Source organism: Corynebacterium testudinoris (assembly GCF_001021045.1).
GTDB lineage: Bacteria > Actinomycetota > Actinomycetes > Mycobacteriales > Mycobacteriaceae > Corynebacterium > Corynebacterium testudinoris.
This window is the reverse complement of sequence record NZ_CP011545.1, coordinates 1,889,970-1,946,422: the sequence shown is the minus strand read 5'-3', so window position 1 is coordinate 1,946,422 and position 56,453 is coordinate 1,889,970. Positions and strand designations below refer to the sequence as shown.

Sequence of the window (56,453 nt, the reverse complement as noted above, 5' to 3'; positions counted from 1 at the left end):
GCGGAATCCGCAACCCAGTCGCAGCCAACCGCGCGGACAGGTCCCGCGGGGTGTGGATCGAGTTGTTGGTCAAGACCATGAACGGGATGTCATTGTCCATGAGCTCGCCGAGGAAGCGATCCGCCCCGGGGATCATCTCACCCTCGCGGATGAGGACACCGTCCATGTCGGTCAAATACGAAATACTCGCAGTCATGTCCGCCATTGTGCTCCTTTACTGAGGATCCTGTGTGCTGACCAGCTCCGCGAGATCACCGATTGTGCCCACGCTAAACACCGTCGCATCATCGAGCCGCACGTTGAAGGCATCCTCGATGCGCACGGCGATCTCAATCATCGCCAACGAAGTAATGCCCAGATCAGCAATTCGGGCATCGGGGGTGAGGGTGGCGGCGTCCACTCCGGAGGAATCCTCGATGATCTGCGTGAGCTCGGGGGACAATTCAACAGGGGGCGTCGGTGAAGTCATGGCTCTAAGCTTAAGCCACCTCGCCCGGCTAGGTACCCTCAAGATATGGCTCCCATGCTCCACGACATTCCCACGCTCTTGCGCAGCTGGGCGCTACGCCTGACACCTACCGGGCGCCGGCATCTCGCGCTGGAGCAGGGAGCGTTGCACTCGGGCCAGCGCGAACCGGGGCTCACCAACATTGACCGCACCGGCGCCGTGGACAACGACGGCATCTCCGTTCATTGGTACGAGTACGGCGAGGTTACCCCGGGTGACAGCGCGGTCACCGTGGTGTTTGTGCATGGCTTCACCCTCGCCGCGGAGTCCTATTATCGGCAGGTCAATCACCTGCGGCAGCGCTGGCCCGAGGCTCGCCTGCTGCTCATCGACCTCCGTGGGCATGGCCAGACCGGCACCGTCCGCCCCGAACAATGCACGGTAGATGGCGCCGCCGACGATGTCATGGCCGTCCTCCGCGCCCGCGATATCCACGGCCCCGTCATCCTCGTCGGCCACTCGCTCGGGGGACTCGTGGCGCTCAACCTCATCCGCCGCTGCCCACCGGAGCTCTACGCCCAGATCGCGGGGCTGGTCCTGGTTGCCACGTCCATCGAAGCCCTCTCCGCCCAAGGTGTCCCACAGCTCCTCGCCTCGCCGGTCGCCGACAAGATCTACCAAGCAGTCGAGGCCTCCCCAGAAGAAGCCAACAAGTTCCGGGAGGAGGCCACCCGCTTCCTCGCGCCGGGTCTTGCCGTCGCGGTATTCCATCGACCCACCGACTATGACGTCATCGAGTTCCATGCCGCGATGATTCATGAGACCCCGCTGGAGACCTTCGTCGGCTATTTCGATGACCTCCAATCCCATGACGAGCTCGCGGCCGGGGAGAAGCTGCACTCCATTCCGGGCTACGTCATCGCCGGTGAGAAAGACGATGTCACCCCCCTGAGTCAGGCGCAACGGCTCTGCGAGGTCTGGCCCGAGGCGTGGATGCAAATCTCGCGCGGCTCCGGCCACATGATCCCGCTGGAGTCCCCCGGAATCCTCAATGCCGCCATCGATCGCCTTGTCGGCATGGCTCTGGACTCGCACTAGACTCAGACGAATGAGCGCTCTGGAACTGCTGAAGGACTGGCCGGTGGACAATGTCGCGGCCGCCGTCATCGATGGCGACGACATTAATCGGGTGGGGGATCTGGGCAAAGTCTTTGAGCTGGCCAGCGTGACCAAGCCGCTGAGCGCCTACGGCTTCCTCATGGCCATCGAGGAGGGGATCTTCGAGCTGGACACCCCGCTGGGCCCCGAAGGGTCCACCGTGCGCCACTTGCTCTCGCACGCCTCCGGCGTGGGCTTCCGCGCCGAGGATCGCGTCCGCCCGGTGGGTCAGCGTCGGGTGTATTCCAACTACGGTTTCGAGCTGCTTGCCGACGCCGTCGCCTCCGCCGCCGGCATGTCCTTCGCCGACTACCTCCGCGAAGGCGTCATGGAACCACTGGGCATGCAGTGGACGAGGTTGCGCGGCTCCGCGGGCTGGCAGGCGGAGGGCACCGCCCACGACCTCATCACCTTCCTCCTGGAACTCATGCACCCGACGTTGTTGCACCCTTCCACGATGGCGGAGGCGACCTCGATCCAATTCCCGGAGCTCAACGGCATCATCCCTGGTTACGGGATGATGAAGCCGTGCCCCTTCGGTCTTGGCTTTGAAATCAAGGGTGACAAAGATCCGCACTGGACGGGTCCGTCGATGCCCGCTGACACCTTCGGTCACTTCGGCCAATCCGGCACCTACCTGTGGGTTGCCCCCGGGACCGGCCGCGCGATGGTCGCCCTCACCGACCGCCCCTTCGGCGAGTGGGCCAAGCCGCTGTGGTCAGAGACCAACGAGGCAATCTGGCAGGAGCTTGAGCGCTCGTAGAATGGGCGCATGGCCCTTTTACTCCTGTCCCGCGGTGTTGGTGCAGTGCCCGACTTCATCTCCTCCCACATCCCTAAGCCGACCGACGATATTCGCATCGGCTACCTCAACGACGCGGCCGCTCCCTATGCCGGCGCGGAGTTCGTCGCCGCTGAGCGCGAGCAAATCGCGGAATTGGGATATGCCCTCACCGACATCACCGTCGCCGACTTCGATGAGCCGGGCGGCTTCGCTGCGGCCCTCGACACCATCGACGCCCTCTACGTAGCTGGGGGAGAGACCTTCGCGCTCTTGGCAGCGCTGCGCCGTCACGGCGGGGACACGGTGGTGGCCGAAAAGGTGAGCAGAGGTTTGCCCTACATCGGCTCCAGCGCCGGGTCGATCGTGACCGGGCCGAGCGTGGAACCGGCCTCGCTGATGGATGACCCGTCCTTAGCCCCGGACCTCGACGATTGGGCGGGCCTCGGGCTCGTTGACCGGGTCATCATTCCCCACGCCGACGGGCAGCTACCGCCGTACCCTGCCTCCCTCATCGCCCAGATCAAGGACACGTACGGGGCGAGCTTTCCGCTCACCTTCCTCAACGACGACCAAGCCCTCCTCGTGGAAAACGGGCAGTCGCGGCTGATTGCGTCGCCCTGACTTAACCACCCATGATGCGTTGCCACAGGCCGGGGCCCGGGGGATTCATGGTCACCACCCTGACGCTGGAGCCCTTCACTCGGCCGGTGAGAATCACGCGCGGAGCACCCGGCACCGGAGCCGTCGTCTGCACCTCGACGGAGGACAGAAAATCACGCAGACGATTCTCCACGTGTACGCCGGGCGGAACAATGACCTCAATAGTTGATCCGGTCGCATTGATATCAAAGGTGCACACCGGGCTGCTCGCGGAAGCCTTGCGCAGGTCCAGGTACATCGAAGAACCGGTGAGTTTGAACACCGAATGAGCCGGAACGGTCCACTCTCCGGCGCGGCGAATGGTGCCCATCGTCGACGACACTGGCTGCGATTGAGACAGCGGAGGCTGGACTACCTGGCCCGGCTGCGACATGGGGACAGGCGGGCCCTGATACGTGAGGTAGCGAGCCCGGATCTGATCCAACACAGCCTTGTCATTGGTGGACCAGACGATGTCCATGATCTCATCGAACTCGGCGATGTTGAGGCGGCCGGCGCCCACCAAACGCGTGAGGTTGGCCTGGAGGTCTTCACGATCGGCGTCGCGGGGTGGGATCGGGCGGGTCATGGGATCATTCTAACGGGGACAAGGCGGGCGTCGATAAGCACAGGGCGGCAGCCCCCGGATGGGGACTGCCGCCCTGTCAGCGCTGAGGCCGCTGAGGACCGCTTAGGCCTTGGTCGGGTCATCCAAGTGATACTTGGCTGCCGCCTGGGCGGCGACCTCAATGTCGATCTTTTCCTCCTGCGCCAGGCCCAGGAGGACAGCGACGACCACGGACTCGGCGTCGGTGTTGAAGTAACGACGCGCCGCCGGGCGGGTATCGGAGAAACCGAAACCATCCGTGCCCAGGACGATGTACTCGCCGGGGACATACGCCCGGATTTGCTCCTGCAAGTCAGTGGCGAAGTCAGAGACCGCAACGTACGGGCCGGAGGACTGCTTGAGCTGCTTGGTAGCAAACGCCTCCTCGACCTCCTCGCCCGGGTGACGCAGCTTCTGCTTGTTCTTCGCCGCACCATCGCGGGCCAGCTCGACCCACGACGTGACGGAGTAAATGTTGGCCTGGACGTTGTAATCCGCGGCCAGAATCTCCTGCGCCTTGATGGCGGCCTGCATACCAATGCCGGAGGCGAGGATGGAGGCCTCGTGCCCATCAGCATCAACATCCGTGGCAGGGGAGTAGAGGTAAACACCCTTGTGCAGGCCCTCAACGTCGAGGTTTTCCGGCTCAGCCGGCTGCGGGGTCGGCTCGTTGTACACGGTGAGGTAGTAGATGACGTTCTCGCCGCGGCCCTCGCCGTACATCCGGTCAATGCCCTCGCGGAGGAGGTGCGCGACCTCGTAGCCGAAGGCCGGGTCATAAGACACGACTGCCGGGTTCGTGGAGGCCAGGATCTGCGAGTGGCCATCCATGTGCTGCAGGCCCTCGCCGGTGAGGGTGGTGCGACCAGCGGTAGCTCCGATGAGGAAACCACGCGCCATCTGGTCAGCGGCCGCCCAAATGCTGTCGCCGGTGCGCTGGAAACCAAACATCGAGTAGAAGATGTACAGCGGCACCATGGCCTCGCCGTGGGTGGCGTAGGAGGAACCGACGGCCATGAAGGACCCGACGGAACCGGCCTCGTTGATGCCCTCGTGGAGGATCTGGCCATCAGTGGCCTCACGGTAGGACAGCATGAGATCGTGGTCCACCGGCACGTAGTTCTGGCCGTGCGGATTGTAGATCTTCAACGTCGGGAACCAGGAGTCCATGCCGAAGGTACGGGCCTCATCCGGGATGATCGGCACAATGCGCTCACCCAAGGTCTTGTCCCGCATGAGCTCCTTGAAGGTACGCACGAGCGCCATGGTCGTGGCCACTTCCTGCTTGGAGCCCTTGCGCACCGAGCGCAGCTTATCCAGCTCCGGAACCGGCAGCGGCGTGTAGGACTGGCGGCGAGTGGGAACATACCCGCCCAGCTCCTTGCGCCGAGCCTGCATGTACTTGATCTCCTCGGAGTCCTCACCGGGGTGGTAGTACGGCGGCAGGTAAGGATCATTTTCCAGCTCCTCATCAGAGATCGGAATGCCCTGCTTATCGCGGAAGGCCTTGAGATCCTCCGCCGTGAGCTTCTTCATCTGGTGGGTAGCGTTGCGGCCCTCGAAATTATGGCCCAGGCCATAACCCTTGATGGTGAAGGCGAGGATCGCGGTCGGACGGTCCTTCGTCTCCATCGCGCGCTGGTACGCGGCGTAGACCTTGCGGTAATCGTGGCCACCGCGCGGCAGTGCCCAGATCTCCTCATCGGTCATGTCCTCGACGAGCTTGAGCGTGCGCTCATCGCGGCCGAAGAAGTGCTCACGCACGTACGCGCCATCGTTGGCCTTAAACGTCTGGTAATCGCCGTCCGGAGTGGTGTTCATGACGTTGACCAGCGCGCCACTTTCATCCTTCTCCAGCAGCTCATCCCATTCGCGGCCCCAAATGACCTTGATGACAGACCAGCCCGCACCGCGGAAGAAGGACTCCAACTCCTGGATGATCTGGGTATTACCGCGCACCGGGCCATCGAGGCGCTGCAGGTTGCAGTTGACCACGAACGTCAAGTTGTCGAGGTTATTCAGCGCCGCGTGCTGCAGCAGACCACGGGATTCCGGCTCATCCATCTCGCCGTCGCCGAGGAATGCCCACACGTGCTGATCAGAGGTGTCCTTGATCCCCCGGTTGTGAAGGTAACGGTTGAAACGTGCCTGGTAGATGGCATCCATCGGGCCCAGGCCCATGGACACGGTCGGGAACTCCCAGAAGTCAGGCATGCCGTGCGGGTGCGGGTACGAAGGAATACCGTTGCCCTCGCCGCGGGAGACTTCCTGGCGGAAGCCGTCCATGTCATGCTCGCTCAGACGACCCTCAAGGAAAGCGCGGGCGTAAATGCCGGGGGAGGCGTGACCCTGGAAGAAGACGTGGTCGCCGCCGCCCGGGTGGTCCTTACCGCGGAAGAAGTGGTTAAAACCGACCTCATACAGCGGGGCAGCACCGGCGTAGGTGGAGATATGCCCACCGACACCAATGCCCGGACGCTGCGCACGGTGGACCATGATCGCCGCATTCCAGCGCATCCACCGGCGGTAACGCTTCTCAATCTCCTCATCGCCTGGGAACTCCGGTTCCATGGTCGTGGGGATGGTATTGACGAAGTCAGTCGAGGTCAGGTTAGGCAGGGGAACGCGCTTCGCGGTGGCACGCTCCAGCATGCGCAGCATGAGGTAGCGAGCACGAGCGGGGGAGGACTCCGCCAGGAGCCCATCCAGGGAATCCATCCACTCGCGGGTCTCCTCCGGATCCGAATCGTTGAGGTAAGAAGCGACACCGTCGCGAAGCGCGGGGTAATTGGTGTCGTCCATCCGGCTGGGCGCGGTCCGGTCTTCTGCCATTACTAACCTCCTGGTTTGGTGTGGATGTAGGAAGAACTGGCCGCGCCCGGAATGTGCCCGATTGCGCCCAGATGTCTCCACCAAGGATACGTGTTTTCCTTCGCCAACGTTCCGGCGGGTAGGTGTGAAGGTTGCAAACCCCAGCTGGCACGGTGGGTCCTAGCATGAGCGCCTTTTTGCGGTGAATGCAAAGGAAAAAACAGCGTATCGACGCCCCGCCCACCCCACCATCACCCGTCAGCACTGCGCGCCACGGGAGGCAGAAACAGGAATTTCCTGGCCAATCCTTGTATATTGCCAGTTGGAACTTAATTCGATGGGCTGATGAACATGACGGAGGCCCAGAACGAGGAGGAATAAATCAGTGGTGGATGCTCCGGGCGTAGCTAGGCAGAGCGCCAAGGACTACGCACAAACTCTTGGCATCGAGCCAGGGATGACAGTCCTGGAGGTCGGTTGGGATGAAGACAGCGACAGCACCATCTCCGAGGCTATTGAGCAGGTCATCGGAGACGATCTCCTCGACGAGGAGACCGACGAACTGTGCGATGTCGTCCTCCTCTGGTGGCGTGAAGAAGACGGAGACCTCGTCGACGGCCTCGTCGACTCGCTGCGCCCTCTCTCCGATAGCGGAAGCATCTGGCTCCTGACCCCCGGCGCCGGCAAAGAGGGCACCATCGCTCCCGGTGAGATCTCCGAATCCGCCCAACTCGCCGGCCTCGTCCAGACCACGGCCACCCGCCTCGGCGAATGGCAAGGCAGCTGCCTCGTTGCCCGTGGCCACACGAAGAAGTAGCCCCACTTTTTTAAGCTTCCACCCTCGCGTGGTAAATTCGACGCTCGGTGCTCCCACTCATCGTGTCGAGCATCAAGCGGCCCTAGCTCAGCTGGAAGAGCAACTGGTTTACACCCAGTAGGTCGGCGGTTCGAACCCGTCGGGCCGCACCAGGTCACCGGCCCTTTCCGCGAAATGCGGGAAGGGCCTTCGCTTGTTCAAGCCCTCCGAGTCGGCGAAACCCGCACTTGCTAACAACTTGGGGGTTCTGGGTGGGGGATTGACCCGGGAGTTGTTAGGAAGTGCGGGTTTTGAGTGTCTCTTAACCTCGGAATGCTCCGGGAGCACCAGCTAACCGATGATGCTGAGCACCTTGTCCTTAGCGGCCTGTGCGCCCGCGGGAGTGGAGAGGTCGAAGGATAGGTCATGGACCTCATTGCTCATGGTCAGGCGCAGGCTGCCGCTGGTGGTGCTCCCAGGATCGAGCATGAAGCGGACGTTGCTGACATCGGCATCAGAGGCTCCGGCGGTGGAGGTGATGAAGCGCCGTAATTCCTCGGGGGTCGTGGGCACCGGCTCTTGGGTTTCTGTCGCCTCCGCGGCGGGCTCAGCCGGTGCTCGGTCCGGAGCGGCCTCGCCAAACAGTTTGTTCCAGATGCTCATTTACGTGCTGTCCAATCCGGGGTGAGTCTCGTGCGCCAGCCGGGTATCGGCGGCCGTATCTTCCTCGCTCAAGATACGCGCCACCTCTTCGGCATGGTTCTCGGGCACCCAGATGTGGAGGGTGAAATCATGGTTGCTCAGCCATTGGTGGCCTTCGGGGGTGGCGTGGATGAATAGCTGTCGGGCGACGTCAATGTCGACCCATTCGCCTTCGACGGCGACGTCGAGCTGCACGTCATTGTCGTGGTGGCGGTAGTGGAGTTCGCCGACGGGGTTGTCCTGGAAATCGGGGCCGAAGTGAAGATCACAGTGGACGTCGGAAAACGCGGCGTCGGTGGTGGCTGCTTGGGCGATGCTGCGCAGGAGGGTGGCGTAGCTATCGTTGGATTGAATGTATTCCGGGTCGAAGAGGAAGACGCGGGGGAACAACGGCGCGCCGTCTTCGTCGTCGAGGCTGAGCAGCGCGGTGAGGAACTCGGCTTGGAAACCTTGGGGGCCGCCGTAGTAGTCGAAGTCGATGTCGTCGATGGTGATGTCACGGATCGGGGTGAAGCCAAAGGCGGCGGCGCGGTCGAGCCCCATGTGGAGGACTTGGGCGGCGAGCCGCGGATCGCAGGATGACGTGTGCGCCGGGTGGTGCCTTCGCCGGTGACGGGGGAACAGGATGCCTCCAGCCGCGTTGTCGTTGTGCTCTGCGCCGGAAGTTCCAAGAAATCTATTCCAGAAGCCCATGATCAGTCCTACCGTTGGAGGGGACGGGATAGCTATGAGCACCAGACTATATGGTGCAGGCTGATCATGTATGGGGCTTAGAACCGTTCGCGGCTACGGCGGGAGTACTTGTCGTAGGGGTCGGGGTTGTCATCGCCGTAGCGGGCACGGCGCCTAGACGCTGGGGTGGGGGTGGCTGCGGTGTCGACCACCGGGGCGTCGATAAGCTCTTTGTTTTCGTCACGGACGCGGCGGCGTTCACGCAGTTCGGCCCAGATGAAGTAGCCCAGGCCGAGTGGTGCCATGATGCCGAAGGCGATCCACTGGAAGCCGTAGGACAGGTGCGACCCGCGATCGAGTTTGGGCACGGGAATGGCGTTGATCTCGCCGGGCTCGCCCTCGGAAAGCTGGACGTAGTCGCGATCGAGCGACAGGCCGGTCAAGTCCGCGATCTGTGCGGTGTTGATGCCGTAGACCTGCGGCTCACCCTGGTCCAGCAACGGTGGGGTGGGAGGCATGGCCTCGTTGGGGCGGGCGTGACCATGGATGGTGAGATGCTCAGTGGGGGCGGGCTCGAGATCGGGGATGGAGCCTTCCAGCGGGGCGGAAAAACCACGATTGACCAGGATCGTTTCGCCTGAGTCGAGCTGGAAGGGGGTGAGGGCGTGGAAGGCGGGCTGGCTATCCACGGGGCGCAGGCGCAGGACTACTTCGGATTCGGGGAGATAACGCCCGGTGAGGGTGACCCGCCGCCATTCATCGCCGGAGCTAATCGCACCTCCCGCGCCGAAGATCTCCTGCGCGGGAACAGGGTCGATGCGGAACGCGGCGTCAATCTGTTCGTTGCGCTCGACGATCTGGTCATCCTTGTTCAGCTGCCAGGGCGCGAGCACAGTGAAGGCGGCGTAGGAGAAACCAACGATAGCGAGGAGCGCGATGATCCAGCCCGGCTTGATGAAGGACTTCCAGCCCTTCTTTTGTCCCCGGGTTGAGTTGTATCGCTCCAGTGTGCTGCTCACAGACGCCCAGTCTACCTACCGGGTGGCGCTGACCTGAACCCGCTCCCGGGCCCAGGTGAGGATGCCTGCGACAGCTGCGTCGATCTGCTCACGCGTTTCCACGAATCCTTCCGGACCGCCGTAGTAGGGATCAGCCACGGAGGCTTCCGCCGGGGAGTCGGGGTCGAACCTGCGGAGCAGGCGAATGCGCTCTTCCGGAACACCTCGGGCGATGAGTTCGGAGCGGTGTCCGGTGTCGAGGGCGATGAGCAGGTCGGCGTCGGCATCGTCGGGTCCGAATTGGGAGGCAACATGCTCGGAGCCATCGTGGCCGGCGGAGCGGAGCTCGGCGACGGCGCGCTTGTCGGCGCCGAGTCCGACGTGCCAGCCGCCGATACCGCAGGAGCTGACGCGGACGAGGTCGCCGAGCCCGGCGGCGTCGATAGCGTCGTGGACAATGACCTCAGCCATGGGGGAGCGGCAGATGTTGCCGGTGCAGACGAAGTCGAGGTGAAGGCGGTTATCCTCGCGTACTGGACGTGTTGTGGAGCCAGTCATGGACGATCCCTTCCAATTCCTGTGGAGTGTGAGCGATGTAGCGGGCGTGTGCCCACTCGTCGGCGGTGCCGTAGCCCCAGGAGACTGCGACGGTGTCGAGGTGAAAATGCGCCGCGCCCTCGATGTCGTGGGAGCGGTCACCGACCATGAGGATATCGGATGTCTGACCTTTCCACCCATTGGAGCTTAAAACGTAGTCGATGACCGCAGTTTTAGAGCGCCGCTGGCCATCCTCTTCCGCCGCGCCAAGGAAGTCGAGGTAGGGCAAGAAACCCTCCCGGTCCAAGATTTTTCGGGCGAAGCCCTCGCCTTTCGACGTCGCCGTTGCCAGCGTCAGCCCCTGCTCCTTCCACGTGCGCACGAGGTCGAGCATGCCCGGAAAGGTGGTCGCGTCCGCCCACCCGCCTCCGGCGGTGTAATCCAAATAGATGCCCAAGCCCTCGCGGGCTTGCTCGGGCGTCATTCCCACCTTCTGCAGCGTGACCTCCATCGGTGGCCCGGCGATGAGGCGGGTGAATTCCTCGGAAGGGTGCTCCCAGCCCATCTGATCGAGGGTGTGAAGAAAGCCCGCTCGGATGCCGGGAAGGGAATCGATGAGGGTGCCGTCGACGTCAAGAAGAAGAATGCTCACGGCCCCTAATGTGCCACACCTCGTCGTGTCTATCAGCGCGTCTACACTAAGGTGCCATGACGACTGTCGCCGAGATTCGCCAGATCCTAGACTCCGCCTACCCGCCAAAACTCGCTGAGAGCTGGGACGCGGTGGGGCTCATCTGTGGCGATCCGGCCAGTGATGTGAAAAAGGTCGCTTTTGCGCTGGATTGCACGCAAGCCGTGGCGGAGGAAGCCGTGCGGCTGGGCGCAGACATGCTCGTGGTCCATCACCCGTTGCTCATGCGGGGGGTCACCTCCGTGGCGGCTGATACGCCGAAAGGGAAGGTCATCCACACGCTCATCACTGGCGGGGTGGCGCTGTTTGCCGCACACACGAACGCTGATTCAGCTCGCCCCGGCGTCAATGACGTGCTGGCGGAGCTCATCGGGATCACCCCCGGCCGGCCGATCCTGCCGCAGACTGGGAACAGCGTGGACAAGTGGGGGGTACACGTGCCCGCGGCTGCAGCAACGGCAGTGAAGGAGGCATTGTTTGACGCAGGCGCCGGCACCATCGGCGACTACGCCGAGTGCGCCTTCACCGTCGAAGGCATCGGCCAGTTCACGCCCCAACCGGGCGCGACACCGGCCGAAGGAGAGGTGGGGGTCGCCCATTCCGGCCCCGAACTGCGGGTGGAGTTCGTCGCCCCTGCGTCTCAGCGTCGCTGTCTTATCGACGCGCTCCGCGCCGCCCATCCCTACGAAGAGCCCGCCTTCGACATCGTGGACATGGCCGATACCGCCGACCTCGACGAGGCCTATGGGCTCGGCCGCATCGGTGAGCTGCCGGAACCGATGACCCTGAGAGAATTCACCCAACACGTAGCAAATGCCCTGCCCCCCACCGCTTGGGGCGTGCGCGCCGCGGGCGACCCGGAGGCAATCGTGAAAAAGGTCGCCGTCAGCTCCGGGTCGGGAGACAGCTTCCTCGACGCCGTGCGCGGGCTCGGGGTAGACGTGTACGTTACCTCTGACCTTCGCCACCACCCCGTCGACGAATACCTCAGGGCCGGCGGCCCACCCGTCATTGATACCGCTCACTGGTCCAGTGAATTACCGTGGACGTCGCAGGCGGCGGCCATCGTGGGGGAACAAGCGGGCGTCGATACGCATATTGTTGATATCCGCACTGACCCCTGGACCCTGTCCACCCACGCAAGCGAGTAAGAAAGACACCATGAAACTCGATCCCTCCCTCCAGGACCTCCTGCTGGAACTGTCCTCCATCGAACGATCCCTCGAGGTGGTCGGCGACGCAGCCTTCATCACCGAGGAACAAAAGGAATATGATCGGCTGACCAGCGAACTCGCGCGCATGCGCAACGCCGCCAGCTCCTCCCAGATGGCCGTCGATGACATGGAGGCCGAGATCCTGCGCATCCAGGAAGACGAGCGCAAACTGCGCCGCCGCGAGCGAGACGACAAAGCACAACTGACGGCGGAGACCGACCCCGAGCGCAGGAAAGATCTTGAACACGACCGCTACTCGGCAAAGTCACGCATCGCCGACCTCATGAGCGAGCTCGCCGAGACGCACAACCAGATCCACGCCCTGCGCAACAACCGCGACGTCCACGGCGCCCGGGTGGATGAACTCGTCCGCCAAGTCGACGCAGCAGCCCGCGCCGCCGACGCAGCCAACGCCGCGCACGACGTGCAACGCACCCCCCAAGAGCGAATCGCCGAACTACGCGCGCTCTTGCCCGAAGATGTTCTCGCCGAGTACGACCTGCAGAAGAAGGACTCCGGCGTCGGTGCCGCCGACTTCAACGGCCGCACCTGCGGAGGCTGCTTCATGGTGCTTGGCGCCGCCGACCAAAACCGGGTGCGCAATGCCCCCGCCGATGAGCTGCCGCAATGCCCGGAATGCGGCACCTACCTGATTAGGAAGACGGCCTAGCCTATGGCTCCAGTGACTGCCCCAGTGACAAAGGTCCTGATCTACACCGACGGAGGTTCGCGCGGCAATCCCGGCATCGCCGGGTCCGGGACCGTGGTCTACGCGGACGACGGGACATTGCTGCGCGAGATCATCTACGTCGTGGGGCAGAAGGCGTCGAACAACGTCGCGGAATATCACGGAATGCTCCGCGGGCTCGAGGCCGCCGTTGAGCTCGGAGCCCGTGAGGTAGAAGTCCGCATGGATTCCAAGCTCGTCGTGGAGCAAATGAGCGGTCGGTGGAAAATCAAGCACCCCGACATGCAGGCACTCGCCCTCGAAGCGCGCGACCTCATGAAAAACCTGGACACAGTCACGTTCACCTGGGTACCCAGGGCCAAGAACAAAGAAGCTGATCATCTGTCCAACCTCGCCATGGACGCCGCGGCGGACGGGCATCCGCCGGGAATCGTTGGTGGTGACACGGCCGAGGGAGTCGACACCGGTGATGCAGAGGTGGCCGACGGCGACTGCGACGTCAAAGTGGGCACGCCCTCCCACTGGACTGGAGCCTCGACCCCTCCGACCAAGCTCATCCTCCTGCGCCACGGCCAAACTGCCATGTCCGCCGCCAAGCAATACGCCGGGAGCACCGACGCCGAACTCACTGAGACCGGCATGGAGCAAGCACGAGCCGCCGCTACCTTCCTGGCCAGCGGAGACACCATCCACGCCATCGTTTCCTCACCCATGCGCCGATGCATCCAGACGGCCACGGCCGCCGCGGACGCCCTCGGCCTCACCGTCGACGTCATCGACGACCTCACCGAGCGCGATTTTGGCACCTGGGAAGGACTGACCTTCGACGAGGCTCACGCCAAAGACCCGAAACTCCACGCCGAATGGATCGCCGATCCCACCGTGTGCCCGCCCGGTGGCGAGGAACTCACGGATATGCACAAACGAGTCCGCGCGGTGCGACGTGAGCTAACCAAGAACTACCCCGGCAAAACCGTCCTCGTGGTCAGCCACGTCACCCCGATCAAATCCCTCGTCCGCCAAGCTCTAGACACCGGACCACAAGTAGTAAACCGGATGTTCCTTGATCTCGCCTCCATCAGCGTTGTCGAATTCTTCGACACCGACGCCCGAGTCGGATCCTGCCTCCGCGTCTTCAACGACACCTCCCACCTGCGCGCATGAGGTGATTCCTGCCAGGTCGGCTCCGCGAGGTAGACTCACTCCTTGCGAATGAGCCGGCCGGGTAATCGCGGCCCCCGAACCACCACCCCTCGCGGGTGCAGGCGGGTGTCGAGGAAAGTCCGGACTCCACAGAGCACGGTGATTGTTAACGGCAACCCGGGGCGACCCGCGGGCACGTGCAACAGAAAGTAAACCGCCACGATCCTCCGGGATCGAGGTAAGGGTGAAAGGGTGCGGTAAGAGCGCACCGGCAGGCCAGGTGACTGGTCTGGCCAGGTAAACCCCACCGGGAGCAAGGCATCAAGGTCTGCCACGTCGCAGGCCGGATCGGATGACTGAGGGTGACTCGCCCGAGTCCGAAGGTAGCTGCTTGAGGCGGCCAGCGATGGTCGACCCAGATGGATGATTACCGCCCCATAAAAGGGTACAGAATCCGGCTTATAGGCTGGCTCATTCGCCCTACGCCCTGTGAGGTGCGCGCTCGCCTCCTTCCCCTGCGTTCGTGGAACAATGGGGCCTCATGAAGCTCTACGCAGCGCAGCTTGACTTCCGCAGCATCGCGGAAGAGTTTTCCTTGCCTACGGAATTCCGGGCGGAGGTGCTCGCTGAGGCCGCCGCGGCGAGGGATCGCTACGCCGAGGACAGGCGCGATGCCCGCGATATTCCTTTGGTTACTATCGACCCGGTGGGCTCGATGGATTTGGATCAGGCCGTGTTTATTGAGGACACCGAGGGTGGATTTAGAGTTCTCTACGCGATCGCGGATGTTGCCGCCTTCGTGGAGTCAGGCTCTGCGCTGGAGGAGGAATCTCTTCGGCGTGGGCAGACAATTTACTTGCCGGATGAGCCCGTTCGACTTCATCCGCCGGTGTTGTCGGAAGGGGACGCCTCGCTGCTGCCTGACGTCGACCGTCCAGCTGTGCTGTGGAGCTTCGAGCTTGATGCGGCGGGGGAGGTCGTCTCGTTTCGCCTGGAGCGCGCCCTGGTGAGAAGCGTTGCCCGGTTGGACTACGACTCGGTCCACGCGGACTACCTTTCTGGACGCTTGCATCCGTCCATCGAGCTGCTGCCGGAGGTGGGTCGGTTGCGTGAGGCGTCTGCGTTAAGGCGCGATGCGATCAATCTGCGGCTGCCTGCCCAAAGCGTCGCCCGTCTCGACGATGGGACGTATGAGCTCGTCGTCGAGCCGCGTCACGAGGTGATGGATTGGAACTCGGAGATTTCTCTCCTCACGGGCATGTGCGCCGGGCAGTTGATGGTTTCCCATGGTTCGGGTCTGCTGCGGACGTTGAAGCCTGCCAACTCTGACTCGGTGGCTGTCTTTAGAGCAGAAGCTCGCGCGTTGGGCTATGAATGCCCAGATGATCAACCCATTGGCGAGTTTCTCCAATCCGTTGACGCGACTGATGCTCGCGGGATGGCGGTGATGCGTGAGGCTCAGAAGTTGCTGCGCGGTTCGGGCTACGCTCAGGTCGACAACGGCGATGCCGAGGTCCACGCTGGGATCGGGGGTTACTACTCCCACGTCACTGCGCCGCTGCGTCGACTCATCGATCGCTTTGCCACGGAGGTGTGCTTGGCCCTGTGCCAGGGGAAAGAGGTCCCTCAGTGGGTGAGTGAGCGTGCCACGGAGGTCATCGACACGATGAACCGCACGTCGACCTTGGCGAACAATGTTGATCGCGCTGCGCTCGATCTCACCGAGGCGACCGTTCTAAGCCCGTGGGTGGGGCACAACTTCGATGCCCTCGTCCTCACCTCCGACTCGGAACGTGAGCAAGCCCGCATTTTCGTCACCGATCCACCCGTGTTGGCGGATTGCCTCGGTGCCCCTTCCCAAAGCACCACCGCCACTGTGTCGCTGATCCGGGCAGATGTGATCAAGCGGGACGTTGCGTTCGCCTGGCCGGCTGACTAGTCCACCTGGGCGGGGGAGCCGGTCCCCACATCCACAATGGTGAAGCCGTCGGCGGACAAGTCCGCCACAAAGTTGTCGGCATGCCGCTTATCGACGCCCGCGATCACCGCCGCCGACATTCCAGCCACGGCCGCACGTGCTCCCGCTGCACCACGCACTAATACGAGCTGCGCGAGGTCAGACTGGGCATCGAGGCCGTAGTCTTCCAGGCCCGCTTGAGATTCAGACATGAGGTCCCACAAGTCTTCGATGCGCCGCGAACGAAGCGAACGGCTCAGTTGTTCGGCGCGGGCGGTCTCTTCCTTATCAAAGGTCAACCACGTGGTGGCCTGCTCGAGGGACGGCTGGCCGTCGGTGCCGTGAACCTTGTGCACGGCACGAAGCCAGTCGAGGACGCGCGTGGGGGCGTCGGGAAGCAAGCGAAGCGACTCGGTGCCAAAGGCCCTGCAGGCCGCATCGAGGAATCGACGTCGTTCTTGGATGGCAACCGTTTGGTCAACCTCGGTTTCGGGGCCGATGACGGCAAGAATGCGCATGTTGGCGGAAATCGGGTGGGGAGCCTGAGTCACCGAGCCATCAGCGTAGTTGACCACTGCTACCTGGCCAGCGGCACCACGAAGGATCGCGGTGTAGCGGGACCGCAAGGAAGGAGTATGCGAAAAGATGTCGGCTGCTTGGGCGCAGACCTCTGCCAACCGTGCCCGCAAGGGAGCCTCGTCGCGGTCCTCCACCTCGCCGAGCAAAGCCAGAGCAAAGGCCGCCTCGGCGGAAGAGATCGCGCCGAGACCGGCGTCGGCGGGGATATCACTGACCACAGTGACATCCATGCCCGCCGTATCCCGGGAGAGCAACTGTCGGTGGATCATCGTCCACACGATGCCGCCGAGGCGGGCTGCAATGGAACTATCGACGTCGACAAGCTGTTGGGTTGTTGCCCGCTCCTCGACGGTTGCCAAGGTGATTTCCCCCGTGGTGGTGACCACCCCGTCCAGCGCGGTGGACTGATACGTCACTTTGATGAGGTCATCGGGTCGGGGCGAGACCGCCACCGCGACCCGCTGGGACACCTGGGCGATAAGTGTCACGCCACCGGCATAATCGACATGCTCTCCCATGACGAGCCACGTGCCTGGAGCGTCCGCGACCTGGGTGCTTTCCACTCCGGTTTCCTCCCGATGCAACTGACGAACACGGTCGAGGACGGGGCTGTGGGCGGAGGGCCAGATCGGCATGGGGGAGTTCTCCTTCATCGGGCCTGGGCAATCAGTGGCAAAATCTCTAGCGACTCTCTACTCTAGCCCGCCCCATTGAGCCGGAGCGAAGGTAGCCTAAGAGGCAAAACTGACATTCTCTACAAGGAGGACAGCATGGCACTAAATGACGAGAAGTGGTTCTTTGACCCGCAGACCGGTGACGTCCAGCAGGGTAAGGAAGGCGGATGGGAAAACCGCATGGGACCCTACGACTCTCGTGAAGAGGCAGCCGACGCCCTCAAGATCGCCGCTGCCCGCAACGCCGAGGCCGACGAGGAAGACTCGGAAGATAACGACTGGGGCGAGCCCGCTTCCTGGGAGAAGTAACAACTCGCCTCGCACAGGCCCCCGATCCTTCTTATGGACCGGGGGCTTAGTTGTGTCTGGGTCTACTTCTTGCTGCGCTTCTTGGCGCGTTTGGCTGCTTTCTCCGCAGACTTTTCCGCCGATTTCTGCAGCCGAGCATAGGCAGCCTTGATCGCCTTGACCTCTTGGGCATAATCATCGAGGGCCTGCAGACCGAGGGTGCGCTCGCGCTGATAGAGCAACCCATATCCGAAGGTATCCTCGCCGTGGCGCCGGGCATGTTCAGCCATCTTGACCAATCGATCACGGGAGGTGACGGAATCCTGGAAGTCTCCGAGGCTCGACTGCATTGCTTTGCACGCGTTGTACAGGCGCTTAGTTTTCAGGTTCGTGGCCGCACCTACTGCTTCGGCGGCGTAGCGCATCTTCTTCGCTGACTTACGCATGTCATGGAAGTAGCTCTCCCGCTCATGCAAGCTCAGCTCTGAATTTTCCCAGTTTTCCACCGCTTTGTGATGTCGTTTGATGAGCTTGCGGTACGCGGCATCCAAGTGCTCAGCGAGCAGTGTTTCCACCGGAACGGGGGGTTCCTCGGGCGCTGGTTCCTCCTCATCCTCGGTGGAAGGACCGCCTTCGGCGATCATGTCTTCCTCTTCCTCCTCGGTGTCTTCTTCCGGGTCGAACCCATCGGTGAATACCGGGAGGATCGGCTCGCCGGGCCCACCCTCGGCGACCATGTCCAAGTCTTCTTCGGCGTCTGTCTCCGTGATCGGATCCTGCGGCGGAGTTTGTAAGCTCGTCTCACCACTAGCCGGTGGGTTGATCGGCGGATGGGCGAGCAGCTCGTCGATGGCGTCAAGCAGATTGAGGTAGCGCTGCGAATTGAGAGTGGCGACAACCCGTCGGTGTGCGCGGCGATATTCCGCACCCATGTCTTCCCGGAGGTGTTGGCGGGTCGCCTCGTCGAGAACTCCGGAGTCCTCGGAGTCGAGCAGTGTGAGGAAACGTTCCTCGACTACCTCGGCATCGCGGGCATGGCCCAACATCCGTGCCAGCAGCTTCAATTCTTCTTCGATGTACTCGATCTCATGTCCGCCCAGGATGCCGTCAAACGTCTCGAGGTGGCTGCGGAGCTCGCGGGTAGCAACCCGCATCTGGTGTACCGAGTCCCATTCATTCCGCCGGACCTTAGGGTCGTACTCCAGGAGAGCGTCGCGATTGACTTTCAGCGCGGCGATCACGGCAGCGGCGGGGGAGTCGGCGGGAAGGTCAGCGTCAATGAGGAATGGTGGTTGCGGTGCGCCAGCCTCGGAGGCTCCCAATGCCATCACCAGCTTGGAGGGGGATGAGGATACTCGGGCACCGGCACTGATGAGCAGTGAGGTGGCTGAAGGCATGATCTCAGTGGCGAGTTCGGTGTCGGCGACGTTGCCGGACAGCTCCACTTCCCACTCGCGCCAGGTTGTCTTGTCCCCACCAGGTAGGAGCGACCACGCCGACACGTGATCATCACAAAACTCCGCGACGGCTGCACCGTCGTCGCCTCCGAGGGTGGACTCGGTGCGCTGATTATCTACCTGGGCGATCGGAACGAGTTCACGGTTGCGTACCAGTGCGCGAACTTGGTCGTGAATTTCTTCCGGCACTCGCAAGATTCCGTCGACGGGGTCCCCCAGGGGCGCGTGAACCTCTAAGCGCCCGCTGGAGCCCGGGAACTTGATGTGCCACCCGTCGTCGGTGCCGCCTTCACGACGTCGCAAAGTGATTTTGGACCTGGTGAGCCGCAAATCCTCGGTGTCGTAATAGATGGCAGAAAGCTGGTGATGAGCAGTATCTAGAACCGAGTTAACGCCTTTAATTCGAGTGAGATCGGGACAGGTGGCGCCTTCGGCTACCGCGAACTTTGCTTCGACCTCAAGAAAGGTACGAGTACTCATCACAAACTCCAATAATCTCTGTTGTCAGGGCTTATCTGCTGTTCCTAGCTTAGCGCCGCAGCCCTCACCCGGCGCGGTCTGCGATGACCGGAGTGGTGGTCGAACGGTGGGAATTGGTCGCCGCATTAATGCCATCAACAAAGCCCTGTCGATGGGTGGGAGAAAATGACATATTGCTAGCTGAGTTGAAGACGGAGCCCATGAACTCGGAGGCAGCCGCACCACGGTGCTTGAGCACCTCCAGCGCTGTACCGTCACCGGCTCGCTGCGCGGGTACGTCGTCGTTGGCGATAGTGAGGAGTGCCCCAATGCGGTGGGCAAAGGCTACGAGAAAGGACCTGCGGTAGGACGCCGTCTGTCGCGCTAGGGCAGCCTCCTGGGCACCAGGAGAGGTGCGCATGAAGTAGTCCCGTTGACGATTGAGGCCGTCGAAGAGCTCGATCACATGACGTACGTCCTCTGGGTGGCCAATGACGCTCGCGATATTGACTGATGAGACCAGGATGCTCTCGCACGAGTTGGGGCGGGCTACGTGGCTGAGTAGGAGGAATTGGTAGCGGACCCATGTACCAGTCAGGTGCACTCGCACTGAGACGAGCTGAGAGTTCTCCCAGGTGCGTGGTTCATCTGCTACCCGGTCAAGGCGGTATCGCTGGCGAAGCTGCTGAGCCTTGGCGACTAGCGATGCTGCCTCTGCTTCGAAGGTGGTTGATTCGGCCTTTCGAAGCAAGTGATTGATGCGTTGGCGAATTCGCTTCTCCTCGGACCTGGCATGTGGCGCGGTGGTGCCGTGAGCGTCCTCCCGAGCGACATCGCACAGAACATCGAGATAGTCGACATCGGTGACGATGTCGGCGTCACGCAAACGAGGCAGATTCTCCAGGCGGAGCTTGATCATCTCTAGGTCGCGTCCAGCAGGGGGAAGATTGTGACAGCTCCGGCACTGCCGCTGCCAGGCAGTGCGTACGGCATAGGTAGCACTGCCATGAACATGAAGTTGGGCATCAACCAGGAGTGGGTCGATGCCAGAACCTGCGACGGAGCGGAGGTCGTGGGGCGTCCATCCCCGATGTGCGGCGATGATGAGGAGATCGGAGATCTCTCGTGTGAGGCGGCGATGGTGCGCAAAGGCAGAATGGTTGGCTTTCAGCTCATTGAGATCGAAGTTGTGGTGGGTAGTCATGTCAGGGCCCCATTTCGTTTATTTGTTCGAGTTGCTGATGTCCCTAGTTGATCAGCTACTCCCGACATAGCTACCCCCGAGTCAATGATCATCCCTAGTGAACAGGAGAGATGAGAAGATCTGCCACCCCCATGGGCCCGCTTGTGTCGGGTCACGTCATTAGGGTTGGGGACATGAATCGTCAACAGGAATTCGTGCTGCGCACGGTCGAGGAACATGACATCCGCTTTATCCGTCTGTGGTTCACCGACATCCTTGGTTACCTCAAGTCCGTGATGATGAGTCCCTCTGAACTGGAAAGCGCTTTTGAGGAGGGTGTTGGCTTTGATGGTTCCTCCATCGAGGGCTTCTCACGGATTTCTGAGTCGGACACCATTGCCCTGCCGGATCCCTCCACTTTCCGGGTGTTGCCCTTCGACGCTGGTAGCCCTGAGATCCAGGCGGCGCAGATGTTCTGTGACATCACTACCCCTGACGGCCAGCCTTCCTGGTCTGATCCGCGTCAGATCTTGCGCCGCCAGGTGGAGCTGGCAGCTGATGAGGGGTTTACCTGCATGATCTCCCCGGAGATCGAGTTCTACCTGGTCACCAATACCGACGATCTTTCGGCGCTCATGCCCACCGACAATGGCGGTTACTTCGACCAGGCCACCAGCAACATGGCCCCGAAGTTTCGCCGGGAGGCAATGGTGGCGTTGGAGTCGATGGGTATCGCCACGGAGTTCTCCCACCACGAGACCGCGCCGGGGCAGCAGGAAATCGATCTGCGCCATGCCGATGCTTTGACCATGGCCGATAACATCATGACTTTTCGCTATCTGATTAAGCAGGTGGCGATTTCCAGTGGGGTGCGCGCCACCTTCATGCCCAAACCCTTTACCGAACACGCTGGTTCGGCCATGCACTCGCATATCTCGCTGTTCGAGGGTGACTCCAACGCTTTCCACGATCCCGATGATGAGATCTCGCTGTCGAAGACCGGGAAGCACTTCATCGCGGGTGTCCTCAAGCATTCCCCGGAAATTTCCGCCGTGACGAACCAGTGGCCGAACTCCTACAAGCGCATCGTCTTTGGAAATGAAGCCCCGACAGCAGCGACCTGGGGTGTGTCGAATCGCTCTGCACTCGTGCGGGTGCCCACCTATCGCCTGGCTAAGGCTGATTCGCGCCGGGTGGAGGTTCGATCCTTGGACTCGGCGTGCAACCCGTATTTGGCGTACTCCTTGGTTCTCGCAGCGGGGCTCAAGGGCATCCGCGAGCAATATCCGCTGGATGATCCCGCTGAGGATGACATTTCGCAATTGTCGCGCCGCGAACGCCGGGCGATGGGATATGAGGACCTGCCCGCGTCCCTTGACCAGGCACTGCGGCTGTTGGAGAAGTCCGAATTCGCGGCCGATGTCATGGGCGAGCACGTCTATGAGTACTTCCTGCGCTCGAAATGGAAGGAGTGGCACAACTACCAAGAGCAGATCACTCCTTGGGAATTGCGAAACACCCTCGACTATTAGCCACCTGAGTAGGCCACGAAGTACAAGGAGCGATTACCTCTCATGTCTGCAGCACATCCCCGATCGTCGGTGCCTTCGCCAGCTGTGCTCAGCCTGACCGGTCCACATTCGGCTGCTGATCTCACCTGGCTGGGCTGGGATAACCCTGATTCGCTGGATCTTCTGTGGGCGTTGGCTAGCGCGGGAGATTCTGATCTTGCCTTGAACACCATGGTGCGGCTGATGAATGCGCTTGAGGGGGATCGCACTGAGCTTGATCAAGCATTGAGGGACAACACCGATCTCCGCATCCGACTGTTCGCACTGGTGGGGGGATCCACCGCGCTGGGAGATCACCTCGTCGCCAATCCACACTTGTGGCATGAGTTGGAACGGGAATTGCCCCTTCCAGAGGAACTCATGCAGACGATGCTTAGTGCCGTGCAGGCGACGCCGGCGACCATCGTGGTGGACGAAGGCGAAGACTTAGGGCCCGACACTGCCCGGGAGGACCTGTCCACGCCCGGCACCTACCGTGCCGGCATCTGTGGTCCCGAGGCTAAGACGGCGTTGAAGTTGGCCTATCGCACGCTCATCATGCGTATCGCAGCCCATGATTTGGCCGGTACTTTCGTCTCTCGCCGCCATGTCGGGTTGCAACAGCCGAGGATCGAGTTTCGTATCGTCACGGGGTTGCTCAGCTCGCTTGCCGACGCCGCACTCACCGCCGCCCTGTCCGTCGCCGTCACCGGCGTGTACGGGGACAAGGACGTGGACACTCGCCTCGGAGTCATCGCGATGGGCAAGTGCGGGGCGCAGGAGTTGAACTACATTTCCGACGTCGATGTCATCTTCATCGCCGAGCCACCGAGCCCGCGCGCCACGCGACTAGCGGGCGAGTTCATGCGTATCGGATCAGCTGCCTTCTTTGAGGTCGATGCCAACCTGCGGCCGGAGGGAAAGTCGGGCGCGCTCGTGCGCACGCTCGACAGTCACGTCGCCTATTACCGCCGGTGGGCGGAAACATGGGAGTTCCAGGCTCTGCTCAAGGCTCGCCCGATGACCGGCTATGTTCCCCTGGCCAAGGCTTACGTGGAGGCCCTGGCCCCGATGGTGTGGTCAGCTTCCCAGCGTGAGTCATTCGTGGAAGATGTCCAGGCTATGCGCCGTCGTGTGTTGGACAACGTCCCAGAGAGTCTGCGTACTCGAGAGCTCAAGTTGGGGGTGGGCGGGCTCCGTGACGTGGAGTTTGCGGTGCAGCTGCTCCAGCTCGTCCACGGTCGCTCGGATGAGTCCTTGCGGGTGTTGTCTACTGTTCAAGCACTGGCGGCGCTCGTTGACGGCGGTTTCGTCGGACGCGAGGACGGGCATCAGCTGATCGAGGCCTATGAGTTCCTCCGCCTGTTGGAGCACCGCCTGCAGTTGCAACGTCTCCGCCGGACGCACACTCTCCCCGCCGAAGAGGATGAGAAAAATCTCGCCTGGCTAGCCCGTACCAGCGGGTTTGCGGCCACTGCTAAGAAGTCCGCCATCGACGTCTTCACTGCGCAACTACGCAAGATCAGGCTGCTGATTTCGGACCTGCATTCGCGCCTGTTTTACCGTCCGCTGCTGCTCACCGTGGTCAACCTCTCCGTCGACGAGATCACTTTGTCGCCCGAGGCCGCGAAGCTGCAGCTGGCGGCGCTGGGCTACCTCCACCCAGATCGTGCGTTTGAGCACCTGACGGCGCTGGCGTCCGGTGCGTCGCGCAAGGCGAAGCTGCAGGCCATGCTCCTGCCCACTCTCATGACCTGGCTTTCTGAGACCGCGGACCCTGATGCCGGGCTGCTCAACTACCGCAAGCTGTCGGAGGCAGCGTACGACAAGGTCTGGTTCTTGCGGATGCTGCGCGATGAGGGCGTGGTGGGGCAGCGGCTCATGCGAATCCTCGGTACTTCGCCGTACACCTCGGATCTCATTATTTCGGCGCCGGACTTTGTTAAGCAGCTCGGGGATGGCGCGAGTGGGCCCAAGCTCATGGAAGTCGCGCCTGACCAAGTGAATAAGGCGCTGGTGGCCTCCTCCAAACGCCATCATGATCCGGACAAGGCGGTGGCCGTCGCGCGTTCGTTGCGCAGGGTTGAGCTTGCCCGCATCGCATCTGCCGATCTCCTGCATTTCATGCCAGTCGAGCAAGTCTGTTTGGAGTTGTCGTTGGTCTGGGACGCGGTGCTTCAAGCCAGTCTCTTGGCGGAGGTGCGGGCTGACCTGCAGGAACGGGGCGTCGATACGCCTCCTGCCTGGATTGTCATCATCGGGATGGGCCGCCTCGGCGGCGCTGAGCTTGGCTACGGTTCTGATGCCGATGTCATGTTCGTCTGCGAGCCCGCTGAGGGGGTCGAGGACGGTGAGGCGGTGAAATGGGCGATTGGGATTTGTGATCGGATGCGTTCGCGGCTGTCCAAGCCGTCCGGTGACCCGCCCTTGGAAGTGGACCTGGGACTTCGCCCGGAGGGGCGGTCGGGGGCGGCGGTGCGAACCATCGCGTCTTACGAGCGCTACTACCGGGAATGGGGAGAGGTGTGGGAAACGCAGGCGCTGCTCCGCGCTACTGTAGTCGCCGGTGATGAGGGAGTGGGCGAGAAGTTCCTGCGCATGATCGATGAGTTCCGGTATCCGGAAGGTGGGGCGTCGGCAAGCGATATCCGGGAGATTCGGCGGATGAAGGCGCGCATCGATGATGAGCGGCTCCCGCGAGGTGCGGATCGCAACACTCACACCAAGCTCGGTCGCGGGGCGCTGACCGATATTGAATGGACCGTTCAGCTGCTCACGATGATGTACGCCCACACCTACCCCGAGATGCACAACACCTCCACGCTGGAGATTCTCGACGTGATCGAGGACAAGGAGATCATCTCGCCAGAGAAGGTCACGACGTTGCGGGAGGCCTGGCTCATGGCTACCAATGCTCGCAATGCCCTGGTGTTGGTGCGAGGGCGGCGCACCGACCAGCTGCCGCAGCCGGGCCCGGCCTTGGCGCAGGTTGCGGGCGCGGCTGGCTGGGATCCGGAGGACTACCAAGGTTTCCTGGAGGCGTACCTCAAGATCACCCGTCAGGCACGCCAAGTCGTCGACGAGGTGTTTTGGGGTGAGGAGACGATGGAGCCCTGAGCCGGGGGCAGGGCAAACCCCTAAGGGCCCTGCCCCTGCCAGGATTCAATGCCTACGCTGGGCCATACCCTGTTAAACCACGAGAGAAATCTCAGTACCAAGGAGACCCCCATGGCCGTATCTTTGTCCATTGACCTAGCTGATGCCACGTTCGCTGACCTTCGGGCGCTGGTCGACGCCGCCCGCACCGCCGGTGTGAGCGACAACGTCACCCTCGAATTGGAAGACACCACCTTGCTCGTCATCGCTGACGGCACGGCGAATCGTCCGCGATCCTCGGCTGCAGAGCCGGTGGTCAAGTCCCACCAGGCACCCCGCGGCCCGGCAGTAGGCGACGCGGCGATTCGAAGCGTCATTGATATTCTCACCGGCCGCCAGGATCCGCCCCGAAACTAACCACCGCGCCACGCCAACAGTGGGGTCGAGTGCCACTACCATGGGCACATGTTCATCACCTCAGTGCGCTTGGAGGAATCCCAGGACGACTCTTACGTCCGCCACCTTCCCGTGGTGCGACACCTGGTGCAGCTGAGTAGTGGCCTGCGTTTGACCAGTCCTGTCACCATCATCGTGGGGGACAATGGGTCGGGTAAGTCGACGTTGGTGGAGTCGATTGCGGTGGCCGTGGGATTCGATGGCAGTGGTGGGCCGCTACGCCACCATTTGCCAGCGGGCGCCGCGCCCTCACATTCCGAGCTCGCGCAATGGCTGACCCTGCATGGCAAGGAAATCCCCTTGCACGGGTACTTTTTGCGGGCCGAGACTCACTATGACGCGGTCGGCGCTCTGGAAACGGAAGCCCCCGACACGGGTGAAACTTGGAAACACATGTCTCATGGTGAGTCGGTGATGTCGCTGCTGGATGAGCAGATCAGCGAGAAGGCCGGACTCTATCTCTTTGATGAGCCGGAGTCTGGTCTGTCGATCGTGCGGCAAATGGCGTTAGTCGCCGAGATCCATCAGGCAGTGCGGCAGGGAAGCCAATTCATCATCGCGACGCATTCGCCGATCATCCTCGCCGTCCCGGGGGCGACGATCATCGAGATCAGTGAGGAAGGCATGGCGGAGACTGTCTACGACGAGGCAGAAGCGGTCGTGGCTACGCGGGAGTTCCTGGAGGATCCGGCAGGAACCCTGCGCTACCTCATGGAGTAGCCCGACCTTAGCCGTCGGAGGACTCCACGATTCGGACGGTTCCGCTGCCCAGGCCCGCTTGCTCACGGCGAGTGCGGCGGCGAGCGACGATGAAGCGGAAGATAACCAGTCCGATGATGCCGATTCCCCAGGCGATGATGACGGCCCACCACGCGAGGCGGAAGTCCGCCCAGGTGTAGGCCGCGCCGTCTGAGGAGTAGTCGAGGAGGAAGCCGACGGCCTGGGCCGCAAACATCCCGGCGAAGAAACCACCCATGTTGGCCATGCCGGTGGCGGTGGCGACGATGCGGCGGTCGAGGCCCTCACGGATGTCGTCGAAGCCGTAGTTCGAGGATGGGGTGAACAATGCCATGACGATGTTGACCACGATGATGGCGGTGACGCCGCGCGGCTCCGCGGGGAGGAAGAAGATAATCCAGGCCAAGCCGATGCAGCCGGCGAAAATGATGGCCGCCACGACTCGGTTGCTGCCCATCCGCGCGGAAATAGGGCCGAGGATAGGGCCGGCAACCATCGAGGCCACGACGTTGATGGACAAGACCATGCCGACGGTCGAGGGGGACAGGCCCATGCCCAAGGTCATCATCGGTACGCCCCACAGGAGGGTGAAGACAATCTGCGGCATCATCGAGGCGTAGTGGTTGAAAAAGCCCTGCCAGCACAGGGGTTCCCGGAACACGGTCGCCAGTAGGGTGCCGATGGGCATCCGATCCGGTGCCGGCTTCTTCTCTTTCTTTGTGCCCTTTTCGGCAGCCGCCCAGGCTTCGGGGGAATCGGCCACTGCAACCCACGCGGCCAGCGCAATAATGATGCCCAGCGCACCGAGGCTGAGAAACGCCGGGGTCCAGCCGGGGCCATGCAGCAACGCGAGGAAGGGAACGGCGGAGAGGAACTGACCGGTCTGGCCGATCGCCGCGGTCATCTGCGTAAACAGCGGCGTTTTTTTCAAAGGGAACCAGTAGGGGAGGATCCGCATCACGGACAGGAAGGCCGTGGCATCACCAGCGCCAATGAAGATGCGGGCGATGATGGCCACCCAATATGAGGTGGAGAAAGCCAAAATGACTTGGCCCACCGCCATGATGATCGCGCCGACGACCAGCATTTTCCTCGGCCCGAACCGGTCGGTGAGCATGCCGACGGGGATCTGTGCAAAGGCGTACACGCCGATCTGGACGGAGGTGAAGACGGCGATGCGGGAGGCATCGACGTCGAAACGCTCAATGGCATCGACGGAGGCGACGCCGAAGGAGGTGCGGCCGGTAATCGCCACCACGTAGACAAGCACGGCAAACACCCACACGGTGATTGCTTTTCGCGTTATTTGTTCACGGGGGTGGGGATTGAGGCGCGGCGTGTTCACCCATAAGACCATATACCCCAGGTCAGGCCGTGGGGGCAGTTCTCGCGGGGTTTAGTTTCAGGCGCGAGTAATTGGGTGGCTCTATGAGTGGGACGTGCGCTGCTGTGCGCAGTGGGCAAGTATGGTGGTCTGCGTGAAATACATTTCGACGCGAGACGCCTCCCGTACCCCCGTCACTTTCACCGATATTCTCCTCGGTGGGTTGGCGCCGGACGGCGGACTGTACCTGCCCGAAGAGTATCCCCAGCTCAGCGACGAGCAGTTGACTCGGTGGCGCGGCCTCATCGCCGACGAGGGCTACGCCGCCCTGGCCGCGGAGGTGCTCAAGCTTTTCGTCGATGACATTCCGGCCGCGGATCTGGAGGCGATTGCGCATCGGGCGTATAACTCGCCGAAGTTCGCCAGCGAGGAGATCGTCCCAGTCACGCACTTGGACGGCCAGCTCTACATCGGGCATTTGTCGGAAGGGCCGACGGCGGCGTTCAAGGACATGGCGATGCAGTTGCTCGGCGAGCTGTTTGAATATGAGCTGGCTCGGCGGGGTGAGACCATCAACATCCTCGGTGCGACGTCGGGAGACACCGGCTCGTCTGCCGAGTACGCCATGCGTGGCCGCCACGGTATTCGGGTGTTCATGCTCACCCCGGCGGGCCGGATGACGCCGTTCCAGCAGGCCCAGATGTTTGGCCTCGACGACCCGAATATCTTCAACATCGCCCTCGACGGGGTTTTTGATGATTGCCAGGATGTGGTCAAGGCCGTGTCATCTGATGCGCCGTACAAGCGTGAGCACCGCATTGGCGCCGTCAACTCCATCAACTGGGCTCGCCTGATGGCCCAGATTGTTTATTACATTTCTTCGTGGATCAAGGTCACTGAGCGCAACGATCAGCAGGTGTCCTTCTCGGTGCCCACCGGCAACTTTGGCGATATCTGCGCAGGCCACATTGCCCGCCAGATGGGGCTGCCGATCGATCGGCTGATCGTCGCCACCAACGAAAATGATGTGCTGGATGAGTTCTTCCGCACCGGCAATTACCGCCCTCGCCCGTCGGAGGAGACGATGGCGACGTCCTCGCCGTCGATGGATATCTCCCGCGCCTCCAACTTCGAGCGTTTCGTCTTCGACGTCGTGGGCCGCGATGCTGAACGCACCGCGCAGTTCTTCGGCGTGGATGTCAAAGCAGGTGGTTTTTCGCTTGCCGACGACCCCGCGTTCCCCGCCGTCGTCGATCCCGCCGGGTTCGGCTTTGCCTCCGGACGTTCAACGCACGAGGACCGGATTGCCACCATCCGGGAGACTTTTGAGCACCTGGGTGTCCTGCTGGATCCGCACACGGCAGACGGCGTGCACGTCGCCCGCGGGTGGGTGGAGGAGATCGACACCCCGATTATCTGTTTGGAAACCGCCCTGCCGGTGAAGTTTGGCGACACCATCGAGGAAGCTATCGGCCAACAGCCAGCCATTCCCGAACGTTTCGCTGGCATTCTTGAGGCCGAGCGACACGTGGTTGACCTGCCGAATGATGCAGAGACCGTGAAGCAGTACTTGTCTGATTCGATCCGCACCACGACCGTCTAGGAGGCCGCACCATGGGCATGGAATTCAAGATGAGCCAGGAGTACTTCAACGAGTTCGACCCGGAAAAGTTCGCCGCCCAGATCAAGGCCAAGGCGGCGGCCGATGAGGCGGCGAAGGAAGCAGCCAAGGAGGCCGGCGTCACCGGTACAGAGGACTTCGACGAGGCGTGAGAACTGGCATCTGGGCCACCACCGCGATCATTCTTGGCGCGGGGGTGGCCGCTATTGCGGGCTACGCGATCACGGAGCAGGCGGCCCACCCGACGGTCATCGCCGAGGCGGCCCCGGCTCCTGAGCAACTGATCCCTAGCGCCTCGGTCCGGGTCCCGGTGGATAGTCCGTGGGCGCCCGGCACTGCCGTGACCATCACCTCGACTTTGCCTGTCCCCGGCCAGGAAATCCGCGTCGGGCAGTGCACCATCGCCTACAGCTTCACGGCGGGGGAGAAGGCTTATGCCCTCACGGCCTCGCACTGCGGTCAGGTGGGAAACCACGTGTGGCCGAGCACCGAGAACATGGAAGCCAATTTCGACGCCCCGGTGGGTTCCTTCGTCTACTCCGATCTTTATGATCCCGCTGGGGAGAAGCTCGATGCCGGGATCATCGAGATCACTAACCGCGCCATCGTCATGCGCTCCCCGGACAACACCGCCGGTACGGCCGTCGCCCAGGACATCACCGGGCTGCCACCGGAGGTGTGCAAGTACGGCAACACCACCGGGGTCACCTGTGGTGAGCCCCAGGCGTCGGAGGCGTTGGCCATTCTCACCGGGCATGATGGCACCGAGTTGGAGGCGTTCGCCTCAACCGCACAGATTTGTGCCCAACCAGGTGATTCCGGCGGGCCGGTCTACGCGGACCTGGACGGCCAACGCGTCATTATTGGGCTTGTCTCCGGTACTCGCGGGGCGGATGACGCCGCCGGCTGTGGCCCGGAGCTCGGGTCGATGACCATGTCGTACACCGCCATGCCGAAGATCCAGCATCTCGTCGACCGGGTGGTCCCCGGCGCGGACTACCTCTAGGAAGGACGCCTGCTATGCCCACTCCCGATTTCATCCTCGCCTTGCGTGAGAAGGTAGGCCACGATCATTTGTGGCTGCCTGGTGTGACGGCCATTGTGCTGCGTGACGTCCCGCCGGGCGCCCCCTTGTGGGCCGTGCCGGAGGTCCTGCTGGTCAAACGCGCCGACGACGGTCGGTGGACCCCGGTCTGCGGCATCTGCGAGCCGGGGGAGGACCCGTCCGAGACTGCCCTGCGGGAAGTCAAGGAGGAGACGCTTATCGAGTCCCGCGTTGAAGCACTCCTCGGCGTTGGTCAGGTGGGGCCGGTCACCTACCCCAATGGCGATGTCACCTCCTACATGGATACGTGCCTGCGGCTCTCCCCGGTCGGGGATGCGGAGCCGCGGGTGGGGGACGAGGAATCGACCGACGTGGGATGGTTCGAGGTGTCCCGCCTGCCGCAGTCGATTACTCCGCGATTCCGGTTGAACATTGCCGATGCGGTGGCGCAGTTGAAGCATCCCGCCGGTTTCCGGCCCCGCGTCGGCTACCGGAAGCGGGATCGGTAAGGCGTTGACTGACTTTTCGCTGTGAGATTCCCCGCAGTCTGATATCTCGACTTTCCACCTGGTGTTTTCTCAGGTCAGGGTAGGATTCCCACGCTTTACGTGATCTGCGCAACAGACTACAACTTCTATGTATGACCATGTCCGTTGCCGGGATTCCAGCCCACCCCCTCATCGTCCACCGCACCGTGGTGGTTCCCCGCCTGCGTGGCCGAGTGGCTACCCCAGGACAGTAGGGAGAATAACCATGGCTATTTCTCAAGCATTGCTCGGCCATAGCGGAGAGGCCCACAATACCGGGCACAACTCGCGCCTCAATTGGCTGCGTGCGGGAGTTCTCGGCGCCAATGACGGCATCGTGTCGGTAGCGGCCCTGCTCTTGGGCATCATCGCGACTGGTGCCAGTGAGGGCCCCATCCTCACCGCCGGTATTGCTGCAACGGTGGCCGGCGCCGTGTCCATGTCCTTGGGCGAGTACGTGTCCGTCTCAGCCCAGAGGGATTCGGAGAAGATGCTCATGGACAAGGAGAGAACGGAGCTGGCCGAACTCCCCGAGGCGGAGAAAGAAGAGCTGGTGGGGATCTTGCAGACCTATGGCATCGCGCGCGCCACCGCCGAGCAAGCGGCGACGGAGATCAACGCTGGTGATCCGCTCCCGGTGCACCTGCGCCTGGAGCTGGGGATGACCGAAGGCGAATTGACCAGCCCGCTGGCCGCGGCGGCGTCCTCCGCGGCGGCGTTTCTCCTGGGTGCGCTGCTGCCGATGCTGGCGGTGCTCATCGCCCCGCAGGACGTCATGGCGTGGATTGTCACCATCGTGACCCTCGTCGCCCTGGCCACCACGGGGGTTGTCTCTGCGCATTTGGCTGGGACGTCGAGGCTGCGCTCGATGCTGCGGCTGCTGGTCGGTGGTTCCGCTGGCTTGGCCCTGACGTACTTTGCTGGTGCGCTGTTTGGTGGGATGGCGTAACTCTCCGCTAGCTACGCCTTCTTCACCACGCTCGACTTCAGCTTCATGGCACCAAAGCCATCGATCTTGCAGTCGATGTCGTGGTCATCGGTGGTGTCAATGAGGCGGATATTGCGGACCTTTGTGCCCGCTTTCAGCGGCTGTGTGGCGCCTTTGACCTTGATGGTTTTGATTACGGTGACTGTATCGCCGTCGATAAGCACATTGCCCACGGCATCGAAGATGTCCGCCGGGCCCGTGGCATCAATGGTGTCGTCGGCCGGAGTCAATTGAGGCGTCCATTCATGGGCGCACTCAGGGCAGACCAGCAGAGGATCCATCTCGTAGGTGAATTCGCTGGCGCATTGCGGGCAGGGTGGCAATTGTTCCGTTTCGGTGCTCATGGTGGTCATTATGTCAGCGCCCATGGCCGGGAAGGGAAATCCGTTTGTCGCGTAGCCCTCGCGCCGGGTACTATTGGTAATCGGTTTCAATAGAGTTTCAATTAGACATCAGGAGTTCCCCACACCATGCGCCTTCAGCGATCCGCCACCCTCATCAGCATGGCCGCGGCCTCCACTCTCGTGCTGGCCGCCTGCTCATCCGCCGGTGACTCCGATGATAGCGGCGCCAAAGATGGCCTGACGCTCGTGGCCACGACGACCCCGCTCGGCAGCGTGACCGAGCAGATTGCCACCTGCGCCGGAGGGAACTACACCACCCTCATGCCGGTCGGCGCGGATCCGCACGACTTCTCCGCCTCCTCCGCCCAAATCGCGGCGATGATGAAGGCCGACCTGGTCATTGCCAATGGCCTCGGCCTCGAAGGAGGTCTGGCCTCCACCCTGGATCAGGCGGAGCTGGACGGTATCCCGGTGATGGACGTCGCCGACGAGGTCAACCCCATCCCCTTCGGCGATCACGATCATGAGCACGACGACCACGATCATGCTGGACATGAGGGGCACGATCACGGCGAGTTTGATCCGCACTTCTGGCTCGACGCCGGCCGCATGGCTCAGGGTGCGGAGCTGATCGGCGCGCAGGCGGCGGAGCTGTCCGGGGACAAGAAGTGGTCCGAGTGCGGCGCGGAGGTTAGTCAACAGCTCAAGGACCTCGACGCGCAGGTGCGCACCACCCTGGACGCCGTTCCTGCCGACAAGCGGGTCATCGTCACCGACCACGATGCCTTCGGCTACTTCAACGCCGCCTACGGCTTCGAATCCGCCGGTGTGGTCGTCCCCGGCGGCTCGACGGAGGCCGAGCCTTCCTCGCAGGACCTCGCGGCGCTGGCCCAGACAATCAAAGACAGGGGAGTGCCGGTGATTTTCTCCAACACGGCAGTTAACCAGGGGCTGGTGGATTCCCTCGCCCGGGAAGTGGGCAGCGACGTGGCGGTCGTTCCGCTATATGTCGGCAGCACCGGCCCGGAGGATTCTCCGGCGGCTGACTACCAGGGCATGATGCGTGAGAATGCCCGCCTCATCGCTGAGGCACTCTCCTAACATTGTCGTCAGGGCGGAAGGGACTACCGTAGACCCGTGATCGATTGGCTTCTAGAACCTTTCCTGCTGGGATTCCAGCAACGAGCACTCATTGGCGGGCTCATCGCGGCAGTGATGAGCGCGACTGTCGGAGTGTGGCTCGTCCTGCGCGGCATGAGCTTCTTCGGAGATGCCTTCGTCCATGGCGTCCTCCCGGGCATCGCGGCCGCGGTCGTCTTTGATTTCAACCCCATTCTCGGTGCTGCTGTGGCCGCTGCGGTGATGGTCGGTGCGGTGGAGGTGATCCACCGGCACACCAACCTCAAGGAAGACACCGCCATTGGCCTGTTATTCGTCGGCATGATGGCCCTCGGCGTGGTGATTATTTCGCGCTCAAGTTCGTTCACGGGGTCGCTGACCAGCATTTTGTTTGGTGATGCGCTCGGGGTGTCCTGGTCGGCCATTCAACAGCAGGGGATTTTGGCGGTCATTGTCATCGTTGGTTCGCTGGTGCTCTATCGGCCGCTGCTGGTGTTGTCCTTTTCCCCGGTCAAGGCCGAATCCTTGGGGATGCGTCCCAAGCTCACCCACGCCTTATTGCTCGTGCTCATTGCCACCGCTGTGATTGGCAGCTTCCAGGCGGTGGGCACCATGCTGGTGTTTAGCCTGCTTGTCGCCCCGCCCTCGGCCGCTGCTCTGCTGTCGCGCTCGATCCCGATGATGATCGCGCTGTCGGCGGCCATTGGCGCCGCCTCGGTCGTCATCGGCCTCATCCTCAGCTACTACTGGGGGACTGCAGCGGCGGCGACGATGGCCCTTGTGCCCATCGTCTTCTTCCTGATCGTCATGGAGGTCCAGTATCTCCGCCGTCGCCTGCCCACTCGTCGTTCCGCTTCAGCCGGGGTGACAGCATGAGCGATTTCGCGCACGCCCGGGGACTGAGCTTGGGCTATGACCGCACCATCGCCGTGCAGCCATCGGATTTTTCCATCCCAGCGGGCAAACTCACGGCCATCATCGGCCCCAATGGTTCCGGCAAGTCGACGCTGTTGCACGCTCTCGGTGGGCTCATTGAGCCGCTCGGCGGCGAGTTGGTGGTGTTGGGGGGACGGGCCGATGCGGCTAAACGGCGAATTAGCTACGTCATGCAATCCGTCAGCTTCCCGGAGGGCGTGCCACTGTCGGTGCGCGAGATCGTCTCCATGGGCCGCTATCCCCGGTCGGGGTGGTTTGGGCGGCTAAACGCCGCTGATAAAAAGCGTATCGACGCCGTCATGGATCGCCTGCGCGTCACTGATCTCGCCCGTCGGCACCTGGAAGAGTTGTCCGGCGGGCAGCGCCAGCGCGTCTATGTTGCACAGGGCCTCGCCCAATCACATGACGTGTTGCTCCTCGATGAGCCACTCACTGGCCTTGACCTCGTCTCCGCGCGCACCATCGATGAGATTATCCACGACGAGACCGATGATGGCCGCACTGTCGTCCACACCACCCATGACCTGGATGAGGCACGCGCAGCCGACCATGTCATCCTCATGTCCAACCGAGTCGTGGCTTTCGGACCCCCGGAGCAGGTCTTAACGATTGACAATCTGCGGGAGGCGTACAACCTCGGTGAGCTGCATGAATCGACGGGAATGATCGTCGATGATCCGTATCGTGAGTGCTAATTTTAGCCGAAGTGAGGTCGCTCACGATTGTTTTGTGGATACGACACCAAGTGATAATGTTGGCGAGTCAACAAACAGAGGAGTAGTCATGAAGATCGCAGTGTTCGTCGGTTCCATCCGTGAGGGACGCTCCGGCATCACCATCGGCCAGTGGGCCATCGAGCAGCTTGAGGCTCGCCACGACGGCAACGAGTACGTGCTCGTTGACCTCAAGGAGCAAGACCTTAACCCCATGACCGCCAACCCCCCGCGCATGGTCAAAAACGGCGACTACGCCGACCCGAAGACCCGCGCCTGGGCGGAACTTATCGGTCAATTCGACGCCTTCATCTTTGTCACCCCGGAGTACAACGCCTCCATCCCCGGCCCGATGAAGGATGCTTATGATCAGCTGTTTGAGGAGTGGACCGGCAAGCCCGTCGGCTTCATCGGTTACGGTGCTGGTGCCGCCCGCACCTCCGTCGCCCACTGGCACGACATCGTCGGACGCGTCGGCATGAAGCTCGTCCCGGCCCAGGCCGAATTCTCCTTCACCGAGCACTTCCCCGACATGGTCTTTACCCCGGGTCAGCAGGGCATTGACTGGGTCAATGCCATCGCCGACGAGCTTATCGACGCCGCCGCTGTCACCGAGTCCGCCAACGTCTAGGCGGCTTAACCCGCGGCGGACTGCGCCGCGATCGCCGCAAGGCTCAACCCCGTGGCCACGAGGTTATTCACCGCGTGGCCTACAAGGGGATAAGCCAGCTTCCGGCCATTGAACAGGTACAACGCGGTCATGACGACGCCAATTGCAATGTACTGACCTGCCTCCATGAGACCTGCGGGCGTGAAGCTGCGCAGGTGAATGAGGCTAAACAACACCACCGACGCCACGCTGAGCAACCACACTGGGAACTTAATGCTCAGCCGGCCGATGAGAATCTCCCGGAACACGATCTCTTCCACCACCGGACCCAGAATCACCGCGATGATGACGGCGAACGCCGAGGTAGTCAAGAACTGGTTCACGGCCTCCTGGTTCGCCGTCGGCGCCCCCTCCGTGCCCTTGAGAAGCAGGAACAACGTGGAGATGGCAAAGATGGCCACAAACGCGATGGCCGTCTGGCCGAGGACCTTGAACGGATGGTTCTTTATCTCGGCCAGGGCCTCGCGGAACACCTCCCGAAACATCACCACCGCCAAGATCGCGAGGAAGAAATACCCTCCCACATTGAGGCTGTTCCAAAAGCCGGTGGTGCTCTTCGGGATGAAGAGCCCGAAGACCTGCGGTAGAAGCTGAGAAACCAGCACATAGATTGCCGCATAGATCAGGGGCGTGCGCAGGCGCGATGATAACAAGGTGGTCGACTCCCAAGTAGAGAACTGAATACTTACTTAGGTGAGATTAAGGAATCTCGCTGGGGGAGTCGGGAGGGGCGGCTGGCAACGGGCTGTCAGGGTAGGCCCCCTCTGGAGGTGTGATTTCACCCCGTAGAAACGACTCGTCTCAGGCGCTCCAAGGCGGATGAAGGGACCCGTTTCACTATGGTGAAATCACAGCAAGCGATAGTCGGACCGAGTAGCGCGCCACCGCCAGTGGGTTAGCGGTAGATCTCTGCTGTTTGCTCCCATAGATCGTCGATCGGGGAGCCTGGCGGGAAACGGCCATCGATCTCGAGGATCGCTAGCCCGTGTGTCGAGGCAAACAGGCTCTGCGCCTTGAGCGGATCGCCGGTGACCCGGGCGAATGGGGCGCCCGACCAATCCTCCAGCCCGGGGGGAAGTGCTGAGCGCTCAAGGGGGCCGGTAGTTGCTAACCGATAGTGATGCGGATGTCGCGTTGCTTGAGTGCGGTAGAGGTCAAGCAGATTCGCGACTGTCGTTGCCTCCCACAGTGCGTCGCCCATCTGGAAGAAGGATTGCGTGAGAATGATGGTTCCCAGCTCCTCCTTGTTGGCAACGTGGTTGTATAGCGACGGTGCCTTCATTCCCACCCGCTCGGCCAGGCGGCGCATCGTCAGAGTCTCCCAGCCTGTTTCCTCAAGCATCTCTCGCGCCACAGAGATGATCGCAGCGGTCCGGTGAGTGAGGGGCTGGGGTGTGGGGCGATCCATACTCAAAATCTACCTGTGGGCGTGGTCGGTGATGGCCGCCGCCAGCGCTTCGGTGCTGGTGGCGAATTCCTCCTCGAGATTGAAGGAGGGCCGCAGTAGCATCACGGCGGCTCCTCGAAACTCTTCGCCCTGGACGATGGTCACGGTCCCTGGTCTGGGACCTGGGTCGATCCGGAAATAGTGTTCCCCGTCCGCGATGCCTCTCATCAGTGTAGTTCCTCGCCAGCGCAGCTCCTGCCCAGATTTGGCCACGAGGACAACCGGCCGGAAGGTGAATTCTGTCCCACTGGACTGGGTGCGATTGAGTAAAGTCTCGCCGACTGCAGGCGTTCCCGACAATTCAACAGTGTGCGGGTTCCAATCCACGTGTCCGGGCAAATCAGTGATGACTTCCCATGCCTGCTCGCGCGACGCGGTGGCAGTGGCGCGTTGTTCTACGCGGTAGGGAATTAGGAATCCGGCCGTCGCGGTGGCAACACAAAGACCGGTGACGGAAAGGGTGATGATGGTGCGGGTTCTCATGGTAGCCTCCTATGACTAACAGTGTTAGTTCTGAAGCTAACACTGTTAGTTAATGGCGTCAAGGGCTGTCAGTGATGGGAACCCTCTGTAGGCGTGATATCACCCCGTAGAAACGACTCGTCTCAGGCGCTCCAGGGCGGATGAAGGGACCCGTTTCACTATGGTGAAATCACAGCAAGCGATAGTCGGACCGAGTAGCGCGCCACCGCCAGTGGGTTTTCTGCTGACTGAACCTATAGACGCAAGGCCCCGCCTCACACCGCGGAGACGGTGGGAGGCGGGGCCTTGAGGAGCACGTGGGGCCGCGGTTAAGCAGTCCCTAGCAGTCGTAGTACATCTCGAACTCGAGCGGCGTCGGGCGCAGGCGCGACGGGGAGATCTCGTTGTCGTACTTGAACTTGACGTAGGTGTCGATGAGGTCCTCGGTGAAGACGTCGCCTTCGGTGAGGAACTCGGAGTCTTCCTGCAGGGCTGCGAGGGAGGCTTCGAGGGAGGTCGGTGCCTGCGGGATGGAGGCTGCTTCCTCCGGCGGGAGCTCGTAGAGGTCCTTGTCCACGGGGGCGTGCGGCTCGATGCGGTTCTTGATGCCGTCGAGGCCGGCGAGCATCATGGCGGCGAAGCCGAAGTAGGGGTTGCCGGAGGGGTCCGGCGCGCGGAACTCGATGCGCTTGGCCTTCGGGTTGGAGCCGGTGATCGGGATGCGCACGGCGGCGGAGCGGTTGCGCTGCGAGTACACGAGGTTGATTGGGGCCTCGAAGCCGGGGACCAGGCGGTGGTAGGAGTTCAGCGTCGGGTTGGTGAAGGCAAGGACGGCGCCAGCGTGGTGGAGGATGCCGCCGATGTAGTAGCGGGCGAGGTCGGACAGCCCTGCGTAGCCGGACTCGTCGTGGAACAGCGGCTTGCCGTCCTTCCATAGCGACTGGTGGGCGTGCATGCCGGAGCCGTTGTCGCCAGCGAGGGGCTTGGGCATGAAGGTGGCGGACTTGGCGTTGGCCACGGCGGTGTTCTTCACGATGTACTTGAAGGACTGCAGGTCGTCGGCAGCGTGCAGCAGGGTGTTGAACTTGTAGTTGATTTCCTGCTGGCCGCCGGTGCCCACCTCGTGGTGGAAGCGCTCGAGGTCGAAGCCGGCGGAGCGGAGGTGGCGGACCATCTCGTCGCGGACGTCGGTGGTGGTGTCATACGGCGGGACGGGGAAGTAGCCGCCCTTGACGCGGGTCTTGTAGCCGAGGTTGCGGGAGCCGTCGAGGTTGTACTCCTCGCCGCGGTTCCACCAGCCTTCATCGGAGTCGACCTCGTAGAAGCTGGAGTTGATGTCGGCGGAGTAGCGGACGGAGTCGAAGAGGTAGAACTCTGCTTCGGCGCCGAAGAAGCAGGTGTCGGCGATGCCGGTGGATGCCAAGTATTCTTCTGCCTTGCGGGCGACGTTGCGCGGGTCGCGGGAGAAGGGCTCGCGGGTGAAGGGATCGTGTACGAAGAACTTCATGTTGAGGGTCTTCGCCTTGCGGAAGGGGTCGATCCGCGCGGTGGCGACGTCCGGAAGGAGATTCATGTCGGATTCATCGATCGTCGTGAAGCCACGGACGGAGGAGCCGTCGAATGCGAGGCCTTCCTCGGCGGCTTCCTCGTCGAAGAGTTCAGCCGGGATGGTGAAGTGCTGTTCGATGCCGGGGACATCGGTGAAGCGCACGTCGAGGAATTCGACGTTTTCATCCTTGATGAACTTGACTACTTCTTCGATGGACTTAAAGGCCATGGTGGCTCCTCGTTGGTAGACAATCTGCTGAGCTGACACCCATGCTACAGGCGCTGGAAAATAATATTAGTCGATCGACCGATTTTATTGTCAAGCGGAGTGGGGGTAATCACTCATTCGAACTATACGCAGGCGCCCGCTAGGCTTTCAGGCATGGCGAACCCCAAGCGCAGCTGGCTCGATGGCCCGCAGATCCCTGGTGAACACGACGACCCCTTTGCCCCTGGCCAATGGCCCGGCGAGAAGCTGGGTCTGCCCGCCACGGGACCGAGCTCCTTGGCATCCGTTGCCCGCCGAGCAGTCGGCGTCGCCATTGACTGGTTCATCTGCTGGATGTTCGCCATCGCCTTCGTGCGGTTCTCGTCCTCGCTTGGCGACGTCGCTACGGTCACCCTCATCTTCTGGGTCATTCTGGGCATCGTGTGCGGTTGGCTGTTCTCCCGCACTCCGGGCCACATCGTCCTAGGCATGGGCATCGCGCGGGTCGACGTCGGTGGAGCCCGCGTCGGCCTCTGGCGCGCCGTCGTCCGCACCCTGCTCACCGCATTGGTGCTGCCCGCCGCCATGGTGGATTCCGATGGCCGCGGCCTGCACGACCGCGCCACCGGCACGGCCGTCATCCGCGGCTAACGCCAGCTAAATCAACAGGATGAGCAATACCTGGGCGGCGATGATCTTGAGCACCATCGACACCGGGTACACCGACGTGTAGCCCATCGCGGGCAATTCGTTTTTCGCCGTATCGGAGAGGTACGCCAGCACCGCCGGCTGCGTCTGGATGCCCGCGAGGACACCGGCAGTCTCGCCGAACGAGAGCTTCATGATCTTGTAGCCGACAACCATGACGAACACCGACAAGATGAGCGTGACCAGTCCGCCGGCGGCAATGATGGACAGCGAGACCGGGTCAGAGAGCGCGTCACGGAAGCCCGCACCGGCCGTCGTGCCGATCGCCGCGAGGAAGAGCGTGATGCCCATCTGCCGCAACGCCAGGTTCGCCCCATAAGGCACCTGCCAGACAATCTTGCCGGTCCTGCCAATGGCTCCCAGAATGAGCGCCACCACGAGTGGGCCGCCCGCGCTACCGAGCTTGAGCTCGGCACCACCGGGGATGGGGATGGCGATCATGCCCACCGCCACGCCGATGGCGAGACCGGCGACGAGAGGGAACAAATTGACGTCGGAAAGCCGACGATAAGAATCGCCGAACAAGCGGGTGACCTTGCCCATGCGGTTGTGCGCGGAGACGACGCGCACGCGGTCGCCGAGCTGCAAAATGGTGTCTGGTGTGGCGATCATGTCGTGGTCGCCGCGGCGCACGCGAGTGATGAGCAAGCCCGAGAGCTGCGGGCGCAACTTAGCCAGGGGGATACCCACCAGGTCGTTGTTGGAGACGAAGATGCGGCGGTAGTCCAAGTCGTGGCCATGGAAGGGATCACCAGGCAGAGCCTCGCCGAGCAGTTCCGCGGCGCGCTCCAATTCTTCCTCAGTGCCGACAACGGAGAGGATGTCTCCTTGCTTTGCCCACGCCGATTGGGAGGGGATGCGCTGCTCGCCATCGCGCTCGAGGCGGGAGACGATGACGGAAAGATTGAGATCCTCGGGCAGTTCGGCGATGGCGTGGAGATCATCTCGGCGGACCAGGATGCGGCGCGTATACAGCTCCTGGACCGCGACCCCCTGCTCCAATGCCTCCTGGTCGTAGTCGACCTTCCACAATTTACCCAGGAAGGCGATCGTCAAAATGACGAGCAGAACACCCAGCGGGTAGGCGAGCGAGTAGGCGACGAGGGGGAGAGCCTCGACCGACTTGAGCTCACCGGCATCGGTGTAGATCGTCGGCAGGGCCTCGACGACGGCTGCCATGGCCGGGGTGTTGGTCAGCGCGCCGGTAAACATACCGGTACCGGTGACCCCGTGGAGGCTAAACAGCTTGACCAGGCCATAGGTGGCCGCCGAAATGACGGCGAAGGCAATGACCGCGAGGAGATTGTTACGCAGACCTTTGGAGCGGAAGTTGGCAAAGAAGTCGTGTCCCGACTCCAAGCCGATCGTGTAGACGAACAGCGATAGTCCAACGATGTAGATGAGGGAGGGGATCTGGATGGCGGGCTCGATCGCGGCCATAACCAGGCCAACGAACAAAACGGCCGCGACGCCCAGGCGGAAGCCAAAGATGCGTACGCGGCCGAGCAACAGGCCCACGGCCATGATGACGAGAAGGGCCAGCAGAGGGCTCTCGACGAAAATGTTCACTTAGACCATGTTGCCAGATCGCCCGGTGATAAGCCGAACGCCCCCGGCCCCAAAAGTGGGGATGATCGGGGGCGTCACGGCGTAAAACGGGCACGATTGGGCGGTTAGGTGTTTCCGCCCTTACCCTTATTGGCTCGCTTGAGGCGACGGTTCATGCCACTCATGTTGGCTGCCTTGGGCAACGGGCCCTTCGGCAGACCCGCACCCGGGTTGCCGCTGCCGATGCGATCCATGGCTTCGATCTTCGCGTTGACGGCGTAGACCTCGTCCTTTTTGTAGTTTCGGGGAAGTTTCAGCAGCTCACGCTGCAACTTCTTCAACGTCACCTGGCCTTCGCCTTCACCGACGAGCACCTCATAGATCGGGACGTCACCGGCCAGGCGGCTGATGCGCTTGCGCTGCTGGTTGATCAGCGGCTTCACGCGGTGCGGCTCACCCTCACCGACGAGCACCACACCGGGGTTACCCACGACGCGGTGGACTGTATCCATGTGAGTGTTCATTGCCACAGCAGTTTTGGTGTGCCAGACGATGCCAACGGTGTTGCGCATATTCTCCAGCGTCCACCCGGCGGCACCCGGGGTGTCACCCACGCGGTCATACATCGAGCCTTCGAGGCGCTTAGAGAAGATGTACATGGCCAGCACGAAGCCGAGACCCAGGCCCAGGGAGAGCATGAACCACTGGCCGTTGAAGAGCAGGCCGATGAGGAAGAAAGCCACACCCATGCCGACGATCGCGAGGAGCATCAGCGGGATGAGCTTCTTATCCTGCTTGCGTTGCAGGTTGAAGGCCTGCCAGAACTGGCTCCACGTTTGCTTACGCTTCGCCCGCTTGGCGGCCCTCTCCTCTGATTTGGCGGCCTTCATTGCCGCTTTCTGTTTATCGTCTGCCATGTCGTATACCTTAGCGTGAGCTTACGGGGGTTTCTTGGGAGGGGCCGTACTTCTGCAGGAGGGTGGTGGCCTCCTGATCAGTCGAACCCTGGGAGGTCTGGGCCAGATGGGAGAGATTGGCGGGAACCTCCATTCCGCGGGCAGCCATGGCCTCCGAGTAGAGGCGACCGGCGCGGTAGGAAGAACGGACCAGCGGTCCCGACATCACGGCGCCGAAGCCGATCTCGCGGGCGAAGTCGGCGTGGGCGACGAACTCTTCCGGCCGGACCCAGCGGTCAATGGGATGGTACATCGGTCCGGGTCGGAGGTACTGGGTGATCGTAATGATGTCGCAGCCAGCGGAATGCAGGTCCTGCAGCGCCTCGGTGATCTCCTCCGGAGTCTCGCCCATGCCGAGGATCAAGTTCGACTTAGTGATGAGGCCGTAGTCACGGGCCTGGCGAATAACATCGAGGGAGCGATCATAGCGGAAGGCCGGGCGGATGCGGCGGAAGATGCGCGGCACCGTCTCCACATTGTGGGCAAAGACCTCAGGGCGGGACTCAAAGACCTGCTCGAGCAGCTCGGGGCGGCCAGAGAAGTCCGGCACGAGGTTTTCCACGCCGGTGTTCGGGTTGAGCTCATGAATCTGGCGGACGACCTCGGCGTAGAGCCAAGCACCTTCGTCATCGAGGTCATCGCGGGTAACACCGGTGATGGTGGAGTAGTTCAGGCCCATTTCCTGGACGGATTCTGCCACGCGGCGGGGCTCGTCGCGGTCCAGCGGCTCCGGCTTGGCGGAGTTGATCTGGCAAAAATCACAGCGGCGTGAACAATTGGCGCCACCAATGAGGAAGGTCGCCTCGCGGGATTCCCAACATTCGTGGATGTTGGGGCAGCCAGCCTCTTGGCACACAGTGTGCAAGGAGGCGCCGGCGACTTTGCGCTTCATGTCTTCGTATTCGGGTCCCGTTTTCACCGCGTTGCGGATCCAGCGGGGTTTGCTCTCGATCGGCGTCTTCGAATTGCGAGCCTCAACGCGGAGCATTTTTCGGCCATCTGGTGCAATAGTCACGCCATCACCCTACTTGGATTTCAATTTCGAGGAAAATACCGGCTGAGAAGTGTATAAGCACTTACGCGCGCTTCCTCCCCAGGCCCTTTGTCGGGTCTGGCGCAGAGCCAAAAGTATGGTCGGCGACCTGCAGTTGCCCGGCGAGGGCGGCAGCCAGATTATCCACCAGCGCGTCGGTCATCGATGCCACCGTGACGTCCCGTCCGAGCTCGAGGCTCGTGGTGGTGACGTCGGCGTCGTCGATCCCGCAGGCGATGATGTGCTGATAAAACTCCAGGGTGTTATCGCAGTTGAGGCTCAGCCCGTGCATGGTCACCCCGCGGGTAATGCGGATACCCAGGGCCGCGATCTTGCGATCGCGGCGCGAAGCGGCCGCGTCTGCGGCGGTGACGGTGCCTGGGACCCAGACCCCCGAGCGGCCGTCGATACGCCCGGCATGAGCAACCCCGGCCTCCCGCACCGTCTGAATGATTGCTTCCTCCAAGCGGCGGACGTAGTCGACGACATCGACCGGCTCCGCGAGGCGGACGATGGGGTAGGCGACGAGCTGCCCCTCGCCGTGCCAAGTGATGCGGCCCCCGCGATCAACATCGACGACCGGCAGGCCATTCGTCGGACGATCCTCGGGCTGAGTGCGCTTGCCTGCGGTGTAGACGCTGGGATGCTCCAGAATAAGCAGTTGATCGCCGATCTCCCCGGCGGCGCGTTGGGCCGCCAACTGCGCTTGGAGCTCCCACGCCGCCTCATAGTCAACAACCCCGAGGCGCTGGACGTTGAGAGGTTCGTGGGACGCCCGGATTGACAGGTCAGCGGGGAAAAACGGGTCGCGTGGTGCAGTCATGATGTGTCTCAGGATACGCCAATGGCCCCGTCGCCGGTTCTTGGGAAGAAAACCGGAAACGGGGCCACCAGGAAGCGGGAAACCTACACGCCGTTGGCGTCCGCGTACTCGGCGGCGGTCATGAGCGGACCGGCCTCGGTGACCTCGACCTGGAACAGCCAGCCCTCACCGAAAGGATCGTTGTTGATCACGGAGTAGTCATCATGGACGGCGTCATTGACGGCCGTGACGGTACCGGTGACGGGGGAGTACAGATCGGAGACGGACTTGGTGGACTCGACCTCGCCACAGGTCTCGCCAGCGGTGACCGTATCGCCCACCTCGGGCAGCTCAGCGAAAACGACCTCGCCGAGGCGGTCGGTGGCCACAGAGGTGATGCCGATCTTGACGGTGGTGCCGGTGGCGGCGTCAGCGGTGGTGTCGATCCACTCGTGGTCCTCGGAGTAGGCGAAGTTCTCGGGCAGGTTAGCCATGGTGGGGGTGCTCCTCAAGTTGGGTGTCAGGGTGTTGACGGTACTGGGACTAGATACTAGCGGGCCGGGCGCTGGTAGAAGGGGGTTTCCACGACCGTGTATGGGTGGCGCTTGCCGCGGATATCCACCTCGAGCTCATCGCCGACGGAGATCCCGCCGCTGAGTAGCGCGAGCGCCACCGGGTGGCCGAGCGTGGGGGAGGGCTGGCCGGAAGTGACCTGGCCGAGTAGCTCATCACCGCGGTAGACCTCAGCACCAGCGCGCGCTGCCCGCCGGCCTTCGCCACGCAGGCCGACAATGCGCGAGGTGGCCACGCGATCCACCACGGCGTCACGCCCGACGAAGTCAGCCTCCTTCTTCTTAAAGGCCATGCCCATGCCCGCTTCCACCGGAGTGATGCCCAGGGTGAGCTCGTTGCCGTAGAGCGGCATGCCCGCCTCCAGGCGGAGGGAATCGCGGGCAGCGAGGCCAGCCGGGATGAGGCCGTGGGCGTGACCAGCGGCGGCCACCTTGTCCCACAGTTCTTCTGCCACCTCGTTGGGGACGAACAGCTCGAAGCCGTCCTCCCCGGTGTATCCGGTGCGGGCAACCAAAGCCTCGAAGCCGCCGACGACGACCGGGGAGGCGGAGTAGTACTTCATATCGGTGATGGTCGCAGCGTCCTCAGGTGCCACCAGCTCGTGGAGGATAGCCACAGAGTTCGGGCCCTGGACGGCGATGAGCGCGGTGCTCAGTGATTCGTTGGCCAACTCCACGTCGAAGCCCTGGGCGCGCTCCTCGAACGCCTCCCACACCACATCGGAATTGCCGGCGTTGGGGACGACGAGGAACTCGTTCTCAGCCAGGCGGTAGGAGATGAGGTCATCCATGATCCCGCCGTCGGCGTTGATGATCATCGAATACTTGGCCTTGCCCACCGGGAGGGGCGACAGCGAGGAAATGAGCACGTAGTCGAGGAATTCAGCGGCCTGGGGGCCGGTCACGCGGATCTCACCCATGTGGGACAGATCGAATAGCCCGGCGGTGCTGCGCACGGCGCGGTGCTCGTCGAGCTCGTTGCCGTACTTCAGGGGCATGTCCCAGACCCCGAAAGGCGTGAATGACGCGCCCAGGGCCTCGTGGCGGGAATGCAGGGGGCTGTGGCGAAGGTCGGTCATGTGTCGTGGTCCTTTAAGAATCGGAGTCGGAGTCATCATGGAAGTCGAAAGCCTCGGGCGGCGGGCACGAGCACACGAGGTTGCGATCGCCGTAAGCCTCGTTGAGGCGGCGCACCGGCGGGAAATACTTCGCTCGGTGCAGGCCCGGCACGGGCCAGGCGGCCTGCTCGCGGGTGAACGGGTAGTCCCACTCATCCCGAGAGACCGACCAGGCGGTGTAGGGCGCATGATGGAGGACGGAGTCGTCGTAGTTGACGCGACCGTCGATAATCTCTTGGATCTCGGCGCGGATGGAGCGCATGGCGTCGATGAAACGATCTAGCTCCGCGAGGTTCTCGGACTCGGTCGGCTCCACCATGAGCGTGCCCGCGACCGGGAAAGCCAGGGTCGGGGCGTGGAAGCCGTAGTCGATGAGGCGCTTGGCCACATCGGCGGCGGTAACACCGGACTGCTTCGTCAGCTCACGCAGGTCAAGGATGCACTCGTGGGCCACCAGGTCGTTCTTGCCCGTGTACAGCACCGGGAAGGAATCACGCAGGTTCCGGGCGAGGTAGTTGGCACCCAGGATGGCGTTGGCGGTCGCGCGCGCCAGGCCCTCGGAGCCCATCATCGCGATGTAGGACCACGAGATCGGGAGGACTCCCGCGGAGCCGTACTTCGACGACGCGATCGGCACGCCGGTGTCATCGGCGGCGGGCTTCGACGGATCGGTGGTGACGGGATTGGCAGGGAGGAAGGGCACGAGGTGCTCGGCCACGCACACCGGGCCGACGCCCGGGCCGCCACCACCATGGGGGATGGTAAAGGTCTTGTGCAGGTTGAGGTGGGAGACATCGCCGCCGAACTTGCCCGGCTGAGCCAAGCCCGTCAGCGCGTTCATGTTCGCTCCATCGATGTAGACCTGCCCGCCGACCGCGTGGACCTTGTCGCAGACGGTGCGCACAGTGTCCTCAAACACGCCGTGGGTGGACGGGTAGGTGATCATGATGGCGGCGACATGCTTGCCGTACTGCTCCAGCTTCGCCTCCAGGTCCGCGAGGTCAATCGAGCCATCGTCGGCCGTGGCGACCACCACGACGCGCAGGTTGGCCAAGGTCGCAGACGCCGCATTCGTGCCGTGCGCGGAAGCCGGCACGAGGCAGATGTCACGCTCATGATCGCCGTTGGCCACGTGGTAGCGACGAATAGCCAGCAGACCAGCCAACTCACCCTGCGAACCGGCATTCGGCTGCACGGACACCTTGGCGTAGCCCGTCACTGATTCCAGCCAGCCTTCGAGCTCCTCAATGAGCGCGATCCAGCCCTGGGCCTGCGCATCCGGCGCGAAGGGGTGAATGTTGGCAAACTCCGGCCAGGTGATCGTCTCCATACCCGCGGTGGGATTGAGCTTCATCGTGCACGAGCCCAGCGGAATCATCGTCCGGTCCAGCGCCAAGTCCTTATCCGACAGCATGCGCAAGTACCGCAGCATCTGAGTCTCGGAATGGATGGAGGAGAAAATCGGGTGGGTGAGCGTCTCCGTCGTGCGCTTAACCGAATCTGGGACCGCCGATACCGGCTTTTCGACGTCCGCGTCGGTGAACGCCGCAGCCAACGCTGCAACGTCCGCCTCCGTCGCCGACTCACCGAACGACACCCCCACGGTGTCAGCATCGATGGGGCGTACCAGGTAGCCAGCATCTGCCAGCTTATCGACGACCCCCTGCGCCCCACCGTCCGCAACGCGGACGGCCACCGTGTCAAAGAAAGCATCGTGAAGCACGGTCACGCCGCCCGCCCGCAGAGTCTCCGCGAAGCTAGAGGCACGGTCGTGGACGCGCTCGGCGATGGCCTTCAAGCCAGCCGGGCCGTGGTAAACGGCATACATCGAGGCCGTCACCGCGAGCAACGCCTGAGCGGTGCAGATGTTCGACGTCGCCCGCTCGCGGCGAATATGCTGCTCACGCGTCTGCAAAGCAAGCCGGTAGGCGGGGTTGCCATCCGAATCAATGGACACACCCACCAGGCGCCCCGGCATCTGACGCTTGAGCGCATCACTGACCGCCATAAACGCCGCGTGGGGTCCGCCATAGAACAGCGGAACACCAAAACGCTGGGAGTTACCCACCGCGATGTCCGCGCCCAACTCGCCGGGCGACTCCAGCAGGAACAACGCCAGGAGATCGGTCACCACCGTCGCCACACCACCCCGATCATGGATCGCGTCAATGATGCGACGAGGATCGACGACATCACCCTCCGTGCCCGGGTACGCAATAACAACGCCGCACAGATCCTCACCAACGAGCTCACCCGTGAGGTCAGTGATCTCCACCTCGAGATCAATAGCGCGAGCACGCTCAGCCGCCACACCCAACACCTGCGGGTGCAAACGCGAATCGAGGATGACCCGACGGCCCTTCTTCTTCGCCCGCGACATCAAACCCACGGCCTCCGCAACAGCAGACGCCTCATCCAACAGCGACGCATTGGCCAACGGCAAGCCCGTCAGCTCCGAAACCATCGTCTGGAAATTGAGCAGAGCCTCCAACCGGCCCTGCGAAATCTCCGGCTGATAAGGCGTGTACGCGGTGTACCACCCCGGATTCTCCACCACGTTCCGGCGAATGACCGGCGGGGTAATCGTGTCTGAAAAACCCTGACCATAGAACGCCTTGAGGACCACATTCTGATCCGCGTACGACCGCAGCTTCGCCCGCGCTTGGGTTTCCGACAGCGCCTCCCCGATGACCGGCGTCTGCTCAACCCGGATGTCCGCGGGGAGAGCCTGATCAATGAGCTCATCAATCGAGGAGTAGCCGAGCTGATCCAACATCACCTTCTCCTCGGCGGGATCTGGGCCTATGTGACGGGCCAGGTAAGAGGCGGGATCGGTGACCGGAGAAAATGACATTCGGCAATGGCTCCTTGAGACATAGTGGGGCAGGACTCAGTCTCCACGATTATATGGGCCAGAGCACGTTTGTTGTTAGGCGTTGGTGGCCGGCCCTTCTACCTGGGGGAAGGGCAGCGATCTCAGGGTCGGCGTGCACGCGTGGGCGGTTAGCGGTGTCGATTGTCGTTTGTGTTGCGCCGGCGGAGGGGGCTTTTTCGGGCGGCGCGCTCACAGGGCAATTCGAGCAGACTGATTAATCGAGAGCGCCGACTGAGCTACTCGATTAATCAGCCTGGTCACATCGTCATCTTCAAGACCCCAGCCATGCGAAAAACCGCCCTCCCACCGAAGTGGAAGAGCGGCTTGTCAGCGGACTGCTTAGATATCCAGGTCTTCCTGGAAATCAGCGGTCTCGAGGCGGTCCTTGATCGTGGTAATGAAGCGACCGGCATCAGCACCATCGATCACCTGGTGATCGTAGGTGAAGGGCAGGTAGCACATCTGGCGGATCGCGATGGAGTCAACGCCGTCATCGGTGACCACCACCGGACGCTTCTCGATGGCCGCGGTACCCAGAATGCCGGCCTGCGGCGGCGTGAGCACCGGGGTGTCCAGCAGGGCACCTTCCGAACCGATGTTGGTCACCGTGAAAGTACCGCCGGCCAGATCGTCGGGGCGCAGCTTCTTGTTGCGAGCACGCTCGGCCAGGTCGGTGATGGCAGCGGCGATCTCAGCCATCGACAGGTCCTGAGCCTTCTTGATCACCGGTACGAGCAGACCCTGCGGGGTATCCACGGCGATCGCGATGTTGACGTCAGAGTGGTAAGTCATCTCCTTGGTCTCGGCGTTGTAGGACGCGTTGACGTTCGGGTGAGACACCAGAGCCTCGGCGACAGCCTTGACGATGAACACCAGGTAGGTCGGGTTCGCGCCGTGCTTCTTCACGAAGGCATCCTTCGCAGCCTTACGCAGCTCAGCGACGCGAGTCATGTCAACTTCCTGGACATGGGTCAGCTGCGCGGTGGTCTGCAGCGACTTGATCATCGTCTTAGCGGTGATCTCGCGGATGCGGTTGACCTTCTGGGTCGTGCCAATCAGCTCAGCCTTGGCCGGATCAACGGACTTGGTCGACCAGTGAGCGCGGGCATCCTTCTCGGCCGGTGCCGCAGACGTCGCCTCGGAACCACCCTCGGCCGCAGCCAGGACATCCTGCTTGCGAATACGGCCACCAACGCCGGTGCCCTCCACGGTGGAGAGGTCGACGCCGTGCTTGTCGGCGAGCTTGCGCACCAGCGGCGTGACGTAAGGAACGTCCGCGTTGTTGACCTTCTTCTCCGGCTGCTTCTCCGGCTGCTTCTCAGCCTTCGGCTCTTCCTTCTTGGGCTCCGGCTTCTCGGCCTTGGGAGCCTCCTTCTTCGGTGCCTCTTCCTTCTTCTCTTCCTTGGGAGCAGCCTTCGGAGCGGGCTTCTTGGCAGCGCCAGAGCCGACGCGGGCGATGACGGCTCCGACGTCGACGGTGTCGTCTTCGTCGGCGAGGATTTCGAGGAGGGTGCCGGCGACGGGGGAGGGGATCTCGGTGTCGACCTTGTCGGTGGAGACCTCGAGGAGGGGTTCGTCGACCTCGACGGTGTCGCCGACGGATTTGAGCCACTGGGTGATGGTGCCCTCGGTGACGGATTCGCCGAGTTCCGGCATCTCCACGTCGGTGGCGTCACCGGAGTCTCCGGAGTCAGATGACTTGTCAGCGGAGGCAGCCTCGTCGACGGTGTCGTTGTCGTCCTTGGACTCGGCCTCATCGATAGCGTCGTCGGAGGGCACGTCGTCGTCCGAATCATCATCGGAGGAGCCAGCGGAGTCACCGGAAGCAGCTGCCTCGTCGCCGACGCGGGCGATGACGGCTCCGACGTCGACGGTGTCGTCTTCGTCGGCGAGGATTTCGAGGAGGGTGCCGGCGACGGGGGAGGGGATCTCGGTGTCGACCTTGTCGGTGGAGACTTCGAGGAGGGGTTCGTCGACCTCGACTGTGTCGCCGACGGACTTGAGCCACTGGGTGATGGTGCCTTCGGTGACGGATTCGCCGAGTTCCGGCATCTCAACGTCAGTGGCCTTGGCGGAACCGCCGGAGGACTGAGGGGCGGACTCCTTCTTCTCTTCCTTCGGAGCCTCCTCCTCTACTACCTCTTCTTCGACCTCGTCGTCTGCAGAGTCAGAGTCATCGGAGTCGGTGGATTCGTCGGCGTCACCAATAATGGCGATGACAGCGCCGACATCAACGGTGTCGTCCTCCTCGGCTTTGATTTCCAGCAGGACGCCGGCCTGGGGGGAGGGGATCTCAGTGTCAACCTTGTCGGTGGAGACTTCGAGCAGCGGCTCGTCGACCTCCACGGTGTCGCCGACCTGCTTCAGCCACTGAGTGATGGTGCCTTCAGTGACGGATTCGCCCAGTTCGGGCATCTCTACGGAGAACGCCATGGTGTTTTGACTCCTCGAAAGTCGTTCGTTTGTCGATAGCTATTCGTTCTCAGCGTACCGGTTGTGGTGGTGATCATGTCATCGAACCCCGGCCGCCGGGTATATGCCCCTACAATTGTAAGTCGTGTTCAATTTTTTCGGCCGTAACAGATCCCGGTCTTCGATCCGTCCGCCCCGGGCTCCGGGGGACACCATCCGCCAAAACGACGCGGACTACCTCCGTACTTGGGTGGTTGGCCGAGCCTTCGTGGAGGCGTTTGTGGAGCCGGAGACAGTGGTCAATGAGATGTCGGTGGTCTTGGTTGATGAGAATGGGGATTTCACCCGTCGTCGCATTGGCGGGCCGAAGGGGATCGATGCCGTGTCCAAGCTGCTTGGCGTTCCCGTCTATGACGTTGAGGAGACCGGGTACCCCCAGCGCATGCGCGAGCGGATCGAGCGGGAGCGGCTGCTGAGGAAGCGGGAGGAGCAGCGTCAGCGCCGGGAGAAGTTCGAGCGGGGGGAATTGCCTGATTAGACGGTGACCACACGCACGCCGAGGTCGCGGATCTCGGCGAGCATCTCGCGCGGGGCGTCCGCTGTGGTCACGAGGGTGTCCAGGTCGGAGACGTCGGCGAAGCGGAAGGTGGAGACCCGTCCGAGTTTGCGTGGGGTCACCACCAATATGCTTCTCGACGCCGCCGCCATCCCCGCGCGCTTGTTCTCGGCGTCCGGGTACGTCACTGTTGCCAGGCCACGTTCCAGGGAGGTGGAACAGCTCCCGAGCAGGATGACATCGGCGGAAAAGTCACGGATCGTGGATAGTGCTGCGCTGCCGTGGAGGGCGAGGGTGTCGTTTTCCACTTCGCCGCCGGGGATGATGACTCGGGCTCCTGGGCGTTTGGCTATCGCTGCCGCCGAGTAGAGCGAGAGGCATAGTGCGGTGATGGGACGCCCGGACAGGCGCCGGGCGACGGCCTGACACGTGGTGCCGTTGTCGATGATCACCGACTCCTCATCGTTGATCATCTCGGCGACGGCAATAGCGAGAGCCTGCTTCTCCGCTTTGTCCTCGGATTGGCGCAAGGAAAACGGTTGGGGTGCACCGCGGGTAGCCACTTTCTTGGCCCCGCCGTGCACCCTCTCAACTGCGCCGATGGCTTCCAGTTCGGCGAGGTCGCGTCGAATGGTGACCCCGGAGGCGCCGGTGAGTGACACGAGCGAATCGACCGTGGTTACCCCCGGTCGATCGACTGCTCGGATGATCACTTTGAGTCGTTGTTCCCGGTCCATGCCATCAACTGTACTGATCAGAGAGCCGATAAATGATCAGTGATTGTGATCGAATGATCTCCTAGGGTGAGGCCCATGGAACTCATCAACCACCTCTGGAACAACGTCCTCCCTTCCTTCCAACAAGCCGGGCTGAAAGCCACCCGCCGATTCCTCGACGACATGGGCTATCCCGGCTAGCGCTCCTGCGCAACCTCCTGCAACAGCGCTAGGAAGGTGCGCACCGGAACGCCGGTGGCGCGCTTGCCGGTGTACCCGTAGGCGCTGCCGTTGTTGAAGGACGGCCCCGCGATATCAAGGTGGGCCCACTCGAGGCCCTCGGGAACGAACTTCGATAGGTACAGCGCAGCGAATTCCATCCCGCCGAGGGTGGAGTTATGCGAATTGCGGATGTCGGCGGCAGGGGACTTCAGTTCTTCTTCCTGCTCCTCCAGCATCGGCATGGCCCACGCCGGCTCGCCGACAGTGCGACCCAGGGCCGCAATTCGATCGCGCAGGGCATCGGAGCCCATGACGCCGGAGGTCCGGGCGCCCAAAGCGAAGAGCTGGGCACCGGTGAGGGTGGCCGTCTCGACGAGGTAGTCGGGCTTGTCCTCGCTGGCGCGAACGATGGCATCGGCAAGCACGAGGCGTCCCTCGGCGTCGGTGTTGATGATCTCGGAGGTGATCCCGCCGTAGTGGGTGATCACGTCGCCGGGACGCTGGGCCTCACCGTCGGGCATGTTTTCCGCCAGCGGCAACGTGGCGGTGATCTTCACGGGCAACCCCAGCTTGGCGGCGGCGATGATCGTCGCGGCCACGGCGGCCGAACCACCCATGTCGGAGATCATGTTCTCCATCTTCGCGCCGGGCTTGAGGGAAATTCCGCCGGTATCGAAGGTGATGCCCTTGCCCACCAAAGCTACCGATTTCTTTGCCTTCTTCGGGGACCACGTCAGGCGCACAAGACGCGGGCCACGGGCCGAACCCTGACCCACGGCGAGGATGCCGCCAAAGCCCTGCTTCTTCAGAGCCTTCTCATCGAGAACCTCCACCTCCAGGCCGGCCTCCGAGGCTGCGGCGGAGAGGATAGCGGCATAAGACTCCGGGTACAGGTGAGAGGAGGGAGTGTTGACCAAGTCGCGGGCGAAGACGGCGGCCTCGGCGGTGGTAACCGCGGTGTCGAATTCCGCGGTGTCCTTCTTGGGATCGCCCAGGACAACAATCGTGCCCACGGGAGCGGAGGATGCCTTCTCCTTTTCACTGCGCACACCGGGGTACTGATACGCGCCAAGGATCAAGCCCTCGACGGCCGGAGCCAGGCCGAAAATACCCACGGTGGTAGCCACCGTCCCCAGCCCCTTCAACGAGCGGGCGGCCGTGCCAGCAGCACGGCGGACGTCCTCGTCGTTGAGGTCTTCCGGGTCGCCTAAGCCAACAGCGATGACGCTGTCCGCGGACACGCCCTTCGGGGCGGGGACGCGGGTGATCTCGCCGGCGCGGCCGGTGGCACCAACGGCGGTGAGGGAGCGCAGGACGGTGCGCAGGGCGGCGTCGTCAAGCAAGGTGGAAGCCGGGAGCTCCAGGCCGTCATCGCCGCTGAGGACGGGGACGAGGAAAGCGTCGGTGGACTTAGGGGCCTTCTTTGCCAGCGTGAGCTGCGGGGTGGTGCTGCGGGCGGGCAAGGCGAAAGTGGCATCAGCCATGAATCGAGTACCTCCTAGGGTGGTTAAGGTGTGGGTCCAGCTTATAGATAGGCCCCGATTGGTGCGGGTGTAGCGTGGTCGCCATGACGTCTCTTAACTTCACCGTGGAACGCACGGACTCCCCGACGTCCGATGAGGCACTGCGGGAGATCCTGGCGAACCCACGTTTCGGCAAGAATTTCACCGACCACATGGTCACCATCGAGTGGGATGAGGAGCAGGGTTGGCACGACGCACGCGTCCGCCCCTACGCCCCCCTGTCGATGGACCCGGCAACCACCGTGTTCCACTACGGCCAAGCCATTTTTGAGGGAATCAAAGCCTACCGCCAGCCCGACGGATCCGTCGCCACCTTTAGGCCCACCGCCAACGCCGAACGCATGCAGCGCTCGGCCGAGCGCATGGCCATGCCGCCCCTGCCGACCGAGGACTTCCTCGAGGCACTGCGTTTGCTTGTCGACGTCGACGAGCGTTGGGTCCCCGCCGCCGGCGGCGAAGCCAGCCTCTACGTGCGCCCCTTCATGATCTCCACCGAAGTCTCCCTCGGCGTGAGCCCCGCAAACAAGTACACCTTCTTAGTCATCGCCTCACCCGTCGGCGCCTACTTCACCGGTGGCGTCAAGCCGGTGTCCGTCTGGCTCTCGGAAGACTACGTCCGCGCAGCCCCCGGTGGCACCGGTGCCGCCAAGTTCGCCGGCAACTACGCCGCCTCCCTCCTCGCCCAAGCTCAGGCCGAGGAGAAGGGCTGCGACCAGGTGGTGTGGTTGGATGCCATCGAGCACAACTACATCGAGGAAATGGGCGGCATGAACCTCATGTTCGTCTACGGCTCGGGCGAGCAGGCACGCGTGGTCACCCCGGAACTATCCGGTTCGCTGTTGCCCGGCATCACCCGCGACTCGCTCCTCCAGGTCGCCCGCGACCTCGGCCACGAAACAGAAGAACGACGGATCTCCAAGACCGAATGGCGCGACGATGCCACCTCAGGCGCCATGACGGAATCACTAGCCTGCGGCACGGCGGCTGTGATCACCCCGGTCGGCCGGGTGCTGTCCGAAAGCGGCGAGTTCGAGGTCAACCACAACGAGCCAGGTGCCGTCACGTTGGAACTGCGCGAGCGCCTCACCGGTATTCAGCGCGGCCTCGTGCCCGACACCCACGGGTGGCTGCACACGCTCGTCCCCGCCCCCTAAGCCAGCTGCTCGGCCACCATTTCCGCAGCGGCCTTGACCAGCGGCAGCGCAGTGAGCGCCCCCGTGGCTTGGCCCGCGGTCATGTCGAGCGCTAGCAGGGGAGTGAGATCCATCGCCTGCAAGGCGATGAGCTGCGACGGCTCCGGCGTGAGCTGTCCAGCCCACAGCCAGCCCCGCACGCCCGGGGCGAGCATCTCGGCGACGTAGGCGGCGGCGGTGACCAAGGCGCCGTCGAGAAGCATGGGGGTGCGGCGCGCCGCAGCCTGCGCAATGAACGCCACCAAAGCGACGAAATCCGGCGACGAGATCATCCGAAGCGTGTCCAACGGGGTGGACACCTGGCCGCGAACGCGGAACATTGCGTCGCGGATCGCAGCGACCTTCACCTTCCACATCTCATCGCTGACCCCCACACCCGGCCCCACGATCGCGACCGGCTCCGTGCGAGTAAACGCCCCCATGACAGCAGCCGCGACAGTCGTCGTCGCCACCCCTAAATCACCCGGGATGAGCAGGTCAGCGCCACCATCGATCTCCTCATCGGCGACACGCCTACCAATCTCCAACGCCCGCGCAAACTGCTCCGGCGACATCGCATCCTCGCGATCAATCGACCCAGACGACCGCGACACCCGCTCCTCACCCCACGCCTCATGGTCCAACGACACATCGACAACGCGTATCGACGCCCCCGCCTCCCGCGCCGCCACATTCGCCACACCGCCGCCCACCAGCAGGGCTTCCGCCCGCTGGACGGACAGCTCCAGCGGCAAAGACGACACACCCAGCCGGGCCACGCCATGATCCCCCGCAAACACCACCGCCCGGCACCGCTGCAGCGCAGCAGCCGGCACCTGCCCCTGACAAGCAGCCAGCCACGCAGCGACCTCAGTCAAACGACCAATGCCCGCCCCCATCGGCTGCAGCTGCGCCAACGCGCTCACCACCGCCTCCCTGGACTGCTCATCGGGGGCACTGACT

General features: G+C 62.8%; 54 protein-coding genes, 1 tRNA gene and 1 other RNA gene (2 of these 56 cut by a window edge). 27 read left to right on the top strand and 29 right to left on the bottom strand.

All coding sequences use genetic code 11. From position 1 onward, the window contains the following. Together CTEST_RS09300 and CTEST_RS09295 are read right to left on the bottom strand one after the other, a co-directional pair. Positions 1 to 196: the 5' portion of an HAD-IIA family hydrolase gene (locus CTEST_RS09300; protein WP_047254371.1), read on the bottom strand. It extends 605 nt beyond the left edge of the window; only the first 196 of its 801 coding nucleotides appear in the window; the start codon lies at positions 194 to 196; its stop codon lies off the left edge, out of view. Positions 197 to 214: 18 nt separating this feature from the next. Then, a complete protein-coding gene (locus tag CTEST_RS09295; protein ID WP_047253501.1) occupies positions 215 to 469 on the bottom strand; it encodes an acyl carrier protein in 255 nt (84 codons plus the stop codon). Positions 470 to 514: 45 nt separating this feature from the next. Here CTEST_RS09295 and CTEST_RS09290 point away from each other — a divergent pair, with 45 nt between their 5' ends. Genes CTEST_RS09290 through CTEST_RS09280 form a run of 3 tightly spaced genes read left to right on the top strand, consistent with a single transcriptional unit; the run spans position 515 to position 3,011 of the window. Then, on the top strand, positions 515 to 1,546 hold the full coding sequence (locus CTEST_RS09290; RefSeq protein WP_236686072.1) for an alpha/beta fold hydrolase: 1,032 nt from the start codon (positions 515 to 517) through the stop codon (positions 1,544 to 1,546). A 10-nt stretch (positions 1,547 to 1,556) separates the two neighbouring features. Further along, the gene (locus tag CTEST_RS09285; RefSeq protein WP_047253500.1) at positions 1,557 to 2,369 is read left to right on the top strand and encodes a serine hydrolase domain-containing protein; all 813 of its coding nucleotides are present in this window, start codon (positions 1,557 to 1,559) and stop codon (positions 2,367 to 2,369) included. Positions 2,370 to 2,378: 9 nt separating this feature from the next. Further along, positions 2,379 to 3,011, top strand: coding sequence for a Type 1 glutamine amidotransferase-like domain-containing protein (locus tag CTEST_RS09280; protein WP_047253499.1), 633 nt, complete (start codon positions 2,379 to 2,381; stop codon positions 3,009 to 3,011). 1 nt (position 3,012) lies between these two features. Here the strand turns inward: CTEST_RS09280 and CTEST_RS09275 are convergent, their stop codons facing one another. Together CTEST_RS09275 and aceE are read right to left on the bottom strand one after the other, a co-directional pair. Further along, positions 3,013 to 3,618 carry a DUF1707 domain-containing protein gene (locus tag CTEST_RS09275; protein WP_052844359.1) on the bottom strand — a complete coding sequence of 202 codons (606 nt, stop codon included), beginning with the start codon at positions 3,616 to 3,618 and terminating at the stop codon, positions 3,013 to 3,015. A 102-nt stretch (positions 3,619 to 3,720) separates the two neighbouring features. Then, on the bottom strand, positions 3,721 to 6,468 hold the full coding sequence (gene aceE, locus CTEST_RS09270) for a pyruvate dehydrogenase (acetyl-transferring), homodimeric type (RefSeq protein WP_047253498.1): 2,748 nt from the start codon (positions 6,466 to 6,468) through the stop codon (positions 3,721 to 3,723). A 364-nt stretch (positions 6,469 to 6,832) separates the two neighbouring features. Between aceE and CTEST_RS09265 the strand changes: the two genes are divergently transcribed. Both CTEST_RS09265 and CTEST_RS09260 read left to right on the top strand, forming a co-directional pair. Beyond that, a complete protein-coding gene (locus CTEST_RS09265; protein ID WP_083985541.1) occupies positions 6,833 to 7,264 on the top strand; it encodes a DUF3052 domain-containing protein in 432 nt (143 codons plus the stop codon). A 76-nt stretch (positions 7,265 to 7,340) separates the two neighbouring features. Then, positions 7,341 to 7,416, top strand: a tRNA-Val gene (locus CTEST_RS09260). Positions 7,417 to 7,594: 178 nt separating this feature from the next. Here CTEST_RS09260 and CTEST_RS09255 read toward each other — a convergent pair. From CTEST_RS09255 to CTEST_RS09235, 5 genes are all read right to left on the bottom strand, one after another. Beyond that, entirely contained in the window at positions 7,595 to 7,906 is a 312-nt protein-coding gene (locus tag CTEST_RS09255; protein WP_047253497.1) for a hypothetical protein, read from the bottom strand. Beyond that, positions 7,907 to 8,638 carry a hypothetical protein gene (locus CTEST_RS09250; protein WP_144413259.1) on the bottom strand — a complete coding sequence of 244 codons (732 nt, stop codon included), beginning with the start codon at positions 8,636 to 8,638 and terminating at the stop codon, positions 7,907 to 7,909. Between the two features lie 77 nt (positions 8,639 to 8,715). After that, positions 8,716 to 9,636, bottom strand: a complete 921-nt coding sequence (locus tag CTEST_RS09245; protein ID WP_047253495.1) for an SURF1 family cytochrome oxidase biogenesis protein — start codon at positions 9,634 to 9,636, stop codon at positions 8,716 to 8,718. A 15-nt stretch (positions 9,637 to 9,651) separates the two neighbouring features. Then, a complete protein-coding gene (locus CTEST_RS09240) occupies positions 9,652 to 10,173 on the bottom strand; it encodes a low molecular weight protein-tyrosine-phosphatase (RefSeq protein ID WP_047253494.1) in 522 nt (173 codons plus the stop codon). Next, positions 10,136 to 10,804: an HAD hydrolase-like protein gene (locus tag CTEST_RS09235; RefSeq protein WP_047253493.1), complete on the bottom strand. Its 669-nt coding sequence runs from the start codon at positions 10,802 to 10,804 to the stop codon at positions 10,136 to 10,138. The genes CTEST_RS09240 and CTEST_RS09235 overlap by 38 nt, the downstream gene beginning before the upstream one ends. 56 nt (positions 10,805 to 10,860) lie before the next feature. On the opposite strand from CTEST_RS09235, the gene CTEST_RS09230 reads away from it, so the two are divergent. From CTEST_RS09230 to CTEST_RS09215, 5 genes are all read left to right on the top strand, one after another. Continuing rightward, positions 10,861 to 11,994 (top strand): Nif3-like dinuclear metal center hexameric protein, encoded by a 1,134-nt coding sequence (locus CTEST_RS09230; RefSeq protein ID WP_047253492.1) that lies wholly within the window; start codon positions 10,861 to 10,863, stop codon positions 11,992 to 11,994. Between the two features lie 10 nt (positions 11,995 to 12,004). After that, the gene (locus CTEST_RS09225) at positions 12,005 to 12,727 is read left to right on the top strand and encodes a zinc ribbon domain-containing protein (protein ID WP_047253491.1); all 723 of its coding nucleotides are present in this window, start codon (positions 12,005 to 12,007) and stop codon (positions 12,725 to 12,727) included. 24 nt (positions 12,728 to 12,751) lie between these two features. After that, positions 12,752 to 13,909, top strand: coding sequence for a bifunctional RNase H/acid phosphatase (locus CTEST_RS09220; protein WP_236686071.1), 1,158 nt, complete (start codon positions 12,752 to 12,754; stop codon positions 13,907 to 13,909). Between the two features lie 49 nt (positions 13,910 to 13,958). Then, positions 13,959 to 14,366: RNase P RNA component class A (gene rnpB, locus CTEST_RS13170), an RNA gene on the top strand. 63 nt (positions 14,367 to 14,429) lie between these two features. Continuing rightward, the gene (locus CTEST_RS09215; protein ID WP_047253489.1) at positions 14,430 to 15,827 is read left to right on the top strand and encodes an RNB domain-containing ribonuclease; all 1,398 of its coding nucleotides are present in this window, start codon (positions 14,430 to 14,432) and stop codon (positions 15,825 to 15,827) included. Here CTEST_RS09215 and CTEST_RS09210 read toward each other — a convergent pair. Continuing rightward, positions 15,824 to 17,059, bottom strand: coding sequence for a galactokinase family protein (locus CTEST_RS09210; RefSeq protein ID WP_047253488.1), 1,236 nt, complete (start codon positions 17,057 to 17,059; stop codon positions 15,824 to 15,826). The genes CTEST_RS09215 and CTEST_RS09210 overlap by 4 nt on opposite strands. 135 nt (positions 17,060 to 17,194) lie before the next feature. Here CTEST_RS09210 and CTEST_RS09205 point away from each other — a divergent pair, with 135 nt between their 5' ends. Then, a complete protein-coding gene (locus tag CTEST_RS09205; RefSeq protein ID WP_052844358.1) occupies positions 17,195 to 17,407 on the top strand; it encodes a hypothetical protein in 213 nt (70 codons plus the stop codon). 62 nt (positions 17,408 to 17,469) lie between these two features. On the opposite strand, the gene CTEST_RS09200 is transcribed toward CTEST_RS09205, so the two are convergent. Together CTEST_RS09200 and CTEST_RS09195 are read right to left on the bottom strand one after the other, a co-directional pair. Then, entirely contained in the window at positions 17,470 to 19,323 is a 1,854-nt protein-coding gene (locus CTEST_RS09200; RefSeq protein ID WP_047253486.1) for a CYTH and CHAD domain-containing protein, read from the bottom strand. 64 nt (positions 19,324 to 19,387) lie between these two features. After that, positions 19,388 to 20,506, bottom strand: a complete 1,119-nt coding sequence (locus CTEST_RS09195) for a DUF2786 domain-containing protein (protein ID WP_083985539.1) — start codon at positions 20,504 to 20,506, stop codon at positions 19,388 to 19,390. Between the two features lie 173 nt (positions 20,507 to 20,679). Here CTEST_RS09195 and CTEST_RS09185 point away from each other — a divergent pair, with 173 nt between their 5' ends. The 4 genes from CTEST_RS09185 to CTEST_RS09170 all read left to right on the top strand — a co-directional run bounded on the left by CTEST_RS09185 (position 20,680) and on the right by CTEST_RS09170 (position 26,307). Continuing rightward, the gene (locus CTEST_RS09185) at positions 20,680 to 22,017 is read left to right on the top strand and encodes a glutamine synthetase family protein (RefSeq protein WP_047254367.1); all 1,338 of its coding nucleotides are present in this window, start codon (positions 20,680 to 20,682) and stop codon (positions 22,015 to 22,017) included. A gap of 42 nt (positions 22,018 to 22,059) precedes the next feature. Further along, positions 22,060 to 25,152: a bifunctional [glutamine synthetase] adenylyltransferase/[glutamine synthetase]-adenylyl-L-tyrosine phosphorylase gene (locus CTEST_RS09180; protein WP_047253483.1), complete on the top strand. Its 3,093-nt coding sequence runs from the start codon at positions 22,060 to 22,062 to the stop codon at positions 25,150 to 25,152. 111 nt (positions 25,153 to 25,263) lie between these two features. Then, positions 25,264 to 25,548 carry a hypothetical protein gene (locus CTEST_RS09175; RefSeq protein WP_047253482.1) on the top strand — a complete coding sequence of 95 codons (285 nt, stop codon included), beginning with the start codon at positions 25,264 to 25,266 and terminating at the stop codon, positions 25,546 to 25,548. A 48-nt stretch (positions 25,549 to 25,596) separates the two neighbouring features. Then, entirely contained in the window at positions 25,597 to 26,307 is a 711-nt protein-coding gene (locus CTEST_RS09170; protein ID WP_047253481.1) for an AAA family ATPase, read from the top strand. 7 nt (positions 26,308 to 26,314) lie between these two features. Here the strand turns inward: CTEST_RS09170 and CTEST_RS09165 are convergent, their stop codons facing one another. Next, a complete protein-coding gene (locus CTEST_RS09165; protein ID WP_047253480.1) occupies positions 26,315 to 27,682 on the bottom strand; it encodes an MFS transporter in 1,368 nt (455 codons plus the stop codon). A gap of 121 nt (positions 27,683 to 27,803) precedes the next feature. On the opposite strand from CTEST_RS09165, the gene thrC reads away from it, so the two are divergent. The 5 genes from thrC to CTEST_RS09145 all read left to right on the top strand — a co-directional run bounded on the left by thrC (position 27,804) and on the right by CTEST_RS09145 (position 31,791). Further along, the gene (gene thrC, locus CTEST_RS09160; RefSeq protein WP_047254366.1) at positions 27,804 to 29,252 is read left to right on the top strand and encodes a threonine synthase; all 1,449 of its coding nucleotides are present in this window, start codon (positions 27,804 to 27,806) and stop codon (positions 29,250 to 29,252) included. An 11-nt stretch (positions 29,253 to 29,263) separates the two neighbouring features. After that, positions 29,264 to 29,422, top strand: a complete 159-nt coding sequence (locus CTEST_RS13760) for a hypothetical protein (protein ID WP_169748259.1) — start codon at positions 29,264 to 29,266, stop codon at positions 29,420 to 29,422. Next, the gene (locus CTEST_RS09155; RefSeq protein WP_052844357.1) at positions 29,419 to 30,276 is read left to right on the top strand and encodes a trypsin-like serine protease; all 858 of its coding nucleotides are present in this window, start codon (positions 29,419 to 29,421) and stop codon (positions 30,274 to 30,276) included. The genes CTEST_RS13760 and CTEST_RS09155 overlap by 4 nt, the downstream gene beginning before the upstream one ends. Before the next feature lie 14 nt (positions 30,277 to 30,290). Beyond that, complete coding sequence (locus CTEST_RS09150) at positions 30,291 to 30,824, top strand: NUDIX hydrolase (protein WP_047253479.1); 534 nt, start codon at positions 30,291 to 30,293, stop codon at positions 30,822 to 30,824. A 244-nt stretch (positions 30,825 to 31,068) separates the two neighbouring features. After that, on the top strand, positions 31,069 to 31,791 hold the full coding sequence (locus CTEST_RS09145) for a VIT1/CCC1 transporter family protein (RefSeq protein WP_047253478.1): 723 nt from the start codon (positions 31,069 to 31,071) through the stop codon (positions 31,789 to 31,791). A gap of 11 nt (positions 31,792 to 31,802) precedes the next feature. Here the strand turns inward: CTEST_RS09145 and CTEST_RS09140 are convergent, their stop codons facing one another. Next, positions 31,803 to 32,186, bottom strand: a complete 384-nt coding sequence (locus CTEST_RS09140; RefSeq protein ID WP_446483057.1) for a zinc ribbon domain-containing protein YjdM — start codon at positions 32,184 to 32,186, stop codon at positions 31,803 to 31,805. Between the two features lie 114 nt (positions 32,187 to 32,300). Between CTEST_RS09140 and CTEST_RS09135 the strand changes: the two genes are divergently transcribed. The 4 genes from CTEST_RS09135 to CTEST_RS09120 all read left to right on the top strand — a co-directional run bounded on the left by CTEST_RS09135 (position 32,301) and on the right by CTEST_RS09120 (position 35,573). Continuing rightward, entirely contained in the window at positions 32,301 to 33,275 is a 975-nt protein-coding gene (locus CTEST_RS09135) for a metal ABC transporter substrate-binding protein (RefSeq protein WP_052844356.1), read from the top strand. Between the two features lie 36 nt (positions 33,276 to 33,311). Continuing rightward, positions 33,312 to 34,169, top strand: a complete 858-nt coding sequence (locus CTEST_RS09130; RefSeq protein WP_201774804.1) for a metal ABC transporter permease — start codon at positions 33,312 to 33,314, stop codon at positions 34,167 to 34,169. After that, the gene (locus tag CTEST_RS09125) at positions 34,166 to 34,924 is read left to right on the top strand and encodes a metal ABC transporter ATP-binding protein (RefSeq protein WP_047253477.1); all 759 of its coding nucleotides are present in this window, start codon (positions 34,166 to 34,168) and stop codon (positions 34,922 to 34,924) included. Before CTEST_RS09130 ends, CTEST_RS09125 begins: the two co-directional genes overlap by 4 nt. A gap of 88 nt (positions 34,925 to 35,012) precedes the next feature. After that, on the top strand, positions 35,013 to 35,573 hold the full coding sequence (locus CTEST_RS09120) for an NADPH-dependent FMN reductase (protein WP_047253476.1): 561 nt from the start codon (positions 35,013 to 35,015) through the stop codon (positions 35,571 to 35,573). A gap of 5 nt (positions 35,574 to 35,578) precedes the next feature. On the opposite strand, the gene CTEST_RS09115 is transcribed toward CTEST_RS09120, so the two are convergent. The 4 genes from CTEST_RS09115 to glnA form a co-directional block, all read right to left on the bottom strand. After that, positions 35,579 to 36,265 carry a CPBP family intramembrane glutamic endopeptidase gene (locus tag CTEST_RS09115; protein ID WP_052844355.1) on the bottom strand — a complete coding sequence of 229 codons (687 nt, stop codon included), beginning with the start codon at positions 36,263 to 36,265 and terminating at the stop codon, positions 35,579 to 35,581. Between the two features lie 242 nt (positions 36,266 to 36,507). Continuing rightward, positions 36,508 to 37,020, bottom strand: coding sequence for a TetR/AcrR family transcriptional regulator (locus CTEST_RS09110; protein ID WP_047253475.1), 513 nt, complete (start codon positions 37,018 to 37,020; stop codon positions 36,508 to 36,510). Positions 37,021 to 37,029: 9 nt separating this feature from the next. Next, complete coding sequence (locus CTEST_RS09105; RefSeq protein WP_052844354.1) at positions 37,030 to 37,542, bottom strand: SRPBCC family protein; 513 nt, start codon at positions 37,540 to 37,542, stop codon at positions 37,030 to 37,032. A gap of 319 nt (positions 37,543 to 37,861) precedes the next feature. Then, entirely contained in the window at positions 37,862 to 39,298 is a 1,437-nt protein-coding gene (gene glnA, locus CTEST_RS09100) for a type I glutamate--ammonia ligase (protein ID WP_047253474.1), read from the bottom strand. Positions 39,299 to 39,451: 153 nt separating this feature from the next. On the opposite strand from glnA, the gene CTEST_RS09095 reads away from it, so the two are divergent. Continuing rightward, positions 39,452 to 39,928, top strand: coding sequence for an RDD family protein (locus CTEST_RS09095; protein WP_047253473.1), 477 nt, complete (start codon positions 39,452 to 39,454; stop codon positions 39,926 to 39,928). Between the two features lie 6 nt (positions 39,929 to 39,934). Here CTEST_RS09095 and CTEST_RS09090 read toward each other — a convergent pair whose 3' ends face one another. From CTEST_RS09090 to sucB, 8 genes are all read right to left on the bottom strand, one after another. Continuing rightward, positions 39,935 to 41,554 carry an aspartate:alanine exchanger family transporter gene (locus CTEST_RS09090; protein ID WP_047253472.1) on the bottom strand — a complete coding sequence of 540 codons (1,620 nt, stop codon included), beginning with the start codon at positions 41,552 to 41,554 and terminating at the stop codon, positions 39,935 to 39,937. 104 nt (positions 41,555 to 41,658) lie between these two features. Then, positions 41,659 to 42,450, bottom strand: coding sequence for a DUF4191 domain-containing protein (locus CTEST_RS09085; RefSeq protein WP_047253471.1), 792 nt, complete (start codon positions 42,448 to 42,450; stop codon positions 41,659 to 41,661). A 10-nt stretch (positions 42,451 to 42,460) separates the two neighbouring features. Then, entirely contained in the window at positions 42,461 to 43,504 is a 1,044-nt protein-coding gene (lipA, locus tag CTEST_RS09080) for a lipoyl synthase (protein WP_047253470.1), read from the bottom strand. Between the two features lie 61 nt (positions 43,505 to 43,565). Then, positions 43,566 to 44,345 carry a lipoyl(octanoyl) transferase LipB gene (gene lipB / locus CTEST_RS09075; protein ID WP_047253469.1) on the bottom strand — a complete coding sequence of 260 codons (780 nt, stop codon included), beginning with the start codon at positions 44,343 to 44,345 and terminating at the stop codon, positions 43,566 to 43,568. A gap of 83 nt (positions 44,346 to 44,428) precedes the next feature. Then, positions 44,429 to 44,818: a glycine cleavage system protein GcvH gene (gcvH, locus tag CTEST_RS09070; protein ID WP_047253468.1), complete on the bottom strand. Its 390-nt coding sequence runs from the start codon at positions 44,816 to 44,818 to the stop codon at positions 44,429 to 44,431. A 56-nt stretch (positions 44,819 to 44,874) separates the two neighbouring features. Beyond that, positions 44,875 to 45,975, bottom strand: a complete 1,101-nt coding sequence (gene gcvT, locus CTEST_RS09065) for a glycine cleavage system aminomethyltransferase GcvT (RefSeq protein ID WP_047253467.1) — start codon at positions 45,973 to 45,975, stop codon at positions 44,875 to 44,877. 13 nt (positions 45,976 to 45,988) lie between these two features. Beyond that, positions 45,989 to 48,868, bottom strand: coding sequence for an aminomethyl-transferring glycine dehydrogenase (gene gcvP / locus CTEST_RS09060; protein WP_047253466.1), 2,880 nt, complete (start codon positions 48,866 to 48,868; stop codon positions 45,989 to 45,991). Between the two features lie 360 nt (positions 48,869 to 49,228). Then, on the bottom strand, positions 49,229 to 51,322 hold the full coding sequence (gene sucB, locus CTEST_RS09055; protein ID WP_052844353.1) for a 2-oxoglutarate dehydrogenase, E2 component, dihydrolipoamide succinyltransferase: 2,094 nt from the start codon (positions 51,320 to 51,322) through the stop codon (positions 49,229 to 49,231). 124 nt (positions 51,323 to 51,446) lie between these two features. Between sucB and CTEST_RS09050 the strand changes: the two genes are divergently transcribed. Beyond that, the gene (locus CTEST_RS09050; protein WP_047253465.1) at positions 51,447 to 51,839 is read left to right on the top strand and encodes a hypothetical protein; all 393 of its coding nucleotides are present in this window, start codon (positions 51,447 to 51,449) and stop codon (positions 51,837 to 51,839) included. On the opposite strand, the gene CTEST_RS09045 is transcribed toward CTEST_RS09050, so the two are convergent. Continuing rightward, positions 51,836 to 52,594: a DeoR/GlpR family DNA-binding transcription regulator gene (locus CTEST_RS09045; protein WP_047253464.1), complete on the bottom strand. Its 759-nt coding sequence runs from the start codon at positions 52,592 to 52,594 to the stop codon at positions 51,836 to 51,838. The two genes, CTEST_RS09050 and CTEST_RS09045, sit on opposite strands and share 4 nt — an antisense overlap. A 176-nt stretch (positions 52,595 to 52,770) precedes the next feature. Beyond that, positions 52,771 to 54,279 (bottom strand): leucyl aminopeptidase, encoded by a 1,509-nt coding sequence (locus CTEST_RS09040; protein ID WP_047253463.1) that lies wholly within the window; start codon positions 54,277 to 54,279, stop codon positions 52,771 to 52,773. 83 nt (positions 54,280 to 54,362) lie between these two features. Here CTEST_RS09040 and CTEST_RS09035 point away from each other — a divergent pair, with 83 nt between their 5' ends. After that, positions 54,363 to 55,472: a branched-chain amino acid aminotransferase gene (locus CTEST_RS09035; protein WP_047254358.1), complete on the top strand. Its 1,110-nt coding sequence runs from the start codon at positions 54,363 to 54,365 to the stop codon at positions 55,470 to 55,472. Here CTEST_RS09035 and CTEST_RS09030 read toward each other — a convergent pair. Then, positions 55,469 to 56,453, bottom strand: the 3' portion of a protein-coding gene (locus CTEST_RS09030; RefSeq protein ID WP_052844352.1) for a nicotinate-nucleotide--dimethylbenzimidazole phosphoribosyltransferase. 23 nt of this gene lie beyond the right edge of the window; the window shows 985 of its 1,008 coding nt (coding positions 24–1,008); the start codon falls outside the window, past its right edge; the stop codon is at positions 55,469 to 55,471. The genes CTEST_RS09035 and CTEST_RS09030 overlap by 4 nt on opposite strands.

Bases quoted from the DNA above. Each gene is read 5' to 3' on its own strand.
- CTEST_RS09295 (WP_047253501.1), bottom strand. From the start codon at position 469: ATGACTTCACCGACGCCCCCTGTTGAATTGTCCCCCGAGCTCACGCAG.
- CTEST_RS09290 (WP_236686072.1), top strand. From the start codon at position 515: ATGGCTCCCATGCTCCACGACATTCCCACGCTCTTGCGCAGCTGGGCG.
- CTEST_RS09285 (WP_047253500.1), top strand. From the start codon at position 1,557: ATGAGCGCTCTGGAACTGCTGAAGGACTGGCCGGTGGACAATGTCGCG.
- CTEST_RS09280 (WP_047253499.1), top strand. From the start codon at position 2,379: ATGGCCCTTTTACTCCTGTCCCGCGGTGTTGGTGCAGTGCCCGACTTC.
- CTEST_RS09275 (WP_052844359.1), bottom strand. From the start codon at position 3,618: ATGACCCGCCCGATCCCACCCCGCGACGCCGATCGTGAAGACCTCCAG.
- aceE (WP_047253498.1), bottom strand. From the start codon at position 6,468: ATGGCAGAAGACCGGACCGCGCCCAGCCGGATGGACGACACCAATTAC.
- CTEST_RS09255 (WP_047253497.1), bottom strand. From the start codon at position 7,906: ATGAGCATCTGGAACAAACTGTTTGGCGAGGCCGCTCCGGACCGAGCA.
- CTEST_RS09250 (WP_144413259.1), bottom strand. From the start codon at position 8,638: ATGGGCTTCTGGAATAGATTTCTTGGAACTTCCGGCGCAGAGCACAAC.
- CTEST_RS09240 (WP_047253494.1), bottom strand. From the start codon at position 10,173: ATGACTGGCTCCACAACACGTCCAGTACGCGAGGATAACCGCCTTCAC.
- CTEST_RS09230 (WP_047253492.1), top strand. From the start codon at position 10,861: ATGACGACTGTCGCCGAGATTCGCCAGATCCTAGACTCCGCCTACCCG.
- CTEST_RS09225 (WP_047253491.1), top strand. From the start codon at position 12,005: ATGAAACTCGATCCCTCCCTCCAGGACCTCCTGCTGGAACTGTCCTCC.
- CTEST_RS09215 (WP_047253489.1), top strand. From the start codon at position 14,430: ATGAAGCTCTACGCAGCGCAGCTTGACTTCCGCAGCATCGCGGAAGAG.
- CTEST_RS09210 (WP_047253488.1), bottom strand. From the start codon at position 17,059: ATGCCGATCTGGCCCTCCGCCCACAGCCCCGTCCTCGACCGTGTTCGT.
- CTEST_RS09205 (WP_052844358.1), top strand. From the start codon at position 17,195: ATGGCACTAAATGACGAGAAGTGGTTCTTTGACCCGCAGACCGGTGAC.
- CTEST_RS09200 (WP_047253486.1), bottom strand. From the start codon at position 19,323: ATGAGTACTCGTACCTTTCTTGAGGTCGAAGCAAAGTTCGCGGTAGCC.
- CTEST_RS09195 (WP_083985539.1), bottom strand. From the start codon at position 20,506: ATGACTACCCACCACAACTTCGATCTCAATGAGCTGAAAGCCAACCAT.
- CTEST_RS09185 (WP_047254367.1), top strand. From the start codon at position 20,680: ATGAATCGTCAACAGGAATTCGTGCTGCGCACGGTCGAGGAACATGAC.
- CTEST_RS09180 (WP_047253483.1), top strand. From the start codon at position 22,060: ATGTCTGCAGCACATCCCCGATCGTCGGTGCCTTCGCCAGCTGTGCTC.
- CTEST_RS09175 (WP_047253482.1), top strand. From the start codon at position 25,264: ATGGCCGTATCTTTGTCCATTGACCTAGCTGATGCCACGTTCGCTGAC.
- CTEST_RS09170 (WP_047253481.1), top strand. From the start codon at position 25,597: ATGTTCATCACCTCAGTGCGCTTGGAGGAATCCCAGGACGACTCTTAC.
- CTEST_RS09165 (WP_047253480.1), bottom strand. From the start codon at position 27,682: ATGGTCTTATGGGTGAACACGCCGCGCCTCAATCCCCACCCCCGTGAA.
- CTEST_RS13760 (WP_169748259.1), top strand. From the start codon at position 29,264: ATGGGCATGGAATTCAAGATGAGCCAGGAGTACTTCAACGAGTTCGAC.
- CTEST_RS09150 (WP_047253479.1), top strand. From the start codon at position 30,291: ATGCCCACTCCCGATTTCATCCTCGCCTTGCGTGAGAAGGTAGGCCAC.
- CTEST_RS09145 (WP_047253478.1), top strand. From the start codon at position 31,069: ATGGCTATTTCTCAAGCATTGCTCGGCCATAGCGGAGAGGCCCACAAT.
- CTEST_RS09135 (WP_052844356.1), top strand. From the start codon at position 32,301: ATGCGCCTTCAGCGATCCGCCACCCTCATCAGCATGGCCGCGGCCTCC.
- CTEST_RS09125 (WP_047253477.1), top strand. From the start codon at position 34,166: ATGAGCGATTTCGCGCACGCCCGGGGACTGAGCTTGGGCTATGACCGC.
- CTEST_RS09120 (WP_047253476.1), top strand. From the start codon at position 35,013: ATGAAGATCGCAGTGTTCGTCGGTTCCATCCGTGAGGGACGCTCCGGC.
- CTEST_RS09110 (WP_047253475.1), bottom strand. From the start codon at position 37,020: ATGGATCGCCCCACACCCCAGCCCCTCACTCACCGGACCGCTGCGATC.
- CTEST_RS09105 (WP_052844354.1), bottom strand. From the start codon at position 37,542: ATGAGAACCCGCACCATCATCACCCTTTCCGTCACCGGTCTTTGTGTT.
- glnA (WP_047253474.1), bottom strand. From the start codon at position 39,298: ATGGCCTTTAAGTCCATCGAAGAAGTAGTCAAGTTCATCAAGGATGAA.
- CTEST_RS09095 (WP_047253473.1), top strand. From the start codon at position 39,452: ATGGCGAACCCCAAGCGCAGCTGGCTCGATGGCCCGCAGATCCCTGGT.
- CTEST_RS09085 (WP_047253471.1), bottom strand. From the start codon at position 42,450: ATGGCAGACGATAAACAGAAAGCGGCAATGAAGGCCGCCAAATCAGAG.
- lipB (WP_047253469.1), bottom strand. From the start codon at position 44,345: ATGACTGCACCACGCGACCCGTTTTTCCCCGCTGACCTGTCAATCCGG.
- gcvH (WP_047253468.1), bottom strand. From the start codon at position 44,818: ATGGCTAACCTGCCCGAGAACTTCGCCTACTCCGAGGACCACGAGTGG.
- gcvT (WP_047253467.1), bottom strand. From the start codon at position 45,975: ATGACCGACCTTCGCCACAGCCCCCTGCATTCCCGCCACGAGGCCCTG.
- gcvP (WP_047253466.1), bottom strand. From the start codon at position 48,868: ATGTCATTTTCTCCGGTCACCGATCCCGCCTCTTACCTGGCCCGTCAC.
- sucB (WP_052844353.1), bottom strand. From the start codon at position 51,322: ATGGCGTTCTCCGTAGAGATGCCCGAACTGGGCGAATCCGTCACTGAA.
- CTEST_RS09045 (WP_047253464.1), bottom strand. From the start codon at position 52,594: ATGGACCGGGAACAACGACTCAAAGTGATCATCCGAGCAGTCGATCGA.
- CTEST_RS09040 (WP_047253463.1), bottom strand. From the start codon at position 54,279: ATGGCTGATGCCACTTTCGCCTTGCCCGCCCGCAGCACCACCCCGCAG.
- CTEST_RS09035 (WP_047254358.1), top strand. From the start codon at position 54,363: ATGACGTCTCTTAACTTCACCGTGGAACGCACGGACTCCCCGACGTCC.